53 protein-coding genes and 1 tRNA gene (1 of these 54 running past the window's edge) are annotated in these 56,861 nt (G+C 60.2%); 17 read left to right on the top strand and 37 right to left on the bottom strand.

Translation table 11 applies throughout. The features are described from left to right. Nucleotides 1-550, bottom strand: the beginning of a protein-coding gene (katG, locus tag ACR0KW_RS20905; protein ID WP_480806722.1) for a catalase/peroxidase HPI. It extends 1,652 nt beyond the left edge of the window; only the first 550 of its 2,202 coding nucleotides appear in the window; it begins with the start codon at nucleotides 548-550; the stop codon falls past the left edge of the window. Nucleotides 551-916: 366 nt separating this feature from the next. Between katG and ACR0KW_RS20900 the strand changes: the two genes are divergently transcribed. After that, nucleotides 917-2,533 (top strand): GMC family oxidoreductase, encoded by a 1,617-nt coding sequence (locus ACR0KW_RS20900; RefSeq protein WP_480806721.1) that lies wholly within the window; start codon nucleotides 917-919, stop codon nucleotides 2,531-2,533. A 3-nt stretch (nucleotides 2,534-2,536) separates the two neighbouring features. On the opposite strand, the gene ACR0KW_RS20895 is transcribed toward ACR0KW_RS20900, so the two are convergent. Further along, nucleotides 2,537-3,382: an SDR family oxidoreductase gene (locus ACR0KW_RS20895; protein WP_480806720.1), complete on the bottom strand. Its 846-nt coding sequence runs from the start codon at nucleotides 3,380-3,382 to the stop codon at nucleotides 2,537-2,539. 90 nt (nucleotides 3,383-3,472) lie between these two features. On the opposite strand from ACR0KW_RS20895, the gene ACR0KW_RS20890 reads away from it, so the two are divergent. Then, the gene (locus ACR0KW_RS20890; protein ID WP_480806719.1) at nucleotides 3,473-4,105 is read left to right on the top strand and encodes a class I SAM-dependent DNA methyltransferase; all 633 of its coding nucleotides are present in this window, start codon (nucleotides 3,473-3,475) and stop codon (nucleotides 4,103-4,105) included. 3 nt (nucleotides 4,106-4,108) lie between these two features. Here the strand turns inward: ACR0KW_RS20890 and ACR0KW_RS20885 are convergent, their stop codons facing one another. Then, the gene (locus ACR0KW_RS20885; protein ID WP_480806718.1) at nucleotides 4,109-5,098 is read right to left on the bottom strand and encodes a sterol desaturase family protein; all 990 of its coding nucleotides are present in this window, start codon (nucleotides 5,096-5,098) and stop codon (nucleotides 4,109-4,111) included. A 12-nt stretch (nucleotides 5,099-5,110) separates the two neighbouring features. Further along, entirely contained in the window at nucleotides 5,111-5,866 is a 756-nt protein-coding gene (locus ACR0KW_RS20880) for a class II aldolase and adducin N-terminal domain-containing protein (RefSeq protein ID WP_480806717.1), read from the bottom strand. Nucleotides 5,867-5,983: 117 nt separating this feature from the next. Between ACR0KW_RS20880 and ACR0KW_RS20875 the strand changes: the two genes are divergently transcribed. From ACR0KW_RS20875 to ACR0KW_RS20860, 4 genes are all read left to right on the top strand, one after another. Then, a complete protein-coding gene (locus ACR0KW_RS20875) occupies nucleotides 5,984-6,859 on the top strand; it encodes a LysR family transcriptional regulator (protein ID WP_480806716.1) in 876 nt (291 codons plus the stop codon). 143 nt (nucleotides 6,860-7,002) lie between these two features. Then, a complete protein-coding gene (ade, locus tag ACR0KW_RS20870) occupies nucleotides 7,003-8,805 on the top strand; it encodes an adenine deaminase (protein WP_480806715.1) in 1,803 nt (600 codons plus the stop codon). Beyond that, a complete protein-coding gene (locus ACR0KW_RS20865; protein WP_480806714.1) occupies nucleotides 8,802-10,265 on the top strand; it encodes an AMP nucleosidase in 1,464 nt (487 codons plus the stop codon). Before ade ends, ACR0KW_RS20865 begins: the two co-directional genes overlap by 4 nt. A 130-nt stretch (nucleotides 10,266-10,395) precedes the next feature. Continuing rightward, a complete protein-coding gene (locus ACR0KW_RS20860) occupies nucleotides 10,396-10,683 on the top strand; it encodes an HU family DNA-binding protein (protein ID WP_039533371.1) in 288 nt (95 codons plus the stop codon). A 120-nt stretch (nucleotides 10,684-10,803) separates the two neighbouring features. Here the strand turns inward: ACR0KW_RS20860 and ACR0KW_RS20855 are convergent, their stop codons facing one another. After that, nucleotides 10,804-11,418, bottom strand: coding sequence for an isochorismatase family protein (locus ACR0KW_RS20855; protein ID WP_480806713.1), 615 nt, complete (start codon nucleotides 11,416-11,418; stop codon nucleotides 10,804-10,806). 152 nt (nucleotides 11,419-11,570) lie between these two features. After that, complete coding sequence (locus ACR0KW_RS20850; protein ID WP_480806723.1) at nucleotides 11,571-12,767, bottom strand: BCCT family transporter; 1,197 nt, start codon at nucleotides 12,765-12,767, stop codon at nucleotides 11,571-11,573. 193 nt (nucleotides 12,768-12,960) lie between these two features. On the opposite strand from ACR0KW_RS20850, the gene ACR0KW_RS20845 reads away from it, so the two are divergent. Beyond that, nucleotides 12,961-13,848 (top strand): DMT family transporter, encoded by an 888-nt coding sequence (locus tag ACR0KW_RS20845; RefSeq protein ID WP_480806712.1) that lies wholly within the window; start codon nucleotides 12,961-12,963, stop codon nucleotides 13,846-13,848. Here the strand turns inward: ACR0KW_RS20845 and ACR0KW_RS20840 are convergent. After that, nucleotides 13,824-14,345 (bottom strand): glutathione peroxidase, encoded by a 522-nt coding sequence (locus tag ACR0KW_RS20840; protein ID WP_480806711.1) that lies wholly within the window; start codon nucleotides 14,343-14,345, stop codon nucleotides 13,824-13,826. The genes ACR0KW_RS20845 and ACR0KW_RS20840 overlap by 25 nt on opposite strands. A 142-nt stretch (nucleotides 14,346-14,487) precedes the next feature. On the opposite strand from ACR0KW_RS20840, the gene msrB reads away from it, so the two are divergent. Together msrB and msrA are read left to right on the top strand one after the other, a co-directional pair. Beyond that, complete coding sequence (gene msrB / locus ACR0KW_RS20835) at nucleotides 14,488-14,937, top strand: peptide-methionine (R)-S-oxide reductase MsrB (RefSeq protein ID WP_170326041.1); 450 nt, start codon at nucleotides 14,488-14,490, stop codon at nucleotides 14,935-14,937. After that, nucleotides 14,934-15,443, top strand: a complete 510-nt coding sequence (gene msrA / locus ACR0KW_RS20830; RefSeq protein ID WP_480806710.1) for a peptide-methionine (S)-S-oxide reductase MsrA — start codon at nucleotides 14,934-14,936, stop codon at nucleotides 15,441-15,443. The genes msrB and msrA overlap by 4 nt, the downstream gene beginning before the upstream one ends. A 20-nt stretch (nucleotides 15,444-15,463) precedes the next feature. On the opposite strand, the gene ACR0KW_RS20825 is transcribed toward msrA, so the two are convergent. The 8 genes from ACR0KW_RS20825 to ACR0KW_RS20790 form a co-directional block, all read right to left on the bottom strand. Next, nucleotides 15,464-17,467 (bottom strand): hydantoinase/oxoprolinase N-terminal domain-containing protein, encoded by a 2,004-nt coding sequence (locus ACR0KW_RS20825; RefSeq protein WP_480806709.1) that lies wholly within the window; start codon nucleotides 17,465-17,467, stop codon nucleotides 15,464-15,466. Nucleotides 17,468-17,539: 72 nt separating this feature from the next. Beyond that, nucleotides 17,540-18,577 (bottom strand): tRNA epoxyqueuosine(34) reductase QueG, encoded by a 1,038-nt coding sequence (queG, locus tag ACR0KW_RS20820; protein WP_480806708.1) that lies wholly within the window; start codon nucleotides 18,575-18,577, stop codon nucleotides 17,540-17,542. A gap of 68 nt (nucleotides 18,578-18,645) precedes the next feature. Next, on the bottom strand, nucleotides 18,646-19,311 hold the full coding sequence (gene fzlA / locus ACR0KW_RS20815; protein ID WP_170404562.1) for an FtsZ-binding protein FzlA: 666 nt from the start codon (nucleotides 19,309-19,311) through the stop codon (nucleotides 18,646-18,648). A 59-nt stretch (nucleotides 19,312-19,370) separates the two neighbouring features. Beyond that, on the bottom strand, nucleotides 19,371-20,105 hold the full coding sequence (gene mtgA / locus ACR0KW_RS20810) for a monofunctional biosynthetic peptidoglycan transglycosylase (protein ID WP_480806707.1): 735 nt from the start codon (nucleotides 20,103-20,105) through the stop codon (nucleotides 19,371-19,373). A 39-nt stretch (nucleotides 20,106-20,144) separates the two neighbouring features. Continuing rightward, nucleotides 20,145-21,059, bottom strand: coding sequence for a Hint domain-containing protein (locus ACR0KW_RS20805; RefSeq protein WP_480806706.1), 915 nt, complete (start codon nucleotides 21,057-21,059; stop codon nucleotides 20,145-20,147). Between the two features lie 186 nt (nucleotides 21,060-21,245). Then, entirely contained in the window at nucleotides 21,246-25,778 is a 4,533-nt protein-coding gene (gene gltB / locus ACR0KW_RS20800) for a glutamate synthase large subunit (RefSeq protein WP_480806705.1), read from the bottom strand. Continuing rightward, complete coding sequence (locus ACR0KW_RS20795; RefSeq protein ID WP_480806704.1) at nucleotides 25,775-26,209, bottom strand: GFA family protein; 435 nt, start codon at nucleotides 26,207-26,209, stop codon at nucleotides 25,775-25,777. The genes gltB and ACR0KW_RS20795 overlap by 4 nt, the downstream gene beginning before the upstream one ends. Before the next feature lie 28 nt (nucleotides 26,210-26,237). Then, the gene (locus ACR0KW_RS20790; protein ID WP_480806703.1) at nucleotides 26,238-27,671 is read right to left on the bottom strand and encodes an NAD(P)-dependent oxidoreductase; all 1,434 of its coding nucleotides are present in this window, start codon (nucleotides 27,669-27,671) and stop codon (nucleotides 26,238-26,240) included. Between the two features lie 230 nt (nucleotides 27,672-27,901). Here ACR0KW_RS20790 and ACR0KW_RS20785 point away from each other — a divergent pair, with 230 nt between their 5' ends. Beyond that, nucleotides 27,902-28,705, top strand: coding sequence for an undecaprenyl-diphosphate phosphatase (locus ACR0KW_RS20785; RefSeq protein WP_480806702.1), 804 nt, complete (start codon nucleotides 27,902-27,904; stop codon nucleotides 28,703-28,705). Here ACR0KW_RS20785 and ACR0KW_RS20780 read toward each other — a convergent pair whose 3' ends face one another. Further along, nucleotides 28,706-29,689, bottom strand: a complete 984-nt coding sequence (locus tag ACR0KW_RS20780; RefSeq protein ID WP_480806701.1) for a complex I NDUFA9 subunit family protein — start codon at nucleotides 29,687-29,689, stop codon at nucleotides 28,706-28,708. A gap of 199 nt (nucleotides 29,690-29,888) precedes the next feature. Between ACR0KW_RS20780 and ACR0KW_RS20775 the strand changes: the two genes are divergently transcribed. Together ACR0KW_RS20775 and ACR0KW_RS20770 are read left to right on the top strand one after the other, a co-directional pair. Further along, a tRNA-Leu gene (locus tag ACR0KW_RS20775) sits at nucleotides 29,889-29,975 on the top strand. A 449-nt stretch (nucleotides 29,976-30,424) separates the two neighbouring features. Next, entirely contained in the window at nucleotides 30,425-30,613 is a 189-nt protein-coding gene (locus tag ACR0KW_RS20770) for a hypothetical protein (RefSeq protein ID WP_480806700.1), read from the top strand. A gap of 52 nt (nucleotides 30,614-30,665) precedes the next feature. Here the strand turns inward: ACR0KW_RS20770 and ACR0KW_RS20765 are convergent, their stop codons facing one another. From ACR0KW_RS20765 to ACR0KW_RS20695, 15 genes are all read right to left on the bottom strand, one after another. After that, nucleotides 30,666-31,361, bottom strand: a complete 696-nt coding sequence (locus ACR0KW_RS20765; protein WP_480806699.1) for an RraA family protein — start codon at nucleotides 31,359-31,361, stop codon at nucleotides 30,666-30,668. Next, on the bottom strand, nucleotides 31,358-32,053 hold the full coding sequence (locus ACR0KW_RS20760) for an alpha/beta fold hydrolase (protein WP_480806698.1): 696 nt from the start codon (nucleotides 32,051-32,053) through the stop codon (nucleotides 31,358-31,360). Before ACR0KW_RS20760 ends, ACR0KW_RS20765 begins: the two co-directional genes overlap by 4 nt. Continuing rightward, nucleotides 32,050-33,174 (bottom strand): cobalamin-independent methionine synthase II family protein, encoded by a 1,125-nt coding sequence (locus ACR0KW_RS20755; protein ID WP_480806697.1) that lies wholly within the window; start codon nucleotides 33,172-33,174, stop codon nucleotides 32,050-32,052. The genes ACR0KW_RS20760 and ACR0KW_RS20755 overlap by 4 nt, the downstream gene beginning before the upstream one ends. A gap of 10 nt (nucleotides 33,175-33,184) precedes the next feature. After that, complete coding sequence (locus ACR0KW_RS20750; protein WP_480806696.1) at nucleotides 33,185-33,787, bottom strand: class I SAM-dependent DNA methyltransferase; 603 nt, start codon at nucleotides 33,785-33,787, stop codon at nucleotides 33,185-33,187. After that, a complete protein-coding gene (locus tag ACR0KW_RS20745) occupies nucleotides 33,784-34,743 on the bottom strand; it encodes a cupin domain-containing protein (RefSeq protein WP_170326058.1) in 960 nt (319 codons plus the stop codon). The genes ACR0KW_RS20750 and ACR0KW_RS20745 overlap by 4 nt, the downstream gene beginning before the upstream one ends. A gap of 154 nt (nucleotides 34,744-34,897) precedes the next feature. Next, the gene (locus ACR0KW_RS20740; protein ID WP_480806695.1) at nucleotides 34,898-35,887 is read right to left on the bottom strand and encodes a nuclear transport factor 2 family protein; all 990 of its coding nucleotides are present in this window, start codon (nucleotides 35,885-35,887) and stop codon (nucleotides 34,898-34,900) included. After that, entirely contained in the window at nucleotides 35,884-36,927 is a 1,044-nt protein-coding gene (locus ACR0KW_RS20735; protein ID WP_480806694.1) for a LacI family DNA-binding transcriptional regulator, read from the bottom strand. The genes ACR0KW_RS20740 and ACR0KW_RS20735 overlap by 4 nt, the downstream gene beginning before the upstream one ends. After that, a complete protein-coding gene (locus ACR0KW_RS20730) occupies nucleotides 36,927-37,691 on the bottom strand; it encodes an SDR family NAD(P)-dependent oxidoreductase (RefSeq protein WP_480806693.1) in 765 nt (254 codons plus the stop codon). Before ACR0KW_RS20730 ends, ACR0KW_RS20735 begins: the two co-directional genes overlap by 1 nt. After that, entirely contained in the window at nucleotides 37,691-38,743 is a 1,053-nt protein-coding gene (locus ACR0KW_RS20725; protein ID WP_480806692.1) for an ester cyclase, read from the bottom strand. The genes ACR0KW_RS20730 and ACR0KW_RS20725 overlap by 1 nt, the downstream gene beginning before the upstream one ends. Further along, a complete protein-coding gene (gene hisD / locus ACR0KW_RS20720; RefSeq protein WP_480806691.1) occupies nucleotides 38,740-40,071 on the bottom strand; it encodes a histidinol dehydrogenase in 1,332 nt (443 codons plus the stop codon). The genes ACR0KW_RS20725 and hisD overlap by 4 nt, the downstream gene beginning before the upstream one ends. Nucleotides 40,072-40,085: 14 nt before the next feature. Beyond that, nucleotides 40,086-40,613 carry an ester cyclase gene (locus tag ACR0KW_RS20715; RefSeq protein ID WP_170444909.1) on the bottom strand — a complete coding sequence of 176 codons (528 nt, stop codon included), beginning with the start codon at nucleotides 40,611-40,613 and terminating at the stop codon, nucleotides 40,086-40,088. 126 nt (nucleotides 40,614-40,739) lie between these two features. After that, nucleotides 40,740-41,894, bottom strand: a complete 1,155-nt coding sequence (locus ACR0KW_RS20710; protein ID WP_170326065.1) for a carbohydrate ABC transporter permease — start codon at nucleotides 41,892-41,894, stop codon at nucleotides 40,740-40,742. A 1-nt stretch (nucleotide 41,895) separates the two neighbouring features. Further along, a complete protein-coding gene (locus tag ACR0KW_RS20705) occupies nucleotides 41,896-42,918 on the bottom strand; it encodes a carbohydrate ABC transporter permease (RefSeq protein WP_480806690.1) in 1,023 nt (340 codons plus the stop codon). Nucleotides 42,919-42,990: 72 nt separating this feature from the next. Beyond that, a complete protein-coding gene (locus ACR0KW_RS20700) occupies nucleotides 42,991-44,202 on the bottom strand; it encodes an ABC transporter substrate-binding protein (RefSeq protein WP_480806689.1) in 1,212 nt (403 codons plus the stop codon). Nucleotides 44,203-44,250: 48 nt separating this feature from the next. Next, nucleotides 44,251-45,324 (bottom strand): ABC transporter ATP-binding protein, encoded by a 1,074-nt coding sequence (locus ACR0KW_RS20695; RefSeq protein WP_480806688.1) that lies wholly within the window; start codon nucleotides 45,322-45,324, stop codon nucleotides 44,251-44,253. 160 nt (nucleotides 45,325-45,484) lie between these two features. Here ACR0KW_RS20695 and ACR0KW_RS20690 point away from each other — a divergent pair, with 160 nt between their 5' ends. Continuing rightward, entirely contained in the window at nucleotides 45,485-46,486 is a 1,002-nt protein-coding gene (locus ACR0KW_RS20690; RefSeq protein WP_480806687.1) for an ester cyclase, read from the top strand. Beyond that, nucleotides 46,483-47,352 (top strand): amidohydrolase family protein, encoded by an 870-nt coding sequence (locus ACR0KW_RS20685; RefSeq protein ID WP_480806686.1) that lies wholly within the window; start codon nucleotides 46,483-46,485, stop codon nucleotides 47,350-47,352. The genes ACR0KW_RS20690 and ACR0KW_RS20685 overlap by 4 nt, the downstream gene beginning before the upstream one ends. A 20-nt stretch (nucleotides 47,353-47,372) precedes the next feature. Here ACR0KW_RS20685 and ACR0KW_RS20680 read toward each other — a convergent pair whose 3' ends face one another. The 4 genes from ACR0KW_RS20680 to ACR0KW_RS20665 form a co-directional block, all read right to left on the bottom strand. Beyond that, complete coding sequence (locus ACR0KW_RS20680) at nucleotides 47,373-47,825, bottom strand: SRPBCC family protein (protein WP_170404637.1); 453 nt, start codon at nucleotides 47,823-47,825, stop codon at nucleotides 47,373-47,375. 113 nt (nucleotides 47,826-47,938) lie between these two features. Beyond that, nucleotides 47,939-49,477, bottom strand: coding sequence for a tripartite tricarboxylate transporter permease (locus ACR0KW_RS20675; RefSeq protein WP_480806685.1), 1,539 nt, complete (start codon nucleotides 49,475-49,477; stop codon nucleotides 47,939-47,941). A gap of 10 nt (nucleotides 49,478-49,487) precedes the next feature. After that, nucleotides 49,488-49,919, bottom strand: a complete 432-nt coding sequence (locus ACR0KW_RS20670) for a tripartite tricarboxylate transporter TctB family protein (protein ID WP_480806684.1) — start codon at nucleotides 49,917-49,919, stop codon at nucleotides 49,488-49,490. A gap of 70 nt (nucleotides 49,920-49,989) precedes the next feature. Then, nucleotides 49,990-50,958 (bottom strand): Bug family tripartite tricarboxylate transporter substrate binding protein, encoded by a 969-nt coding sequence (locus ACR0KW_RS20665; protein WP_480806683.1) that lies wholly within the window; start codon nucleotides 50,956-50,958, stop codon nucleotides 49,990-49,992. Nucleotides 50,959-51,106: 148 nt separating this feature from the next. Between ACR0KW_RS20665 and ACR0KW_RS20660 the strand changes: the two genes are divergently transcribed. From ACR0KW_RS20660 to ACR0KW_RS20650, 3 genes are read left to right on the top strand one after another with little or no spacing between them, the layout of a single operon-like run. Beyond that, a complete protein-coding gene (locus ACR0KW_RS20660; protein WP_170404646.1) occupies nucleotides 51,107-51,778 on the top strand; it encodes a response regulator transcription factor in 672 nt (223 codons plus the stop codon). Further along, entirely contained in the window at nucleotides 51,771-53,162 is a 1,392-nt protein-coding gene (locus tag ACR0KW_RS20655) for a sensor histidine kinase N-terminal domain-containing protein (protein WP_480806682.1), read from the top strand. Before ACR0KW_RS20660 ends, ACR0KW_RS20655 begins: the two co-directional genes overlap by 8 nt. After that, the gene (locus tag ACR0KW_RS20650) at nucleotides 53,159-54,193 is read left to right on the top strand and encodes an ABC transporter substrate-binding protein (RefSeq protein ID WP_480806681.1); all 1,035 of its coding nucleotides are present in this window, start codon (nucleotides 53,159-53,161) and stop codon (nucleotides 54,191-54,193) included. The genes ACR0KW_RS20655 and ACR0KW_RS20650 overlap by 4 nt, the downstream gene beginning before the upstream one ends. Here the strand turns inward: ACR0KW_RS20650 and ACR0KW_RS20645 are convergent. Both ACR0KW_RS20645 and ACR0KW_RS20640 read right to left on the bottom strand, forming a co-directional pair. Beyond that, the gene (locus tag ACR0KW_RS20645) at nucleotides 54,190-55,734 is read right to left on the bottom strand and encodes a heme biosynthesis HemY N-terminal domain-containing protein (RefSeq protein ID WP_480806680.1); all 1,545 of its coding nucleotides are present in this window, start codon (nucleotides 55,732-55,734) and stop codon (nucleotides 54,190-54,192) included. The genes ACR0KW_RS20650 and ACR0KW_RS20645 overlap by 4 nt on opposite strands. Before the next feature lie 10 nt (nucleotides 55,735-55,744). Beyond that, nucleotides 55,745-56,861: COG4223 family protein (locus ACR0KW_RS20640; protein ID WP_480806679.1), on the bottom strand; the 1,117-nt coding region annotated here is incomplete at its 5' end.

The raw sequence follows: 56,861 nt of genomic DNA, 5'->3' as shown, positions 1-56,861 counted from the left end.
CTTCCTCGGGTGCCCAGATATCTTCACGGCCACCGGCGAAACCAAAGGTTTTGCCACCCATCGACTCGATGGCGCAGTTTCCGGCCAGGATCATCAGGTCGGCCCAGGAAATCTGGTTGCCGTATTTCTGCTTGATCGGCCACAGCAGACGGCGCGCTTTATCCAGGTTGCCATTGTCCGGCCAGCTGTTCAGCGGTGCAAAACGCTGGTTGCCTGTCGAGGCACCGCCACGGCCATCCGCCGTCCGGTAGGTACCGGCGCTGTGCCAGGCCATACGGATGAATAGACCACCGTAGTGACCATAATCGGCTGGCCACCAGTCCTGCGAATCCGTCATCAGCGCATAGAGGTCTTCCTTCAGCGCTTTCATGTCCAGCTTCTTGAATTCTTCGGAATAGTCAAAATCCGCTCCCAACGGGTTCGACGCTGGCGTGTTCTGGTGCAGGATCGACAGGTTCAGCTGGTTCGGCCACCAATCCCGGTTCGACCGGGTACCCGCGCCGTGCATTACCGGGCAACCGCCCGTTTTGGGGTTATCACTTCCGTCCATATCGATCTCCAATCCTGGCTAATTTCCGGCAGGTTCGCGCGGTCAAAACTCGGTCGATCAAGAACACATGTAGATGACACTTTTACCCCGCCAAGGATGCGTGGTGCTTCCTGTGCAAGGTATCGGCGACTCTGTTGTCTTGTCCCTTCAAGAAGTAGCAAACCAAAGCCATGCAAAAAAGTTTTGTTTAGTGATGAGTTTAATAGGAAATGGTTATGATATTTTTAGAATTGATCCTACCAGACAGTAATAACCTTGGGTCACACCCCGGATAGGGCAATTGTTTTTTACCGCCGCTCGGCCACAGTCTTGGACAAGGTTGAGCCGGGCATCCTTCTGCCCGGTCGGGCAGGAGGGGGAATCGGAATGGAATTCGACTATGTCATTATCGGTGGCGGGTCCGCAGGTTCGGTGCTTGCCAGCCGTCTCAGCGAAGACCCACGCATAAGTGTTTGCCTGCTCGAGGCCGGAGGTCGAGGCAATAGCATTCTGGTCCGGATGCCCTCGGCCGTTGTTGCCGCCCTGCCCGGACGTCCCAAGATCAACAACTGGGCCTTTGAAACGGTGCCTCAACCGGGGCTGAACGGGCGGCGTGGGTATCAACCGCGCGGCAAGGCACTGGGCGGGTCCAGTGCGATCAATGCGATGCTTTATGTAAGGGGTCACCGTCAGGACTATGACGGCTGGGCCGAACTGGGCTGCACTGGCTGGGGCTGGGACAGTGTCCTGCCCTATTTCAAACGGTCCGAGAACAATGAGGACGGCGGCGATGACCTGCATGGTGACAGCGGCCCGCTTCAGGTGTCACAACAGAAAGAGCCGCGCCCGATCACTCATGCATTCATCGAAGCCGCCGAGCAGATGCAGCACCGCCGCACCGATGACTTCAATCGCGGCGACAATGAAGGGGTCGGCCTGTATCAGGTCACACAATTCCACGACCTGGCCAAAAACGGCGAGCGGTGTTCGGCTGCAGCGGCCTATGTCTTTCCGGTCATGGACCGCCCCAACCTGACAGTCGTTACGCAGGCCCATGCCAAAAAACTGACCTTTGACGGCAAGCGCGCGACCGGGGTGATCTATAAGAAGAAAGCCAAAGGGCCAGACATCACGGTCAGGGCCAGGCGCGAGGTGCTGGTCTGCGCCGGCGCACTGAAAACCCCGCACCTGCTGCAACTGTCCGGGATCGGCGCCGCTGAGGAACTGTCCCAGCATGGCATTACCGTGCGACACAACCTGCCCGGTGTGGGCAAGAACCTGCAGGACCATCTGGATTTCATCCTGTCCTACAAGACCAAGGACACCGACAATTTCGGGATCAGCCCGACGGCATCGGTAAACCTGGCCCGACATCTTCTGCGCTGGCGCAAGACCGGCGTGTCGATGGCGGCGACGCCTTTTGCCGAAGGGGCGGGGTTTCTGAAAACCTCAGCCGATCTGGACCGGCCCGATATTCAGCTGCATTTCACCATCGCGCTGGTCGATGATCACGCCCGCAGGCTGCATTACGGCCATGGGTTCGCCTGCCATGTCTGCAAACTGCGCCCCGAAAGCCGTGGAACGGTTGGCCTGAACAGCCCTGATCCCTTTGCCGCACCCGCCATCGATCCGGCGTTCCTGTCCGACGACCGCGATCTGGACACGCTAATCAAAGGCGCGCGGATGATGCGGGATATTCTTGAGGCCCCTGCCCTTGCCAGATACCGCCACAAAGAGATGTTCGGAACCGATACCGCCCGCACCGATGCAGATTGGGAACAGCACATCCGCGACCGTGCCGACACGATCTATCACCCGGTCGGAACCTGCAAAATGGGCGTGGATGAGTTGGCCGTGGTCGACCCGGAATTGCGCGTGCGCGGGATCGAAGGGCTGCGGGTGGTTGATGCCTCGGTCATGCCGACATTGATCTCGGGCAACACCAACGCACCGACCATCATGATTGCCGAGAAAGCCGCCGACCTGATCAAGGCCGCCGGCTGAGCCTCAGACGTCTTTCATCAGGGCCTCAAGCCCAGTGCGATAATCCGGATATAGCAGGCGCACGCCCAACTCGTCCTTGATCCGGTCATTTCGGACGCGCTTGTTCTCGTTATAGAAGCTGCGCGCCATCGGGGTCATATCAGCCTCGTCAAAGGGAACTGCGGGCGGCAAAGGCAAGCCCTGCAATTCGGCCGCGTAAGAGATCACGTCCTGCGGCGGAACCGGCTCATCATCGCAAACATTATATATGGCGCCGGGATTGGGTGCGGCCATCGACGCGGCCAGAACCTGCGCAATATCCGCAACATGGATGCGCGAAAACACCTGCCCGGGCTTGATGATACGCCGCATCCCCGCCCGCTTGAGCTTTGAAAACGGTCCGCGACCCGGACCATAGATACCGGCCAGCCGGAAGATATGGACCGGCAGTCCCGGGATGTTTTGCCATTGCTCCTCGGCCTTCACCCGCCACCGGCCCCGTTCGGCCGTGGGGGTGGGCGGAGTGGTTTCATCCACCCATTCCCCCTGATGATCACCATAGACGGCGGTCGTCGACAGGTATCCGACCCATTTGAATTGCGCGGCTCGTGCGGCGATCTCGTCCTGCAACGCAGCCAGAACCGGATCACCGTCCTTGTTGGGGGACGTTGAAATCAGCAGATGCGTCACGCCGTCCAGATCCGGTGTCTGGCCCGGCCAAATCAATGGCTCGGCGCCCGATGCGCGAATGGTGTGGGATTGGGCGGGATCGCGAGTGGTGCCAACGATGCGCCACCCTTGGGGTTTCAGTAGCTGGGACAAGGCTTGCGCCGAATATCCGTGGCCGAACGAAAAAAGAGTTCCTGTCATGTCGCCTTTGATGATCCGCAATTCCGGCGGATGCAAGCACCTGCGTCTGAATACTTGATTCGAATCCCTCAATGGGCCTTTCTTTTAAGCATGGCTGAAAAAACACCGAACCTGCACACCGCTTATTCTTTGGAAACGCCAGAGGAGCATAAAGAACTCTATGCCGAATGGGCCGGGGATTATGACGAGACCTTCGCCGCGCGCGAGGATTACCAGCTTCATATTCACACGGCCCGTGCCTTTGTGGCTGCCGGTGGACAAGGCCCGGTTCTAGATGTGGGCGCGGGCACGGGGTTATGCGGCGCGGTGCTAGCCGGACTGGGTGTCGGACCGATCGACGCCACCGATATCAGCGCCGAAATGCTGGATCAGGCGATGCGCAAGGATATCTACCGCGACGCGATCGAAGCCGATCTGAACCAGGGCATCCCGGTTCCGCGCGACAGCTATTCCGGTATCGTGTCCTCGGGCACGTTCACCCATGGGCATCTGGGCCCCGAGGCCCTGCCCGCCCTGCTGCGCATCGCCCGCCCCGGCGCGCAATTCGCCCTGTCGATCAACGCGCAGCACTATGAAAAGCTGGGCTTTGCCGAGACCTTGCACAAATTGGCGCAGGGCCAGATACACAACCTGACCCTGCCCGAGGTGCGGATTTACGGCGATCTGGCGGTGGGTCCCAACAAGGACGACACCGCGCTGATTGCCCTGTTTGAGCGGACGTGACCCTTAGGTGTACATCTGCTTCTTGAACGCCCGGGTCCGCGTCGTCGCCTCGGCTGACCCGTCGTGATAGGTACCGAACCACTTGTCGAAGGGAATCTCAGAGGTGCCATAGTTGCACTCGAAATACCGGTGATGCAGCTGGTGAAAGAAATCCCCGGCACTGGCGGCATCCGTATCCCCAGCCTTCAGCTTTTCAAAGCCTGAATGCGACAGGACCGGACTGATCTGCTGGAAATAGGTGTGGAACAGCACATGCAGCGGGTGTGACGGCACGATCAGGTGGATGAAGTAGGTGGTGAAGTACAGAAGGTTCTCATACCAATGGTTCGAAATTCCTGACCACGGGCCGATATTGACGTTGCGGTGATGCACGGCATGGACATGCTTATAAAGCTTGGGGTGATGTTCCAGCCGGTGCGCCCAATAGAAATGCAGCCCCGACCACATCGGAATGAACAACATCCAGACCACACACCAGACCGGCGCGCTGGCCCATGTCACGGTGGGGACATAACCGTTGGCCATCGCCCAGTAGATGATCCACTGATAAACGGTCGCCACCGTCATGGCGCTGCCCAACGTCCACCAGATGTTGTCCCAGACCTGATTGCGGAAGGTGAAGTTGCCATTGTCGCGGGTCAGGTCGCGTCGGTCGAATTTCTTGTACATGCCCTGACCTTTGCGCATGTAAAGCCACCAGTGCAGGCTGCCAGCGACTAATATCTGCGGCACCATATTCAGCAGCCAGATGCGGAACATCCAACCGGGCGCAAAGCTTTGCATTGTCTCCAACGCCGGGAAGAAGAACACGTAGGCCGTGACGGCCAGCACCATGCACAACGTAAGCGCCGTGATCTGCAACCACGCGCCACTGTACCATTTCAACACGGCAGCGGGGCGCGGAGGCCAGTTGAACAGAGGGTTCAGGCCCACCGGTCCTTCGGGATGATAGTGCCAGCGGGCGGCTTCGGGGTCCTGAGACGCGTCAGTCATTGGCAATACCCTTTATGTGGCGTAATCGGAGCCTTCGGCATCCAACAGAGCTTTGATTTCACGCAGATGCGCCTCGGCCTGGCCGGGATAGTCGTCGAGTTCCTGCGCGGTCTTTTCGGCAATCTCGTCGGACAGCACACGCATTGGCTGGCCAGTTTGCAGCGCACGGATGTAGGTTTCGGCGGCGCGTTCGAAATAATAAAGGCGATTGAAGGCATCCGCCGGGTCGCTGCCGATCACCAGCACGCCGTGGTTGCCCATGATCATGACCTTCTTCTTCGGGTCCGACAGCATTCCGGCGCAACGCTCGCCTTCGCTTTCAAAGGCCAGACCACCGAATTCCTGATCGACCACATAGCGGTTGTAGAAAGTGGCGGTGTTCTGGTCGATCGGCGGCAGGGTGCTGTCCGCCAGCGAGGCCAGAACGGTGGCAAAGATCGAATGCACATGCATCACACAGCGCGCGTGCGGGCAGTGCCGGTGGATCGATCCGTGTAACCCCCAAGCGGTGGGATCAGGCGCGCCGGGCTGGGACATCACGTCGGGGTCGTTGGCATCCAGAAACAGCAGATTCGACGCCGTGATCCGCGCGAAATGCATCTGGTTGGGGTTCATCAGGAACTGGGTGCCGTCCTCATTCACTGCAAGACTGAAATGATTGGCCACGCCTTCATGCATGTTCAGCCGCTCGGTCCAGCGGAAGGCCGCGGCAAGGTCCACGCGTTCCGCCCAGTGGTCGATATTAGGGCGCAGGTTAGTGACTGTCATTTCGGGCTCCTGTTGGAATAGCTGGGGCTTTGGAAAAGCGTGCCTGCGGCGCGAATGTTTGACCAACGAAAAAAACAGACCTATTTCATTAGCTGAACTTATGGCAGGGTTATGCACATGCAGAATTCACTTCCTCCACTGGGCTGGCTGCGCACGTTCGAGGCCTCGGCGCGTCATCTGTCCTTCACCGGTGCGGCCCGGGATCTGAACATGACCCAAAGCGCTGTCAGCCAGCAGATCAAATCGCTGGAAGGTTATTTGGGGCAGCCCCTGTTTGTGCGCCGCCCGCGCGCGCTGGAACTAACCGAGGCCGGCATCACCTATCTGCCTGTGGTACGCGAAGCGTTCCGGACACTGGTGCGCGGTACGAAGGCCGTGACCGGAGCGCAACAGAACGCGGTGCAGGTGCAAAGCAACATCAGTTTTGCGGTCAATTGGCTGGCCCCGCGCCTGCCGCAGTTTAGATCCGAACACCCCGAGGTACAGCTGAACATCTTTACCGAGTTGTGGGAGCCGCGCGAAATGGCCGAGGGTGCTGCGGTGGAAATCCGCTATTCCCTGCGGCCATCGGACACTGTGCGAACAGAGTTGCTGCGGACCGATCATTATTACCCGGTCTGCGCCCCAGGGTACGAAGTGACTCTGGACACATTGCCGCAGCAGCCGCTGTTTGACTGTTCCAACCTGATGTCCAACTGGGCGAGTTGGGCAGAAGAACAGGCTCTAAATTGGGTTAATCCGCCGATTACCTATTCGACCACCTATCTGGTCAGCCTGTCCGTCGCGATGGCCGGAGGGGGCCTGTGCCTGACCCACGACACCATCGCCCGCGACCTGATCAGGCAGGGGCGATTGGTAGCCCCTTTCGCCCATCGCGCGGTGATGCCCGAGGCCTATTACCTGCTGTTGTCCCCACAGGCCGAGGAAACTCCGGGGGCACTGGCCTTTGCCGATTGGCTGCGGCGCGAGATGGAGGTGGACCGATTGGCGTGACCAGGGCACTCCCGCCCATCGTCAACGCCGCTGCGCGACATCTCTTCTGGTTGGGCCGGGCAGCGCTGACGCGCTGTGTGACGGTTTGATGATAGCTGTGCGCTGGGGGTTGCACCTTTTTGTGCATTCGGGAAAGTTGAACCATGGAATACACGCCCTTCCCTAGCTGGCCCGATGTCGCCCCCAAATTGATTGCAGTCGCCGCAGGACGCGAGGCCGCCGACACGGTCATTCGCGGCGGGATCTGGGTGAATGTCCACAGCCGCGAGACGCTGCCGGATCATGACATCGCCATTGCGGCGGGGCGCGTGGCCTTTGTCGGGCCGGACGCATCGCATTGCATTGGACCCGACACACAGATCATCGAAGCGAACGGCCGTTACATGCTGCCAGGCCTGTGCGATGCCCATATGCACATCGAATCGGGCATGTTGACCCCGGCCGAGTTTGCCCGCGCGGTGATTCCGCATGGCACCACCTCGATGTTCACTGACCCGCATGAAATTGCCAACGTGCTGGGTCTGGACGGTGTACGCATGATGCATGATGAGGCGCTGATGCAGCCGGTGAACATCTTCACCCAGATGCCGTCCTGCGCGCCCTCGGCACCCGGGCTTGAGACCACGGGTTATGAGATCACCCCCGAAGACGTGGCCGAGGCGATGAACTGGCCTGGCATTATCGGGCTGGGTGAGATGATGAATTTCCCCGGTGTGATCCATGGCGACCCGAAGATGCTGGCCGAAATTGCCGCTACCCAGCGGGCGGGCAAAACGGTGGGCGGGCATTATGCCTCGCCGGATCTGGGGCCTGTTTTCGCTGCCTACGTGGCTGGCGGTCCGGCAGATGACCATGAGGGTACCTGCGAGGCCGACGCGATTGCCCGCGTGCGTCAAGGAATGCGGTCGATGATGCGGCTGGGGTCGGCCTGGTATGACGTCGAAAGCCAGATCACGGCCGTAACCAAAAAGGGGCTGGACCCACGCAACTTTATCCTGTGCACGGACGACTGCCACTCGGGCACGCTGGTCAATGAAGGGCATATGAACCGAGTGGTGTGCCACGCGATTGCCTGCGGGTGTGATCCGCTGATTGCATTGCAGATGGCGACGATCAACACCGCGACCCATTTCAGTTTGGAACGCGAGATCGGGTCGATCACGCCGGGACGGCGCGCGGATGTCATTCTCAGCTCGGACCTGACCGAATTGCCCATCGAAATGGTGATCGCCCGCGGTCAGGTCATCGCCCGGGATGGCGCGATCACAGTGGACTGTCCGCACCTGAATTGGCCGGACACTGCTCGCAACACCGTGCATCTGGGCCACGCCCTGACTGCGGAGGACTTCGAGATCAAAGCGCCTGCCGGGGCCAACCGCGTACAGGCCAATGTGATCGGCGTGGTCGAAAACCAGGCCCCCACCAAGGCGCTGAAGGCCGAGTTGCCGATCATCGGCGGGCTGGTCGAAGGCGAAGGCGAAGTCTGCCAGATCGCGCTGGTCGAACGCCACCGCGCGACCGGAGGGGTGACGAACGCTTTTGTCTCGGGCTTCGGCTATCAGGGCAAAATGGCGATGGCCTCGACCGTAGCCCATGACAGCCACCATATGATTGTGGTCGGCACCGACCGGGCTCAGATGGCGCTAGCGGCGAACCGTTTGGCCGAGGTTGGCGGCGGTATCACCATTTTCTGGGATGGCGAAGAACTGGCGCTGGTGGAACTGCCGATTGCTGGCCTTATGTCCGACAGCCCCGCCACCGAAGTTGCCGCCAAGGCGGACAAGATGGTCGAGGCGATGCAGGCCTGCGGCTGTCAACTGAACAACGCGTATATGCAGCACTCGCTGCTGGCCTTGGTCGTGATCCCCGAGCTGCGGATCTCGGACCTGGGGCTGGTGGATGTACGCACTTTTGAAAAGATCGATCTTCTGGAACCTCTTGCATGACAATAATAAAAACACCCGACGTCCCGTCGCCTGAAAAGTTCACAGACCCCGCGGCCGCCGTAGCCCGTCTGGAAGAACTGTACGAGACGGCGACACAGTTCCTGTGCAACAGCTTTGCCTCGGCCATGGCAGAGGGTACTCCGGCCGAGCGATACCGCGCCTATTACCCGGAAATTCGCATCAAGACCTCGTCCTATGCGCAGGTCGACAGCCGGCTGAGCTTTGGCCACGTGTCCGAGCCCGGAACCCACGCAACTACGGTGACACGGCCCGATCTGTTCCGCTCCTATCTGACACAACAGATCGCCCTGCTGATCAGGAACCATGATCAGCCGGTGACGATTCAGGCATCCGGCACTCCCATCCCGGTTCATTTCGCAGTCGCCAACAACCCCGATCTGGTGGTGCCGCATCAGGGCGCCGCCGGGTTCACCCTGCGCGACGTGTTCGACGTGCCGGACCTGACCACCACCAATGACGACATCGTTAACGGAGTGCATGACGTCGAGAATGAGATCGGCCCGCTGTCGCTGTTCACCGCGCAACGGGTGGATTACTCGCTGGCGCGGCTGTCGCATTACACCGCGACCGACCCCAGCCACTTCCAGAACCACGTTTTGTTCACCAACTACCAGTTCTACGTGTCCGAATTCGAAAACTACGCGCGTGAGCAACTGGGCGACCCGGATAGCGGGTACACTAGTTTCGTCTCGACCGGGAATGTCGCAATCACGACCCCGGACGGCGTGCTGGAACAACCGCTGAAACTGCCCCAGATGCCGACCTATCACCTGAAGCGTGCGGATGGGGCGGGGATCACGCTGGTTAATATCGGTGTCGGACCTTCGAATGCGAAAACCGCCACCGACCATATTGCGGTGCTGCGCCCTCATGCCTGGTTGATGGTCGGCCATTGCGCCGGGTTGCGAAACACACAGGCGCTGGGGGATTTCGTGCTGGCCCATGCCTATCTGCGCGAGGACAAGGTGCTGGACGATGACCTGCCCGTCTGGGTGCCAATCCCGCCGCTGGCCGAGATTCAGGTGGCTTTGGAACAGGCCGTGGCCGAGGTCACCGAACTGGAAGGGTATGAGCTGAAGCGGATCATGCGCACCGGCACCGTCGCCTCGGTCGATAACCGCAACTGGGAACTGCGCGACCAGTCCGGTCCGGTTCAGCGCCTGAGCCAATCGCGCGCAATTGCGCTGGATATGGAAAGCGCCACCATCGCCGCAAACGGCTATCGGTTCCGTGTTCCTTACGGCACCTTGCTGTGCGTGTCCGACAAGCCTTTGCACGGGGAATTAAAGCTTCCCGGCATGGCCTCGGCGTTCTATACCACTCAGGTCAGCCGTCATCTGGCGATCGGAATACACGCGATGGAACACTTGCGCGGGATGCCGTTGGAGCGTTTGCACAGCCGGAAATTGCGTTCGTTTGACGAAACGGCCTTTCTCTGAAGCAAAAAAGCAACGTTTTCCCCATATTTTTAGGGTTTTCCGCGCTACTATTCGTTGTGTTCGTCCACAATATCCCGTTACAGTTACGCGGTGAGGCCCTATTTATCGGGCACGTTAAGGAGACCAAGAAATGGCAAAGCCTATGACAAAGACTCAGCTGGTTGCTGCTCTCGCTGAGGAAATGGGGACAGACAAGAAAGCCGCGAATGCTGCGCTGGAGGCCATGACCGGCCTGATCACCCGCGAAGTTTCGGCTGGCGGTGCGGTAACCCTGCCCGGTGTTGGCAAAATCTACTGCCGCGAGCGCCCCGAGCGCATGGTGCGCAACCCCGCCACCGGCGAGCAGTTCAAAAAAGAAGCCGACAAAGTGGTCAAGATGACCATTGCAAAGGCACTGAAAGACAGCGTGAACGGCTGATCCAAGCTTTCACTGCGATATGATCAAGGGCCGCCGATTGGGGGCCCTTTTTCTTTTGCGCATCGTGAACTCTGTCTTTGGTATCCGTCGGCTTTGAAGCCAGAGCGGACCTCATCCACATCATGCGAAGATGGTATCGAGCTCATTTGAATTGACTAGGTTTGCGTACTTTTGCTGCATGTCGAAGAGATTTGCTTCGTGTGGTCCTTGAGCGCGGTCTCCGACACAATCCGAGATTACCGTGGGTCGGAAATTTGCGCTTATGGCGTCCACCACCGTGGCGCGGACGCATCCGCTCGTCGTTGCGCCCACAACCGCAACTGCATCAACGTTTTGACCGCGCAGAAGAGAGCCAAGGTTTGTGTCGAAGAACGCCGAGGGCTGCGTTTTCCGCACGACGATTTCGCCTTCACGTGGCTTTAAAATGTCGATCACTTGGCTCGCGGGGTTGGTTTCGGTCAGCTCACGAAGCCTTGGTGCTTTCTCGCACCAGACGCCCGCGTCGGAACCGTCATCAGCGTAAACGATGCGCGTAAATACGATTGGGAGTTCGCGCTCCCTAAATGCGTCGAGCAACGGAGCACTCGCTTCAGCAGCTTGCAGTGTGTTCCCGCCGCCAAAAATTTCAGGATCGATAAAACCGTTCACAAAGTCGACAATCAATAGGGCTGTCCGCTGCCCTTTGCCGATCAATCCACCCATTTGCTGTTTGCGATAGATTTCTGTTTCGTTCATCGAAGCCTCCCTTAAGGGAAGTCTATTCGGAACGAGGCTGTATATCCAACTAACGTTGGCTTTGTCCGCTTGGCGGACGCAGACGTGATCGGAAGCCGTTCAAAAAAAGCGGGCGCCAGAAGCGCCCGTTTCTGTATCATTGCCAAGGTCGATCAGTGAACCGTCTCAACCTTGTGGAAGTCCAGATCGCGGTCTTCGGGCATCGAGTCGATGCTCAGCACCTCTTTGCGCTTGGCGACCAGGATATAGACCACGCAGGCCAAGTACAGGCCGACGACCACGGCGCCGATCCACTGGATCTGCAGCCACTGGCTCTGGAACAGCAGGGTCAGGACGAACAGCAGCGCAACGTTGCCGCCGACATAGACCAGTTTGCCCAGACGCTCGACCGTCATGTTCAGGTTGTCGGTGTACAGACGGATCAGCGAGTCCAGCGAGTTGATTACAAAGGTCACGCCCACGATCACCATTGCAATGTTGGTGATACCTGCGGTGTCGATGCCGTTCAGGTGGTAGTAGTAAAGAACGGTGAACCAGATACCCAGCGGGATCGACGGGAAGATTAGCAGCGCCGCCAGCAGCTGCCATGTGGTCAGACCACCGACAAAGCGCGAGGTGAACTGGCCAATCATGATCGACCATGCGAACCACCAGAACAGGTAGAAGGCGTGGTAGTCGGTCAGCGGCAGGACGAACTTGTGGATGTTCGTGAAATAGGCGCCGATGTTGCTGCCGGTTTCCAGGAACCCGGTAACTCCCATGCCGGCCGCTGCCCACATGCCTAGGATCAGGGCCAGGAACAGGAAGGTCGAACCCACCGACAGGATACGCACGTACTTCAGGTCGGTCGAGGAATAGGCAGCAGCCAGAATCACGACGAACACGATGATATAGAAAGTACCGACAACGGACTCACCGTCGCCAACTTCTGGCAGGTATCCCGGCAGGTAGATCAAGAACAGGCTGGCGGTAAAGGCGCAGGTGCCGATGATGACGACGTTGTTGACCAGCTTGACCAAGGGGATTTCAAAAAACTTCACCCGCGGCTCGATCACGCAGAAATAGAACGCTGTCAGGAAGTAGAACGCCCAGATCAGGAAACCCCAGAAGCCGAACTCGATGGCCAGAGGATTGGCGAAGGCATAAGCCGGGTCTTCGGCATAACCGCCGAACTCGGTCAACGGGAACATGATCAGGCCGACATCCAGACCGGATGTGAACAGGATCGCAATGAAAGTGAACAGATGGACGGGGGTTACGCCAACACAGCGCAGGTTCCACCACTTCACCACGAAGAAAGCGACCAGGCCCAAAGCCAGCAGGACGCCGAACGACAGGATGTACTCCAACAACACTTAACACACCTCCCATTATATTTCGGATGCGGCTGCTGTTATCTTTTATTGGCGAGTCAATCAACAAAAACGACCAATTCGTTAATGCTGTGGGTCGGATGTGCCTTTTTTGACGCAAAAAACGACCCACCTTGCGGTGAATGCGAAATTGATAAACAGTGCGCGAAAGTGCTGAGAGGGGAGCGGAATGGACCTTCGCGCCATTGCCATGGGGCTGACATTTGCGTTCATCTGGTCCTCGGCCTTTACCTCGGCCCGGATCATCGTCGCCGATGCGTCCCCGTTGTTTTCGCTGGCTGTTCGGTTTTTGATTTCTGGGCTGATTGGCGTGGCCATTGCACGCGCCATGGGTCAAAGCTGGAACCTGACACGGCCCCAGTGGCGGGCGACGATCCTGTTCGGAATTTGCCAGAATGCCCTTTATTTGGGTCTGAATTTCTATGCGATGCAAACGGTTGAGGCGTCGCTTGCCGCCATCATCGCCTCAACCATGCCGTTGCTGGTGGCTTTGGCGGGCTGGCTGTTTCTGGGCGAAAAGTTGCGTCCGCCAGCGGTGCTGGGCTTGTTTGCGGGTTTTGCCGGTGTAGCCCTGATCATGAGTACGCGGATCGGCGGCGGCGTTGACATGTTCGGCGTGGCCCTGTGCTGCATCGGGGCCCTGGCGCTGACCTTTGCCACGCTGTCCATTCGCGGAGCAACTTCGGGCGGCAATTTCATGATGGTGGTCGGGTTGCAGATGCTGGTGGGCTCGGCTGTTCTGTTTGTCGCGGCACCGCTGTTCGAAACAATCTACATCCATCCGACCGTGCCGCTGGTGCTGGCCTTCACCTACACGACCCTATTCCCTGGGCTTCTGGCGACGCTGATCTGGGTGCTACTTTTGGATCGAATCGGCGCCACCCGCGCGGCGACGTTCCATTTCCTCAACCCCGTCTTCGGCGTTACCATCGCTGCCATCCTGTTGGGCGAAAAACTGGGCCCGCTGGATGCGGTTGGGGTAGGGATCACGACACTCGGTATTCTGGCGGTTCAACTGGCGCGGCAGCCTGCTCAGGGCAGCAAGGCCTCGACCTGACGCAACAGCTTGGGCGCATCCGGCTTTGTATTCGCGCCATAGGTCGCAACCACCTCGCCATTGGGGTCCAGCAGGATCTTGTTGAAGTTCCACCGGGGCTCGAACCCGGTCTGCGCTGCCACCGCCTTGTAAAACGGATGCGCATTCGCACCTTTCACCGGGATGATATCGGTCATCGGCAGGGTCAGGCCATAGTTCATCTCGCAGAATTCCTTGACCTCATCGGCCGAGCCCAGTTCCTGATTGAACGAATCCGATGGCACGGCCAGAACCACAAGACCGCGATCCGAATACGCCTCATGTACCTTTTGCAGAGCCGCATATTGCCCGGTGAAGCCGCAGTGCGAGGCGGTGTTCACCACCAGAACCGGCTGCCCCCTCCAATCTTCGATCGTCAAGGTGCCGCCGTCGATCGACGCGAACTCCCCCGACAACGGAGCGGCTTGCACCGTGCGGCCGAACAGGATCAGGACCGTCAAAACAAACATTCTGAACATGATTTGGCCTCCTTTTGCTTACATTACGTATCAAACTCGGTTGCAGATCACCCGCACGAACGCGCGAGGCCGCTGAAATAGGGCTTTGATTTCCCCGCCCCTGCCCCCAGATTATGCCACAAGAAAAACGACCGGAGGAGCCATGACCCGTTATACCAAAGACCCCGAGGCCATCGCCGCCCTGTCCCCCGAAGAGTTCCACGTCACTCAGCGCAGCGGGACCGAGCGTCCGGGCACCGGCAAATATTTAGGCAACAAGGAACCGGGGATTTATGTGGACATCGTCTCGGGCGAGCCGCTGTTCGCCTCGACCCACAAATACGAATCCGGCTGCGGCTGGCCCAGTTTCACCAAACCGATCATCCATGAACATGTGGAAGAGTTTCACGACTCCACCCATGGTATGATCCGCACCGAGGTCCGCTCGAAACACGGCGACAGCCATCTGGGACATGTCTTCCCGGATGGTCCGCGCGAACATGGCGGGCTGCGCTATTGCATCAACTCTGCCGCGCTGCGGTTTATCCATCGCGACGAGATGGAGGCCGAAGGCTATGGCGAATACCTGATCCATGTGGAGGATATTCAATGACCGAAGAACGCGCCGTACTGGCCGGGGGCTGCTTCTGGGGGATGCAGGACCTGATCCGCAAACTGCCGGGCGTGTCGGGCACCCGCGTCGGCTATACCGGCGGTGACGTTCCCAACGCCACCTATCGCAACCACGGCACCCATGCCGAAGGGATCGAGATCTTTTTCGACCCCTCCAAAATCACCTATCGCGATCTGCTGGAGTTCTTCTTTCAGATTCACGATCCAACAACGCTGAACCGTCAGGGCAATGATCGCGGCATGAGCTACCGCTCGGCCATCTACTATGTGGATGACGCCCAGAAACAGGTAGCTGAGGATACGATTGCCGATGTGAACGCCAGCGGCATCTGGCCTGGCAAAGTGGTGACCGAACTGGAACCCGTCGGTGACTTCTGGGAGGCCGAGCCCGAGCATCAGGATTACCTCGAGCGCATTCCGAACGGCTACACGTGCCACTTCCCGCGCCCCGATTGGGTTCTGCCCAAACGCGACGCGGCTGAATAAGGGCGTGGCCCCTGCGGGGGCTACCCTGTCGCCACCCGCGGGCGGCCGCTGGCCTCGACGGTGACCGTGGCCTCGACAAACACGTCCTGCGCCTCAATCCTTGCGGTTCGGATATCCCGGTCAACCACGACCCGGATATCCTCGGCCCCGGCCTGACGCACGGCACCCTCGGCCTCGGCCCGTAGCACGGATTCCAGCAATTCCAGCGCCGCGCTGGATTCGTTGAAATCCTGCGGTCCGTCTTCAAGGTGCACCCTGAACCGGCCCTCGGACGGAGAAGTGACTGTGCCAGTTCTGCGCAGGGTCAGGCGGCCCACCACAGCACCGATGGCATTGGCCACGCCCGCATGTTCCGGCAGGATCATACGACAGCGCAGACGCTCACCCACCGCAGGGTAGTAACTGGGTGCCGATGCCCCGAGGCCAACCACATCGACGTTCAACATCGTATCCAGTGCCAACAGGCCGCGATGGCCGGACAGGCCCTTTTGCGTCAGAACATGCCGCGCCAATTCGGCGGAAGGCACACCAAACGCCTCGGCTTCTTCCGCAAAAGCAGTCTCTAACAAGGTCAATGTGGTTTGTTCGGTCAGTTGATCGACTATGATCTGTGCCAGCTCTTCCGGCGTCTTGGCCAATCTGTCACCGGTGCCAACCCGTTTGCGCGCGATCAGTTCCAGTGCCTTGTGGGCGGCATCCGCATCCCACGCGTCCAACCGACCCAGAACATGGCTGGCATCCGATGGCGTCACGCCCGAGACCTGAACGATTCCGCGATCAACCAAACGCGCCAGGGCCCCATTTTCCATTCGGGTTCGCAGGAGATCACTGAGCGGCAGGACCTTGTCACCCAGCCGCTCCAGCAGATCCTCTTCCCGCGCGCCCAACCCCTCGGCGTGAATGCCGGGAACACGGCGTGCAAAGCGGGTGTCATGCTCGCCTACCGTTGTCGCCCGCAGTTGCGTATCCAACACGGCATGAACAGCCTCGGGCGCCTCAGATGCGATCAGCGAAACGGGCAGCACCCGCCGCGGCCCCAGAAACACGCCGCCACCCAGCCCTTCGGTCATTACGTGCACCTGACTGTCGCCGCCCAGACCGTGGGTGCGCATCGCGACCGCCTCGACCATGGTGCGGAAGCCACCGACCTGCGCGCCAGCGGGATCAATCGCAGGCTTGCCGTCGCGGATCAGCGCCACATCGGTGGTCGTGCCTCCGATATCCGACACAAGGGCATTCTCGGTGCCCGTCAGCCAGCTTGCCCCGACAATCGAGGCCGCCGGGCCGCTGAGGATGGTTTCAATCGGCCGTTCACGCGCCTGCTCGGCGCTCATCAGGGCACCATCCCCACGCACGACCATCATCGGCGCAGTGATACCCAATTCCAGCAACCGGTCCTGCGCGCGCCCGATCAGCCGGTCGATCATCCCGATCAGACGGGCATTCAGCACCGCGGTCACTGCCCTCTTGGGTCCATTCAGCTTGGCTGACAAGTGATGCGAACATGTAACCGGAGCGCCCGTCTTTTCCGCAATGATCCGCGCCACCTCCAGCTCATGCGCCGGATTTCGTGTGGCGAACTGCGCCGCAATGGCAAAACCCGAAATGCCTTTGTGAGAGTCTAAAAACGCCTCAAGCGCCGCCACATCCAGCGGTGCAGCTTCGCCGCCGGCATGGGTGTGACCACCCCCGACAACCAGCGCCGGATCACCTTTCAACGCATCCCGCAGCCCGTGCTTGTCCAGATCGCCGTCCTTGAACCCGATATAGATCAGCGCGACGCGCCCGCCCTGCCCTTCGACCAGCGCATTTGTCGCCAAGGTGGTCGACAGCGACGCCATCGAAATCTGCTTCGGCGCCACCTGCGCCGCATCCAGAACCGCCTGAATCGCCTTGCCCACGCCAATCGCCAGATCTGCCCGCGTGGTCAGGGACTTTGCCGAGGCGATAACCTCACGCTCATCCCGGATCAGCACCGCATCCGTGTAGGTTCCGCCCGTATCCACCCCCAAAGCCAACGCCATCGGGTTCTCCTTCCTGTTCGCTGCGGATGGGTTTAGCGGTTTGGACCGACACGTCCAGCCTGTTTGCGGCACTTATGGCAATCGTTGCACCGCCCAGCGCGCGGCGTCAGCAACAGTGGGGTCCGGATCATCCGTCAAACCCTGCGCGACGGGCCGGAGCTCGGCCCTTCCCGAGTTTCCGATGGCATAGAGCACATTGCGCACAAACCGATCCCGCCCGATGCGTTTGACCGGCGATCCTGAAAACTTCGCGCGAAACGCCGCATCATCCAGCACGGCCAGTTCTACCAGAGCAGGTGCTTTCAGATCATCCCGGGCGGCATAGCGTAAATCACTGGCCGCAACCGCAAACTTGTTCCACGGGCAAGCCGCCAAACAATCGTCGCAGCCGTATATCCGGTTGCCGAGCTTACCACGCAACTCTTCGTCCACCGGGCCTTTGTGCTCGATGGTCAGATAGGAAATGCAGCGCGTTGCATCCAACTGGTAAGGGGCCGGAAAGGCATCGGTCGGACAGGCATCCAGACAGGCCCGGCACGAACCGCAATGGTCCACCTCGGCCATGTCTGATGGCAAATCCAAAGTGGTGAAAACAGACCCTATAAAGGCCCAATTCCCCCAATCCCGGCTGACCAGATTGGTGTGTTTTCCCTGCCAACCCAGCCCGGCAGCATAGCCCAACGCCTTTTCTGGCACAGGAGCCGTATCGACAAAGACCTTCACCTCGCCGCCCGCCTCGGCGATCAGCCAGCGTGCCAGCCGCTTCAGCCGTTTCTTGACCAGATCATGGTAATCCTTGTTCTGCGCATAAACCGAGATCGCCGCCTTGTCCGGGTGATCCAGCACCTCGGTCGGGTCATGGTCCGGAGTGTAGCTTTCGGCCAGCATGATCACCGACCGTGCTTCGGGCCAGAGGGCCGCCGGATCACCGCGCCAATGGGTCCGCTCGGCCATCCAGCCCATCTGACCGTGATATCCGGCCTGCAGAAACGCCTCTAACCGGGCCGGAACTTCTGGCACATCCCATGGCCGACACACACGACAGGACACAAACCCTTCGCTCAGCGCCTGCGCCACCAACTTGTCCTTCAAACCCGGTCCGCTCTTCATCTGGCTATAATATCCTCGGGGGAATCGCGCAGTTGCGCGATGGTGTCAGACAGCCCCCCTCTACCCTATCAAAAATCAAGATCCGCGTAATGCAGCGGCGGCCGGAACCCCGGCACCTGATCCGCCAGAATCGATCGAAACGCTGGCCGCGACTTGATCTTGGCGTACCAATCCTTGACCGCCTGAGACCGGTTCCAATCCACATCCGAGATATAGTCCAGCGCTGACAGGTGCGCCGCAGCGGCGAAATCCGCCAAGGTCATCTGATCGCCCGCCAGCCAGCGCCGATGATCCAGCAACCAGGCCATGTAATCCAGATGGTATTTGATCGCCCGCGCACCTTCCTTGACGTTCTTGCTGTCCGGATAGCCCTCGCCGGTGACCTTCTTGTTCACCCGCTCATACAACAGTTTCGAGGTCACCTCGTGATGAAACTTGTCATCGAACCACCCCACCAGACGCCGCACTTCGTAGCGGGCCTCGGGCGTTTTCGGCATTAGCGGGGGTTCAGGGCGCGTCTCTTCGATATATTCGCAAATGGCGGCGCTTTCCGACATCACACGCCCGTCCAGACGCAGAACCGGCACTTTACCGGCGGGGTTGCGGCGCAGGAAATCCGGGTCTTTCTCCCAGTATCGTTCCTCGACCAGCTCAACCTCGATCTTCTTTTCCGCCAGGGACAGGCGGACTTTGCGGCAATACGGGGACAGGGGAACGTGAAACAGACGCGCCATGGGCTTCCAATCGAACCAGTGAATACCCCATCAGCTTTAGCCTTGAGGGGTGATGAGTTTCAATCCTCGAAACAATCCGCGCGACCATCTGCGCGGATGGTGGCCGCCCCGTCCAGGATCGACGCAGCCCGCCGGCGTGTGCGCACCGAGGGGTCAGTGACCGACCGATTGCGGGGCGAGGGCAGGATCGCCGCGATCCGCGCGGCCTGCACCGGGCTCAACCGGGACGCCGGTACGCTGAAATTGCGCTGAGCAGCGGCCTCAACCCCGAACACGCCCTGCCCGGTTTCGGCGACGTTCAGATAGACCTCGAGAATGCGCTGCTTGCTCCAGAAAATCTCGACAACCGGTGTGATCGAGGTTTCCAGCGCCTTGCGTACCCAGCTTCGGCCCTGCCACAGGAACACGTTCTTCACCACCTGCTGTGTGATGGTCGACGCTCCGCGCGTTCCGCCGTTTTCCAGCGCATCACGGATCGCTTCGACGTCAAAACCCCAATGCAGGCAGAAATTGGCATCCTCGGCCGCCACGACCGAACGCGCCATAACGGGAGATATCTCTTCGATCGGAACCCAATCCCGCTCGACTTTGCCCAATCGGCGCCATTCGGACCAGATCGTATGGGTTACTGGCGGGTTCACCACAGAATAGAGCGCCACCAGCCCGACTACAAAGGCAACCGCTCCCAACACAACCCGAGTCACCCAACGGCGAATCCGCAATGTGGTTGGTTTCTTTGCTTTTGACGCCTTGCTTTTCTTACTGCTCGATTTGCGCGCTGCTTTTTGTGCCATGTGCTTGCTATACGACGCGGCGCTTGGGTTTGAAACGGTTTAAATCGCCAGCGCGCGCGCCTCACGCGGGCGGATGACCGGGCGCGCGGTTTCCGGCATCACCGAATTGCGGTCACGCAGTTCCGGGAACAGGCGCAGCACTTCGACCTGTGTGTCACGGTCTGACTGGGTCACCGCGTGTCCCGGATAATAGCTTTCGCTTTTCGCCCCATTTGCAATGACGATCTCATGCCGCGAGAACAGCAGGTGGATATATTCGATCTCATCGCTTTCGACACGAGTTACCGTGTCGTCATTGACCAGACAATGCGCGGCGATCAGCACTTCGGATTGGCCAAAGTGGTAGGGCGCGCGCCAATCCGCGACCAGCATCCGGTGCTGTGGTGAAACCGTAAGGGGGCGATCCAGACCCAAAACCCCGGCCTCGAACCGGATTGGCGCCAGTTTGCCGTGCGCCTCGACACGGGTTTTGCCAACCCACAGCAAAGGCTGCGCACCGTGATCAACAGTGGTGATCATGTCCCCTGGCTGCAGGTCTTCGACTCGGCGCTGCCCGTCAGGCGTTTCGATCATGGTGCCGGGTGTGAAACAAGGCGGGCCTAATGAGTCAACGTCCAGCGGCCCCTGCGTGTTTACGAAAGTGGTCGAAACCAAAGTACCTTCTTGCAACACCTTACCATCAGTCGGGGTGAAAACCCGCGTTCCATCCGCAAGGTAAAAAGTCGTACCGATATAGGTTATTTCTCCCTCGCCCGGCACATTGATCGTCACCGTGTCCCCAGGCCACGACCGGACCACATCCACACCATTGACAGTATCGTTGTTGAACCGATCGATATCACCATCGTCGTTCTGATCCACCAGATCATATTGCTGCACCGTCAGCGTTGTTCCCGCTGCAGGCGGGTTCGCAGGGTCCATGTCAAAGAATTGGTCTGTATAGGTCGTTGGCATGTGTCTGCTCCTGCCTACTCGTCACGTTGGACAGCAGTGTCCCTGCAAATCCCGAAGAAACTATGTCCATAGCTAGGCGCGAACGGCGCAAAAACGCAATAAACTTGGTTAAATTGTCCGAAATCGAAAAAACCCGCGTGTTTCAGGTGACACGCGGGTTTCTGTGTTCAGGGCTTTGTTGGCCGTTTATTCAGCCGGAACCGCTTCGGCCTCGTTGGCCAGAGGATGGCTGAGCTTGTTCAGCATCTCTTTCGGGCAGACCTGCAGGAAGTTGGCTTTTTCAACATCCCAATGCTGCAGGATGTCGGCGGCCTTACGGCTGAAGGTTTCGGCCTGATGGGTTTCGATTAGCGTTTTCAGCTGCTCTTCCCAATGGTCGACGGTCACCGGGCAGGTCACCAGCGTTTCCATGTTCATCAGCTTTTCGGCCTTGCCTTCGGGGTCGTACAGATAAGCCATACCGCCCGTCATGCCCGCACCAAAGTTGGCACCGATATCACCCAGGATCACCGCAACACCGCCGGTCATGTATTCACACCCATTCGAGCCACAGCCCTCGATCACCACCGTGGCGCCCGAGTTCCGCACCGCGAACCGCTCACCGGCGCGGCCGGCGGCGAACAGGTACCCATCGGTGGCACCGTACAGGACGGTATTGCCGATGATGGTGTTGTCATCCGCCTTCAACGGGCTGACCTGCGGCGGGCGCACGACGATCATGCCGCCCGACAGACCCTTGCCAACATAGTCGTTGGCATCACCCGAAACTTCCAGTTTCAGACCCGGCGCGGCAAAGGCCCCCAGCGACTGGCCGGCCGAGCCCTGCAGCTTCACATGCAGGTGGTCGGACTGGAACGTGTTCCGCATCCCGAAATTCTGCACGATATGGCTGGAAACGCGGGTGCCCACGGTCCGGTGCGTGTTCTGCACCGCGTAGGACAGCTGCATCTTTTCACCATCCTTCAGGAACCGCGCTGCATCGCGAACAATTTCGGCGTCCAGAGTATCCGGCACCACATTGCGATCCTTGTCACGGTTATAGACGATGTCCTGAGCGCCATCGACGGTGATCAGCAGCGGGTTCAGGTCCAGATCGTCCAGATGTGCCGAACCACGGCTGACCTGCGCCAGCAGATCGGCACGACCGATGATTTCGTCAATCGAGCGTGCACCCAGGCTGGCCAGCAGCTCGCGTACTTCCTGCGCATAAAAAGTGATCAGGTTGACGACCTTGTCCGCGCTGCCGCTGAACTTGGCGCGCAGGTCTTCGTCCTGCGTACACACGCCAACGGGGCAGGTGTTCGACTGGCACTGGCGCACCATGATACAGCCCATCGCGATCAGGGCGGCGGTGCCGATACCGTATTCCTCGGCCCCCATCATCGCGGCCATGACAATGTCACGACCGGTGCGCAGGCCACCATCGGTCCGCAGGGTCACACGATCCCGCAGGTTGTTCATCGCCAGAACCTGATGCGCCTCGGTCAAGCCCATCTCCCACGGAAGACCTGCATATTTGATCGAGGTCGCGGGCGACGCGCCCGTACCGCCATTGTGGCCCGAAATCAGGATGATATCCGCCTTGGCCTTGGCCACACCGGCAGCAATTGTGCCAACGCCCGAGGACGCCACAAGCTTGACCGTCACTTTGCAGCGCGGGTTGATCTGTTTCAGGTCATAGATCAGCTGAGCCAGATCCTCGATCGAATAGATATCGTGGTGCGGCGGTGGCGAAATCAGGGTCACGCCCTTGGTCGAGTGTCGCAGACGCGCGATCAGGTCGGTGACCTTCATGCCCGGCAACTGACCACCCTCACCGGGTTTCGCACCCTGGGCCACCTTGATCTCCAGCTCTTCGCACTGATTCAGGTATTCGGCGGTCACGCCGAACCGGCCTGAGGCCACCTGCTTGATCTTGGCCGACGGGTTGTCGCCATTGGGCTCCGGCACGAAATGCGCCGGATCTTCACCACCTTCACCCGAGTCGGATTTTGCACCGATCCGGTTCATCGCCACGTTCAGCGTCTTATGCGCCTCGGGTGACAGCGCGCCCAGCGACATGCCTGGCGTGACAAAGCGTTTGCGGATCGAGGTGATCGATTCGACCTCTTCAATCGGCACCGGCTTGCCCAGCGGTTTGAAGTCCATCAGGTCGCGCAGGTGGATCGGCGGGTTCGACTGCATCTTGGCCGAATACTGCTTCCACAGCTCATAGGAGGCGCGGTTACAGGCCATCTGCATCATGTGCATCGAGGTTGCTTCCCACGCGTGGGTCTCACCCGATTTCCGCGCTTTGTAGAAGCCACCGATGGGCAGCACATCCAGACCGCTGGTCCAGGCCTTGGCGTGGATTTCCTCGGCCTTGGTCTGAATACCGGTGACACCGATACCGGAAATCCGGCTGGTCATGCCCGGGAAGTATTCAGCCACCATTGCGCGGCTGAGGCCCACGGCCTCAAAGTTCAGACCGCCGCGATAGGACGAAATCACCGAGATGCCCATCTTGGCCATGATCTTCAAAAGACCCTGGTCAATGGCTTCACGGAAACGGGCCACGTTTTCGGTCAGGGTACCGTCCAGCAGGCCGCGATCAATGCGGTCGGCCAGCGAATCTTCGGCCAGATAGGCGTTCACAACGGTGGCACCACAGCCGATCAGCACAGCAAAGTAATGCGGGTCAACGCATTCCGCCGAGCGCACGTTCAAGGAGCAGAAGGTCCGCAGCCCCTGACGGGTCAGGTGTGAATGAACCGCACTGGTCGCCAGAATCATCGGCATCGCCACGCGGCCCTCGCCCGAGTTCATGTCGGACAGCACCAGATGCCCCGCGCCCGAGCGCACGGCCTCTTCTGCTTCGGCTCTAACGCGGGCCAAAGCGGCGCTCAGTGCACCCCGGCCGGGTTCAAAGCTACAGTCGATCTCGGCCAGCGGAGAGTTAAAGTTCTCGGCCAGCTTGTCCCACTGTGCGTTGCCGACAAAGGGACTTTCCAGCACGATGATCTCGGTCTGGCTGCTGTCTTCGTCCAGCACGTTCTTGAGGTTGCCGAACCGCGTTTTCAGCGACATCACGCGGTATTCGCGCAAGCTGTCGATCGGCGGGTTGGTCACCTGGCTGAAGTTCTGGCGGAAGAAATGGCTCAGCGGGCGGTATTGCTTGGACAAAACCGCCGACGGGGTATCATCGCCCATCGAAGCAATCGATTCCTTGCCGTCCTCGGCCATCGGCGCGAGGATCTGTTCCAGTTCCTCAATCGAATAGCCCGCCGCGATCTGACGCTTGCGCAGCTCTTCACCCGAGAAGATCGGCGCCTCGACCAATTCGCCCAGCGTGTCATCCAGATCGTTGATCTTGCCGACCCACTCGCCGAACGGCAGCGCGCGTGCCAGCTTGTCCTTGATCTGGGTGTCGCGGTAGAGCTTGCCACGCTTCATGTCCACGGCCAGCATCTGACCCGGACCCAGCGCGCCTTTTTCCGTCACCGATGCCTCATCAATAGGCACCATGCCAGCCTCGGACCCTGCGATGACCAGACCATCGCCAGTCACCACATAGCGCATCGGACGCAGACCGTTCCGGTCCAGACCGGCGCAAACCCAGCGGCCATCGGTCATGGCCAGCGCGGCGGGGCCGTCCCACGGCTCCATTACCGAGTTACAGTAGGAATACATGTCACGCCACGCCTGCGGCAGTTCAACCGCCTGCTTGGACCAGCTTTCCGGCACCAGCATGGTTTTCGCCATGGGGGCCGAGCGGCCCGCACGCACCAGAACCTCGAATACCGAGTCCAATGCGGCCGAGTCCGACGAACCACCGGCGATGATCGGCTTGATGTCATCGGCATAGTCGCCAAAGGTCGAGGACGCCATGCGGATCTCATGGCTCTTCATCCAGTTGATGTTGCCCTTCAGCGTGTTGATCTCACCATTGTGGGCCAACATGCGGAACGGCTGTGCCAGCCACCATTGCGGGAAGGTGTTGGTCGAATAGCGCTGGTGATAGATCGCAAACGCCGATTCAAAGCGTTCGTCCATCAGGTCCGGGTAGAAGACGGCGACCTGCTCGGCCAGCATCATACCCTTGTAGATGATCGAGCGGCAGGACAGCGACGCCAGATACAGGCCCGAAATACCCGCAGCATTGGCGGCCTTTTCGATGCGACGGCGGATGACATACAGCTCGCGCTCGAACGTTTCTTCATCCACGCCCTTGGAATTCGAGATCAGAATCTGCTCGATCTCGGGACGGGTCGCGTTTGCCTTTTCGCCCAGGCAGGTGACATCGACCGGCACATGGCGCCAGCCATAGATGTAATAGCCCATGCGCAGAACTTCGGTTTCCACGATGGTACGGCAGCTTTCCTGTGCACCAAAATCGGTGCGAGGCAGGAAGACCTGACCAACCGCGATCAGCTCATCCATATTGGGCTCGTGGCCGGTGCGGCGGATCTGATCATAGAAGAAGGGGACCGGGATCTGCACGTGGATACCCGCGCCGTCACCAGTTTTACCGTCAGCGTCCACAGCACCGCGGTGCCAGATCGCTTTGAGCGCATCGATCCCGGCATCCACAACCTTGCGCGACGGCTTGCCGTCAACGGATACAACAAGGCCCACACCGCAGGAAGAATGCTCTTCTTCCTCGGAATAGAGACCGTTTTCCGCCATCCATTTGCGCTTGGCTTCCTCGGCCCGCACCCAATCGGCATCATATTTGGTCATTGGCTGTCTCCTTCTTCCGGCTGGGCAAACATGGCTTCGACCTCGGATTTGGTCATCTGCTTGCGTTCGCCTGCGAACGCGTACCCGTCGGGCTTTTTGTCGATAAAAAGTTCCAGTTGCAGCGGGTTTCCTGTGTCTTCGAACAGGCCCGCTGCCATTTCAGTGTGTCCGTGCATCTCGCCCGGTGCGGTGACCCGGTACCAAAGGGCCGAGCCGCATTCGGCGCAGAAGGCACGCTCAGCCCATTCGGACGAGGTGAAGGTCTTAACCGGGCCCAAAGCGGCATAGCCGGGCTCGGCCTGAAACGTCACCAGCATCGAGCTGGTCCAGCGACGGCATTGGTCGCAATGGCATGCGCCCAGCGAGTCCTTCGCTGGGGTTGCGGTCACGGTGACCGCGCCACACATGCATTGGCCTTGCAATTCGGGCATTCGAACCCTCCTGTCGCTGGGCGTTGGGTTACTCGGCTGCGATGGCAGCCTTGGCATTGAACCGGTCGATGATCGCATCGGCGCAATCACGGCCGTCACGGATCGCCCAGACCACCAGCGAGGCACCGCGTACGATGTCGCCGATGGCATAGACGCCGTCCATCTCGGTCTCACCGGTCTGGAACGCCGCCTTGACGGTGCCCCAACGGGTCACGGGCAGGTCGGGCTGGCCGAACAGGGTGGGCAGGTCTTCGGGCTCGAAACCCAGCGCCTTGATCACCAGATCGGCCTCTTCAACGTAATCCGCACCTTCGATCACTTCGGGTGCCTGACGGCCAGACGCATCGGGCTGACCCAGACGCATCTTCTGCACCATCACGCCCGAGACTTTGTCGTCGCCGGTAAAGCCTTTGGGCGCGCTGAGCCATTCGAAAATCACGCCTTCTTCCTCGGCGTTCTGAGTCTCACGCTGCGAACCCGGCATGTTGGCGCGGTCGCGGCGATACAGGCATTTGACCGAGGTCGCACCCTGACGGATCGAGGTGCGCACGCAGTCCATCGCGGTGTCACCGCCGCCGATCACGACAACCTTCTTGCCGTCGGCATTCAGGCGGCCATTGTCGAAATCTTCAACGGCATCACCAAAGCTTTTGCGGTTCGAGGCAGTTAGGAAGTCGATCGCCTTTTCAATGCCATTCAGACCGCTGCCCGGCATCGACAGGTCACGCGACTTGTAGACACCGGTTGCGATGATCACGGCGTCATGCTTGGCGCGGATTTCTGCAAACTTTTCGGCGTCTACGTCGCAGTTCAGAACGAATTCAACCCCGCCATCGGCCAGCAGGTCATTGCGGCGCTGAACGATGTCCTTTTCCAGCTTGAAGCCCGGGATACCGTACATCAGCAGACCACCAGCACGGTCATAGCGGTCATAGACAGTAACCTGAATACCGGCGCGTCGCAGCATGTCCGCCGCGGACAGACCACCGGGGCCACCGCCGATGATACCGACGCTTTCGCTGCGCTCGGCACCCGGAGCGACCGGTTTCACCCAGCCTTTGTCCCAGGCGGTATCGGTGATGTACTTCTCGATGGTGCCAATGGTGACGGTGCCGTGGCCGGACTGTTCGATCACGCAATTGCCTTCGCACAGGCGGTCCTGCGGGCAGATGCGGCCGCAAATCTCGGGGAAGGTGTTGGTGGCCTGGCTGGTCGCATAGGCCTCTTCCAGACGTCCGGTTGCGGTCAGGCGCAGCCAGTCAGGGATGTTATTGTGAAGTGGGCAATGGGACTGACAATAAGGCACACCGCACTGGCTGCAGCGGCTGGCCTGTTCTTCTGCTTTGGCCGACGCGTACTCAGCGTAAATTTCGTCAAAGTCTTCTTTGCGCACATCGGCGGCACGCTTTTCCGGCATGACACGGTCGATCTGCACAAATTTCAGCATCGGTTGCTTGGCCACGGGTCAGACTCCATGAATTGGCTTGGTCGAGCCTCTTTAAGAGATAGAGTTCCGGATGAAAAGTCAACTGTGCTGACCTAAATTGGAAAAATTTTGACCGGGACGCAAAATCTGTGAAAAATAATCAGTTTTTTAGTTCCGAATCGGACCTATTTACGCGCTTTCCTTTTCGGCACCACACTTATACCCATTGCGCGCAAAGAACACGTGACGGCGGCACGGCAGGTTAAATGAGTTTTTTTCAACTGATTCTCGCGGCAATTATTCAGGGTATCACCGAATTTTTGCCGATCTCATCTTCGGGCCATCTGATCCTGTTGCCCAGCCTGACCGGCCTGAACGATCAAGGGCTGGCCATCGACGTTGCCGTGCATGTGGGTACATTGGGGGCCGTGATCCTGTACTTCTGGTCGGACGTGAAACAGGCTGTTGCCGGTCTGCCGCGCGCTTTGACCGGACGGGTCGACACCCCTCAGGCCCGGCTGGCGATGAGTCTGATCATCGCAACGATTCCCACCGTCATCGTCGGTGCCATCCTGTTCAAAACCGGGCTCAGTCAGTCCTTGCGGTCGATGGCAGTGATTGGCTGGACGATGCTGGGTTTCGGGCTGGTGCTGTACTGGATGGACCAGAAAGGCCCGCAGACCAAGCAAGCCAACGACTGGGGCTTGCGCGATGCCATGATCATGGGGTTGTGGCAGGTTCTGGCGCTGATCCCCGGCACCTCGCGGTCGGGCATCACCATCACCGGTGCGCGGCAGCTGGGGTACAGCCGCGAAGACGGCGCACGGATCGCAATGCTGATGTCGATCCCGACGATCCTGGCCTCGGGCGTGTTGTTGTCGGCAGAGGTGATCCGGGAGGCGGATGCACAGCTAGCCAAAGACGGCGCGATAGCCGCCTTTTTCGCCTTTATCTCAGCCCTGCTGGCGCTGACCCTGATGATGCGCCTTCTGCGCAGTGTCAGCTTCACGCCCTATGTCATCTATCGTGTCATTCTGGGCGCGATCCTGCTGGTGATTGCCTACAGCTGATCAGATCCGCAGGTTGCCGGCCGAGTTCTGGATGTCGTCATACTGACCGGCCGGGCGGAACTTCCACAGGTAATCCGGCAGAACCGATTCCAGAGTGGCCGGCTCAATTCCCAGATCGTCAAAGCCTTTGGCCCCCTCGGACACCACATTGTCGCGACGCAGATTCTTCAGCTGGTCGCGGGTCAGGATGTGGTTCGGGAACAGCTGAAAGCTGACGAATTTCGCGATATCCAGAACGCCCGCCATGATCCGGGCCGCAAAGAACGGCACGCCGATGATGACACGGCGACGGTGGATCACCCCCAGCATCTGCTGCATCAGCGCGCGGAAGGATTTCACCTCGGGCCCGCCCAGCTCATAGATACCGGCCTCAGCTTGGCCCAGAACGCCCTGTACGGCAGCTTTGGCCACGTCATCCACATAAACCGGCTGGAACTTGGTTTCCGCGCCGACCAGAGGCAGGAACGGCCCCATGCGGGTCATGCCGGCAAAACGGTTAAAGAACTGATCCTCGGTCCCGAAAATCACCGACGGGCGCAGGATCACCGAGTTCGGCATATGCGCCAGCACGCCAGCCTCACCCTGCGCTTTGGTGCGGGAATATTCGCTGTTGGAGTCGGCATCCGCGCCGATGGCCGAGATATGTACCATCCGCGCAACGCCCTGTTCAGCAGCGATCCGCGCGATCCGCTCAGCCCCTTCGGCCTGCACCGCGTCAAATGCGTTCTTGCCCAGCTCGTTAAGCACTCCGACGCAGTTCACTACCGCATCGGCACCGTGCATGACCGCAGCCACCGAGGCATCATCGCGGATGTTGCACAGGATGGGCTCGACCTGACCGACCACACCATAGGGTTTGACGAACATCGCCTCGTTCGGGCGGCGCACCGCGACCCGCACGCGCCATCCTTCGTTTGCCAGACGACGTGCGATGTAACGACCGACAAATCCCGATCCGCCATAAATCGTGACCAGTTTGGACATGCGAGGGCTCCTGCTGATAGGTCTTGATCCGATCTACCGCCCAAAGCCCCGGCAAACAAGGCGCAATAACGCCGCGCGTCCGGGAAAAAACCGACAGATTTCGGACTGTTTGAGGCGTGGGTCAAAAAACTTTCAAAAAACTTTCCGAATCTTGTTGACGCCCCCCGCCAGTAGGCTTAAACGCCGCTCCACGACACCTGCCCAGGTGGCGGAATTGGTAGACGCGCTAGCTTCAGGTGCTAGTGTCCGTATGGACGTGGAGGTTCGAGTCCTCTCCTGGGCACCATATCCCCGACATTGTAAAGAGACCAATCCGCATACGCGGAAGTCACCGCTGTCTGCGGGGTTTGTCCTTCGGTTTTGTAGATCATGTTGCCCCGAAGGCGGTCCATGGGTCCGGTTTTCGAATCCTGGCAAATTTTTCTGGCCGGAAAGACCCGCGCGGGCAGTGGCAGCGGTGGTTCCAAAAGTGACGTGACGTCGCAGAACGTAAACCGCTTCTTCAACATCTTTACCTAAAGGTAAGGTTTGAAATCATTTTTTGACTGATCGGTTAAAAAATGACGCAAAAGAGCGATTTCTTCCCCCTTGTTCGAAAAAACACGGTGCGTAAATGCCCCCTGTCGCTGCGGATCACCACTCACGGATCATCGATCCTCGAGCCCGGAACCAGTGGGTTCGGATCAGGTCCGCAGCGGCAAGTTTTTAAGACCGGGATTTTGGAGGAAAGTGACAGTGCAGATCAGAACATTTCTCAATCGCCTCAAAGCGGCCAGATCGGTGCGGGGCACCGCTTCAAAAGACAAAGAAACCGCTTCGGCAAAGGGCCACACGGTTACCCCGGTCAACAAATCCGAACTGACCGCATTGTTCCAAACCGTTCTGGAAGAAAAAAGCGGCGACCTTCCGACCGGGCGCAAGTAACCCACGACGGGTCTCCCAGCGCTCCGGCATCATTCCATGACCTGGGACTGTTTCAGACCCGCGATTTTTCGAACTTTTCCCAGGCCGATTGAAAAGCCTGAAAATCAAAGCCCGGCTGGGTGGCGGCATCAAGGACGATGCGCTCGGTCGTCAGTAGTTTCTGGATCGCGGCCTCAAGCTGATCGACAACATCCTCCGGCACCACGAGCGCGCCATGGCGGTCAGCGTGGATCAGATCACCGGGGTTGACCGTCAGACCAAAGACAGACACCGGGGTATCGATCTCGCGCACATGAACGAAGCCATGGCTGGGCCCGACAGACCCAGCAACCACAGGGAAGCCTTCAGGCAGATCGCCGAGGTCGCGCATGACGCCGTTGGTCAGGGCACCCGACATCCCGAAACCTTTGTGCACGGTGGTGTTGATCTCGCCCCAATAGGCGCCGATGCAGTTGGGGAAATCGACATCCTCGATCACCGCGATCGAGGGCGCAGGGCCTTCGGCCATGTATTTGTAATAGGCCATGCGGCGCTCCCGGATGACCTCTGGCGCCTCAGACGGCGGGTGTACCGCGGCAATCTTGGCGGTGCGGGCATAGCCCACGATCGCAGGCTCGGGCGGGGCCGAGCACAGCATCGTGCCGCGGGTGAACGCGTCAAACCCGCGCTTGCCCTGCGCCACCTCGATGGCGTTGCAGACGGTGGGGGTGTCGACCTTGCGCAATAGGGTCAGAAGGGACGGTGTCATTTGGCCTCCAGCCAGCGGATCAGGGCCGCTGTGGTGTCGTTGGGTTGTTCCAGAGTGGGCAGATGCCCGGCCTGTTCGATGACTTCAAACCTGCTGTTGGGCAGCAGATCGCGCATGAGCTGGTGTCGATCGACCGGGCATAGGCCATCTTCGCGGCCGCACAGAACCAGCGATGAACCGGCATAGGCTTTCAGGGTTTCAGACTGGTCCGGACGATCCATCAGGGCGCGAGACTGGCGTAGGAACACGTCAGGGCCCAGATCCTCGGCCATCGCCATACACAGGTCCAGAATGGCGCCCTGATTGGGTCCATCGGCCAGATAGTTGGGCTTCATCTCGTCCCGCATCACCTGCCGCAGTTTCCCTTCGCGGACGGCCTCCATTTGCGGGCCGCGCCGTTCCTTGACCTCGGGCTTTTCCGCCAGCGGGTTGGTGTCCAGCAGGGCCAGCCGCTCGACCCTGTCAGGGGCTTGCCGCACAACCTCCATCGCGACGATGCCGCCCATCGACAGGCCTGCCAGCGCAAAGACCGGCGGCGTGTTAGCCAGGATATCGGCGGCCATCGCCTGCACGCTGTCCTGCATCGCCAGCGGAAAAGTCAGTAAGGGCCTGGACCCGGACAGGGCGGCGATCTGCGGCTGATACAGCCGCGCGTCGCACATCATGCCGGGCAATAGAACCAGCGGCGTCATGCGTTGGCCAGTTTCGCGCCCTCGGACAGCGCGGACAGCTTGGCATAAGCAATGTCGGGGTCGACCGCACCAAAGCCCGCAAATGTGCCGAAACCGCAATCACTGCCCGCGATCACACGGCCCGCGCCGACGATATCGGTGAAACGCGTGATGCGTTGCGCGACCAACTCGGGGTGTTCGACAAAGTTCGTCGTGGTGTCGACAACGCCGGGCACCAGAACCTTGTCGTCTGGTATCTCACCCTTGCGGTCGTAGAACACGGTCCATTCATGCGCGTGCCGCGGGTTTGAGGTTTCAAACAGCACATAGCGGGATTTTGTGTTCATCAGGGTCGTGAACACCTTGTCCATGGCGATATCACAGCAATGCGGACCTTCGTAATTGCCCCAGCAGATATGCACGCGCACGCGGTCCTGCGGCACGTTCTGCAGCGCGTGGTTCAATGCCTCGACATGCATATCGGCGATCTTGACGAATTCCGTGTCGGACAGATCGGTGAACAGCATGTGGCGCGACAGGGCAAGGTCCGGACAATCCAATTGCAGGTCCAGCCCGGCGGCCACAATGGTTTCGTATTCGTCCTTCATCGCGTCGGCCAGCGCGGCCAGATACGCCTCACGCGTGGGATAGAAATCGTTCTGCAGGAACAGCGAAATCACACCCGGAGACGCGGCGTTCATGAACCCGCGCTCGGCCCCGTGCTGCGCCATCGCCGCCTTGAGGTTGGCGATGTCTTTCTCCAACTCGCCCTGCCCTTTCGAGCGCACCTCTCCGGTGCATTGCGGCCGGGCATATTGCGGCGTGCCGCCATCGTCAGCCAGCCGCTGCAGAAAGCCGGGGAACATCTTCAAATCGGCCGGGGCATTGCGCGGGCTGTCACCTGAAAACCCGGTATAGCGATCCTTGACGTAAGTCGCGTAGGAAATCTTTGAGGTCTCGCCATCGCTGACGATATCCACCCCGGCCTCAACCTGTTTGCGCACGGTCTCGGAGACGGCTGCGGCCATGCTCGCATCGAAAGCGGCGGGGTTGAAAGGTTCTTCGCGTTCGCGGGCAAAGATGAAATCCACCACCTCTTGCGAGCGCGGCAGCGACCCGACATGTGTTGTCTTTACGGTCATGGAACCTCCGTTATGTCTTGCGTGCCATCAGCACGGTGTGGCTTTGGGTTTCCGGGTCTTTGGCCAGAAATCCGGTCAGGATCATCCCGTTTTCCTCTAGGCAGGTGGCATAGGCTGCGGGCGAGAGAGAGGCGTGATAGACCAGCTCTCCGCCCACGGTTCCCTGCTCCTCTCCGGCGCTGGGGCCGACGGTCAGCATCAGCATCCCGCCTGGACGCAAATGACGCGCCATGCGGGCGATACAGGCCTTCTGCTCGTCAGCTGTCAGGTGGAAAAAGCTGTTCCAGGCGATGATGCCATCAAAACTCTGATCCAGTTCGAAATCCCGCATGTCTGCCTGCAACCAGTTGCCATCGGGCCAACGGCTGTGGGCGATCTCGAGCATGGCTTCTGAGAAATCGACGCCGGTAACGGTGAACCCTTCGGCCTTGAACCAGCGGGCGATGGGCTCCCCGGTGCCGCAGCCCAGATCCAGCACGTGATCGCCGGGTTTCAGGCTGGCGGTGAAGCGCGCCAGCCAGCGCGCTTCGAACAGGGCCTTCGAGCGTTGCTCGTCATAGGCCCTAGCCTGCCGTTCATAGACGGCATGGGTATCGTCGGGATCGACGGTCATCCGACCCAGGTCGCACCGGCGGGATCGTCGGTGGCCGTGATACGGTACAAACCCGCCTGACCGGTCATCGACGGTGCAACGGTATAGGTCTCACCCGGCATCACTACCGCAGTATCGCCGTTGGACAATGTAGTCGAATAGCCATCGACGGTGATCCGCCAGTGACCGCTGGCCGGCATCAGAACCACGGGCTTCTCGGCTTTGACCGCATCATTCTGGGCCGAACCACGCGTCAGGAAGTCAACCTCAAAGCCCGGTTTATCCTTGATGAGACCGGTCTCACCAATCACCAGCGCGGGTTTGTCCGCCGCCAGCGCCATCAGGTCCCAATAGCGCGCCACGTATTTGCCGATCACGGCATCTACCGGCACCTCGGGGTAGGCTTTCAGCTCTTCCTCGGTCAGCAGAGGCATCGGGCGCACGTTGTGCGGCAGTTCCTGACCCTTTTTGCTGTCATACAGCACACCATTGTCGCCCAACATCAGACCGTGCGCCTGTGCGTCTTCGATCACCTGCGGTGCCCATGTCACGCCGCCACCGGCATCGTCGCCGCCGAGGATCGACATGATCATGCCGTAGTCGTCGCCCACGTTCTCGAATCCGCGGAAGATACCTGTGGGGATGTTGAAGATATCACCTTCTTCGGCAATGAACTCACCCGCCGTACCATAACGGCCCCAGAAGAACCGCCAGCGGCCCTTGGCGACGAAGAACACTTCGGCCGTGGTGTGGCTGTGCAGCGAGTTGCGGCATTTCGGAGGTTGCCCTGCCGCGCCGATGTTGAAGCCGATCTTGTCGGTGATGTGGACGTGCTGATCGGGGGATTCCGATACGCCACCGCCGACGATGGTAAAGTTCTCTTTCTGATCGCTGCCCGGGGTGTGGGCGTCGATAAAGGCGGTTTTGCAGGGTTGCAGCTCGCCATAGCGGACGATGCGTTCTTGGATGGTGCTCATTTTGGTCTCCTAACGGGTTTGATGTTGCAACAGGCGGGTTAGCCCGCTGCCCCGGGAGGTCGGTTGTTCAACCGCTTGGCCCGTAAAGAGGCCCGGTGGCAATGATACCGCCGAGTCCCTTCACTGGTATCCAGAGGGGCAGGCACCAAGGGCATCACGCGTCCCCGGTCGCCAGGATAATCTGCTTCCAGACTGAAGTTTCGTCGAACAGGGTCCATTCACGGCGCAGCTTGATGTCACCGCCGATCAACTCACCCCATTCGGCGTGGCTGATGCCCAGAACATACAGCTCGGCCCCGGTCGGAATGCCAAACGCACCCCAGCCGTCATGCTTGCCGTGTAGACTCCAACGGATGGCGGACCGGGGCGGCATGTTCGGATCATCGCGCCCGATCTGGTGATGAATGGTGAAGGTCGCATTGGGCATTGCCGCACGCAGGGACATCCAGAACCGGTCAACCGGATCGCGCCCATGGCCGCTTGCGCCGCCGGGATATTCGGTCTGAACCGCGCGGTCATATTCACGCTCGACCGCGCCCATATCCGCGCCCATCATCCGGGTCAGCAGATCGGCATGGCGCTGTCCCCATTCATTGTCGTTTCCGCGGCCCTTGTAAGGGCCTGCGACATCAATTGCCGGGGTTAGCGGTTTGACGCAGCTTTCCGGCCCGCCTTCACGCGCGATCAGATCACGGGTGAAATCCTTCGGGTCCCAGCCCATCTGACGCACCACCGCGCCGTTATCGCGGATTAGCCATTCGTCATCGATGGCGTTATTGCGCGCATGACAGTCGGCCAGAATGCGATAGCGCAGCTTAGCGCCGGTCGCCTGACCGAACATGCCGTCACCCAGATGGGTGGCCGTGGACATGATGCGGTGGCTCGACAGCATCCCGTCTTCGGGCGTGCCGGACCAGATCACATCCTCGCCCAGAAGGGTGCGGTCGGGGAATTCGGCCAGCGTGGCCATTGTCGCGCCGATCACGCCCTGATTGCCGGTCGACACGCTGCCGGGCATCCGCACCACGATATCCGGTGCGTAATACTCGTGCAGGGTGGAAATCCCCCGGTCTTCCCAGATCTCTTTGGTGATGCCGATGATATAGTCGGGAAAGTCCCGAAACTTAGCGTCAAAGCCCTTCATGTCTCTGTCCTTTGCGGGGGCCACCCTTTGGGCAACCGGGCCGATGTTCGCACGACCAATGGCCCGTCTATGGCCACTTTGCGCGACTTCGCCGTTGCCGGGGTGTCGATATGTTCAAGCAATGCTGAAACGGTTTCCGATACCATGAGATTGGCGCGTTGCCGGATCGTTGTCAGGTTATAGGCAGGCCATGACGCGGGCGGCACATCATCATATCCCACGACCGACACGTCCTCGGGCACGCGCAGGCCCAGCTCAAAGCGGATCACATCCATCACCGCCAGCGCCATGTGGTCGTTGGCTACCAACACCGCATCCGGACGCATATTGGGCGCGACGTCAAACATACGCCGCGCCGCCGCACGGGCCGTTTCCGTGTGAAAGTCACCGACCTCATGCGCAAAGAGATTTTGGTCGGCTTCATTCAACCCGGCGCGAAATCCTGCCTCGCGGTCGCGCTGGGTCGAGGCGCCCTGCCAGCCGGCAATATAGCCGATGCGCTCGTGCCCACCGGCCAAAAGAAACTCGGCCACCTTGCGCCCGCCTACAAAGTTGTCAGACGTGACCGAGGTGATGCCTTCGATATCCTGACTGCGGTTGAACAGCACAACAGGTACACCGGCCTGCTGGCATCGTGTCGCAATTTCCGACGACATCGCGACCGAGGCCAGAATGACGCCATCCACCTGATAGTCGAGGATTTCCGCCATCACGTCTTCTATATTTCCGGCCGTCCGTGAGGCCATGAAGATCAGGACGTGATAGCCCTTTTCCTGCAAAGCGTTCGAGAGCTTTTCAAGTGCTTCAGGGTAGAAGTAATTGTCCAGATACCCGACCACCAAACCGATGATCCGGCTTTTCCCCGACACCATTGCGCGGGCCAGAACATTGGGGCGATAGCCAAGCTTGGCCGCGGCCTTGCGAACCTTTTCCTCGGTCTTCTTGCTGACCGACGCGCCCGGCGTAAACACCCGGCTGACCGCCGATTGGCTGACACCGGCCAGTTGAGCAACTTGAAGAGAGGTGACTTTTTCAGCCATCAGTCTGCCGTCCATCCTCCGTCAATCAGCATTGAAGTGCCCGTAACCAGCGCTGAGGCATCCGAAGCCAGGTAGGTCACCGCGCCCATGATATCCTCGACCTCGCCGATCCGGTCCAGCTTGATCTTTTCCATGATCCACGCGGCCCGTTCGGGATTGTCGAAGGTGGATTGGGTCAAAGGTGTGCGGATGAAAGTCGGGCACACGGTGTTGATGCGAATGCGCTGCTTGCCCCATTCGATCGCCATGGCTTTGACCATGCCTTCAAGCCCGTGCTTGGTCGCGCAATAAAGCGCCCGGTCGACACCGCCGACATGACCCATCTGGCTTGAGATATGGATGATCGACCCCGGCTTGCCCGCCGCCATCAGCGCCTTGGCCGCGTAGGAAGACAGGAAATAGGCCGAGCGAAGGTTGACGTTTGTCACCGCGTCGAAATCTTCGGGCGAGGTCTCAATTGCCGGACCATGACGCGCGGTTCCGGCCGAGTTCACCACCACATCAAAGACACGGCCGTCGAACAGACCGCGCAGCGCCTCAAGATCGCCCTGATCCACCACGGCGGCCTCGGCCGACCAGCCTTGCGCCTGAAATGCGGTAACCGTTTCATTCAGACGATCCGCCCCACGTGCGGCACAGACCACATGCGCTCCCGCTTCGGCCAGAGCTACGGCACAACCCTGCCCGATGCCCGAGGACGCGCCGGTGACAAGGGCGGTCTTGCCCGCCAAGGAAAACGAAGGGGTGCGGGGCAGATCACTCATCAGCTCATTCCATCCGGGATATTGATACGCCCCATGTTGCGGGCCTTATTGAATTCCCGCAGTCGGGCGAAAACGTCAACGCCAAGCTGACGATACGCGTCCAGAAGATCGACCAGTACCCAGTTTTCGCGGATCTTGCCGTTCTCCACCCGCCAGAAATCGAGGCTTCGCATGGTGATCCGCTTGCCCGAGGGCGCGATCCCCATCCAGCCATCATGGGTCACGGTCTGGATCATGTTGGGCCAGCCGGTCACGGCGGCATAATCACCATCCCCGAAGAAGTGATAGGAGATGTCGTCGATATATTGCCCACGATCCGGCATGCCGTTGAGGAACGGAATCTGGTGCCAGTTGCGGAACCCGGAAAACCCGCGCCCAGTACCGATGCCCGCCGGGCCGTACCAATTCATGCGCGGATGCCAGAACCGCTCGGACTCCATCACCTCCGGCCCACCCTGCGAGGGGTGCTTCTTGAGGTGTTCAAGCATGTCGATGATGTGCTGGCAGGCCGCCTGCCCCTTGGCCGCATCATAGGGGCCCGGCACGAAACCGTCCTGCGTCGCCGGTCCGGGCACATGCCATTCGCGACCCAGGCTGGGCGCCATCGGCCAGGCATTCGCCTGCATCATTACCTCGGGGATGTCCCACAGGGCCTGCATCTCGACCACTTTGCCGTCTTCAAAACGGTAGAATTCGTGGAACCGCATGGTCACCTGATGACCAGTGGGGGGGATATCCAACCACGGCCCGGTGAGGGTGCCGGTGTAGTAACCGCCACATCCGACCCAATCGGCGCCATGTTCATCCGGGCCAGCCATGACGATATAGTCGCGGCGTTCCAGATCAGGCCAGGCCGACAGCAGGTCTTTGTAGGCGGTGTCGTAATAGCCGTCGCTGCCGGTGCTGTCGCCAAAGGGATGGCACAGCCTGTAAACAGCGTCAGGGGCGCTGACATCTGCCAGCGCCCTGCGCACACCGTCCTCGCTGAAGTCGTACATCGCCGCCCGAAGCGGCGCGATCAGCGATTTGTGATGTGTGTGCGTGTCACTCATTCAGCGGCGTCCCTATAGGGCGCGGGCTCACCATAGGGCACGTTGATCCCGCCATAGCGACGCACACGAACGTTGCACTGCTCGGCGTGGCCAACAAAGCCTTCGAGCATACACAGGCGCGAGCCATATTCGCCAATCAGCGTCGCTGCCTCATCGGTCAAAACCTTCTGATAGCTGTGCGTCTTCAGGTATTTACCAACCCACAGACCACCGGTATACCGGCCCGCTTTCTTGGTGGGCAGCGTGTGGTTGGTGCCGATCACCTTGTCCCCGTTGGAAACATTGGTGCGCGGACCAAGGAACAGCGCGCCATAGCAAGTCATGTTCTCAAGGAACCAGTCGTCGCGGTCAGTCATGACCTGAACGTGCTCGGACGCGATGTCGTCGGCGACCTGCAACATCTCGTCATAGGTGTCGCAAACGATCACTTCGCCATACTCATCCCAAGACACTTTGGCGGTGCCGGCCGTCGGCAGAATGCCCAGAATACGGTCAACCTCGGCCAGAGTTTCCTCGGCCAGTTTGCGCGAGTTCGTCAGCAGAACGCAGGGGCTGTTATAGCCATGCTCGGCCTGACCCAGCAGGTCGGTGGCGCACAGCTCGGCATCGGCTGCGGTTTCATCGGCGATGACCATGGTTTCGGTCGGACCGGCGAACAGGTCGATACCCACGCGGCCGAACAGCTGGCGCTTGGCTTCAGCAACGAACGCATTACCGGGGCCAACCAGCATGTGAACCGGGTCGATGGTCTCGGTTCCGATCGCCATGGCGCCGATGGCCTGAATGCCGCCCATGACATAAATCTCATGCGCGCCGCCCAGATGCATCGCAGCAATCACAGCCGCATTGGGCTTGCCGTTGAACGGAGGGGTGCAGGCGATGATGCGCGGAACACCGGCGACCGAGGCCGTGGCCACGGACATATGCGCCGAGGCCACCATCGGAAATTTGCCGCCGGGGACATAGCAGCCAACCGACTGAACGGGGATGTTCTTGTGACCCAGGATAACACCCGGCAGGGTTTCGACCTCGATATCCAGCATCGAGTCGCGTTGCGCCTGCGCGAAGTTGCGCACTTGTTCCTGCGCGAACTTGATGTCTGCCAGCTCGCGCTCGGTCAGCTGACCGATCAGGTCGTCGATCTCTTGCTGCGACAGCCGGAACGAGGCGGGCGAGTAGTTGTCGAACTTCTCGCTCAGCGCGCGTACGGCGGCATCGCCACGGGTTTCGATGTCTTTCAGAGTGGCTTCCACCACGGCGCGGGTCTTGGCGTCATCCTCTGCCCGATCGGCGTCAGACTTACCGCGTTTGAGATACTCAATTGCCATTGTCTAAACCCTTTTTATTCAGGACGAGGAGCTGTTTTCTCACCACGGTCATAGGCTTCCCAGCCTTCACCGTTGAAGATATCGACACCCAGTTGTGCGGCGACATGGGCGAAGTCGACATTCACCCAGTTGTCGACAATCTTGCCATCGACCACTTTCCAGAAGTCCATGTAGCGGATCTCGACCCGCTTGCCGGTGGGCGCAATGCCCAGAAACTCGCCGGAGTGGGTGGCTTCCTGACGACCGAACGCCGCAGCCCATTCACCCATGTACAGGCGGGCCTCATCAATGCAGGTCTTGTCCGAGAACGCAGCCTGAAACGGGCGCTGCCAGTTGTCCTGAAACTCTTTCAGACCTGTCTTGGTGCCACAGCCCTGGTTGCCCAGCCAACGGAACCCTTCCGAGAAGAACTCGCCGATGTCGTCAATACGGTGGTCGTTCAGACCATCAACCATAGTTTCGATCACGCGGCGGGTGTCTTCGGTTTTGCTCATGTCCGTGTCGCGGGTCAGGACCGCTTGTTCGGGACGGGAACCTTTCATTTTTCTATCCTTTCAGATCGCAAGAGTGTGTGAGGGGGTCACTGACCCGCCATCACAAAAAGTCCCTCGGCATCCTGTTCAGCGCCGGATGGCGCGATACTGCGCTGTTGCGCGACCGACTGCTCATCAGCCTTTTACCGCCCCGGCTGTCAGACCGCTGACGATCTGGCGCTGGAAGATCAGAACAAGGAAGATCAGCGGCGCGGTGATCGAGACGGCGGCAGCCACGGCGACAACCTGATCGGTCGTGGTGGTTTCGCGGTTGAACATGCCGACAATGGCCGGAACCATGGTCTGGTTCTGCGCGTCCAGCAGCAGTGAGGTCACCAGAAAGTCGTTATAGGCCAGCAAGAAGCTGAACAGCCCCGTGGTAATCACACCCGGCCACATCACCGGCATGATGACACGGCGGAAGGCCTGGAAGTGGCTGCAGCCATCAACGCGGGCGGCCTCGTCCAGCTCAGACGGGATGTTCTGGAAGAACGAGCGCAGCATCCAGATGGTAAAGGGCTGGTTGATCGCAACCAGAACCGCGATCACCGCAAAAGGCTTGCCGTACAGCGTTGGGGCATTGTCGCCCAGGATCGGGCTCAACCATTCGGCCGAGTTGATGAAGACCGGCAGGTAGCCCGCCACCAGAACCGAGTGCGGCAGGGCGCGGAACACCAGCGCCACGATCAGAATCCAGAACGCGAAGGTCGACCCCGAGCGCGCCAGACCATAGCCCGCCAGCGTCCCAACCGTCAGCGACACGGTCACAACCCCGGTGGTCACGATCAGCGAGTTGCGGAAGTTGTCGGAAAAACCGCGATCGATCCAGACGGTTTTGTAATGCTCGGTCGTCAGGCCCAGAACGTCCCGACCCAAGGGACCAAAGAGCGGGTTCAGCACGCCAAGGATCGCAGGCAGGATCACGAAGAACACCACCAGAAAGCCCACGGCGACCGCCAGAATTCCGATGATCCAGCCGATCCATTCCTGACCGGGTTTGGAATAGGATTTGACCATCGAGGGCAAGGTCTTGGTCGCCACGATGATCGTGCCCCAGATCACCGCGATGCCCAGAATGATATCCAGCAGCGACAAACCGTTGCCCTTGGCCAGAGTCGCAGGCCCGAAGATCACATTCAGCGCGTTACTGTCAAAAGCATCCACGGGGGATTTGAAGCTCATCACCGCGATCCAGAAGATCGGGAAGGCGGCGACCAGGCACCAGAAGACCAGGAAGACATTGGATGTCAGTCGCAGGCTGAACGGTTGGCGAAGCGCGCGTGAGGACATATCAGTGACCCCCTTTGTGATCGCGCCATGTCCGGCGCAGCGGAAGGATAAGCAGGATGACGATGCCGATCATGGTCAGCATGGCGCTGGCCGAGGCCCGGCTGATCGACCGGTTGCCGGCCTGATCGGGTACCAGGAAGTCATAGGTCAGCCACTGCAGCGAGATGACATAGCCCTGGCTCGAGAAACCGACGATTTCTTCAAACACGCGATAGGCGTCCATCAGGTGGATCATCGACACAAAGATGATCAGCGGCATCAGGTGCGGGATGACGATGTATTTCATCCGCTGCCAGCGGGTGGCACCGTCAATCACCGCACTTTCCAGACTGTCCTGATTGACGGTCTGCAGACCGGCGTAGAACACGATGGCAGCAAAAGGCGCGACATGCCACACGCGGTAGAGCATCATCAGGATCTCGATCGTCCACGCCTGTGCAAACAGGGCGATATCGCGGTTCAGCCACCATTCCAGCAGCGCGGTCAGGATACCGTCACCGCGGAACAGCCAGTTGATCGACAGCACCCCGATCACCGGCGTGATGATGAAGGGCAGCAGCGAGATAAAGATCACCGGCCCGCGGATCGCCCGCGCCGCGTTGTTGATCAGAACCGCAATGCCCAACCCGCAGACGATCACCAAGGGTAGCGTGATCAGCGTGAATGTCAGGGTAAACCGCAGCGCCTTCCAGAAGTTGATGGTGGACAAAACGCTCAGGCTGCCTTCGCTGATCGCACGCCAGGCCCGTTCGGGTTCCAGAACGTTGCGATAGCTTTGCAGCCCCACATATTGCGTTTGGGTGATGACCGTGCCGTGTTCGTCCAGTTTCGGTTGGGATTTCAGCTCGGTCACGCAGGTCTGGGTCAGGAAACCGGGGGTGCAGGTTTCAACCTCGACCGTCTCATAGATCGGCTGGGTGATGTAAAAGCTCTGCTTGAACACGCTGACCAGCGGGAAAGCGATGAAGAGAAGCATCATAAAGACAGAGGGGCCAACAAAGGCGGCAAATGTCCGGAAATTCATGGCTCTGCCTTTCTCATGGTTCTCGAGGGATCAGGAGGGGATGGGAGGGCCGGAACCCTCCCCCCGGGAGGATCAGTTGTTGACCAGACCTGCTTCTTTCGCAGCAGTCAGATAAGCGGCTTCGATATCGGCCAGAGTGGTCGATGCGTCTTTTACACCGGTCAGATAGTCGGCCAGACCATTACCCAGCGCACTGTGCAGAACGCCCATCGGGGCCGACGCAGGATACGCCTTGGCACCGTTTTCTGCCGACGCTGCGGCACCGGCTGCCAGTTCACCCGGCGTGTAGGCGGGGCTCAGCCAGACAGCGACGTCGTTGTTGGCGCTGACCATGTCACCGTCGATGCCTTCCAAGATCAGACGGAACGCGGCATCCGCTTCTTCGTCGCTCATGTTTGCAGCCAGAACGACACCATCCCACCAGATGGTGGTCGAAGGCGCAGCCGCACCCATCGGCGCCGACGCCATGGTAACCTTGCCGACAACCTGGCTTTCGGCTTCGTCGTTCATCGCCGCGGCACGGCTGGCCCACAGGTTCGCCATCGCGATCTTGCCCTGCTGGAACTGCTGTTGAACGTAGGTCGAGTCGGATACCAGATATTCAGGGTCCATGAACTCGGTCATCGCTTTCATGGTCTCAAGCGCCTTGACGCCCTGTTCGTTGTTGATCGAGGGCATGTTGCCTTCGCCAAAGAACTGTCCGCCTTCGCCCATGTACATGTTGACGAATTCCTGAGCCAGGTTCCAACCAGTCTTGAAGGTCCCGCCGATCGGGTACTCCATGACGCCGGCTTCCTTGATCTTGGCAGCGGCGGCCAGAACGTCGTCATAGGTCTTGGGCTCTTCGATGCCCAGATCTGCCAGAACGTCGTTGCGATACATCAGGTGCTGCGCGTTCACCATCATGGCAATCGCCATAACCTTGCCGTCCACCTTGATCAGCTGGTTCGGCAGCAGGTCCTGACCGTATTTCTCGACCAGATCATCCAGCGGGCGCAGCGAGCCTGCGTTCAGCAGCGGGATCATGGTCTCGTTGGCAACGCCACCGATCTGATACAGCGACGGGTTCGCTGCAAAGGCCTCGGGCTGCTTTTCGCGGAATTCCTGATCCAGCGAAGCGCTGAAGTTGCCGCATTCGGCCATCGCGTCGGTGACGGCTTTCCACGCCTCGAAACCAGCCGAAAGCGATTTCAGTGGCACTTCGTTTTCATACGCACATTCGGCCCATACGCCGGTTGCTGCGAGGGACATGGCGCCTGCCATGAAGAGTGATTTGAGTTTCATGCGTTTCTCCCTGTCAGGATCGGTCCGTCGTCGACGTCCGGACCGCTGTTATGCCCGAATGGGCTGTTTGTGGGATTGCTCCCCGATCCGCGCACCGCTTTCAGCTTCAAAGAGGTGACAGATTTCCGTCGGCACCGAGAACGAGACCATCTCGCCAATTTCGGCGCGGAAGGCTTTGTCGGCCTTGACTGACACCAGTGCACCACCGACCCGGACCGAGATCATGGTCGCGTCGCCCAGCAGCTCCAGCGAATAGATCGGAGCCGTGATCTGACCCTGCCCTTCGGCAAGGCTGGCATCCTCGGCGCGAAAGCCCAGCGTCATCGGGCCATCCGGCGCATCGACCGGAATCTCAACATGTTCGGCACGGAACACGCCGGCTGAGACCTGACCATCCATCAGGTTCATCGCCGGTGAACCGATGAAGCTGGCCACGAAGGTATTCGCGGGGCGGTCATAAATCTCGGTCGGGCTGCCGACCTGCTGAACCACACCTTTTTTCATGACCACAACGCGATCGGCCAGGGTCATGGCTTCGATCTGGTCGTGGGTCACATAGATGGTGGTCACCGCCAGCTCGTGGCTGAGGTTCTTGATCTGCGCTCGGGTCGAAACCCGCAGCTTGGCGTCGAGGTTGGACAGCGGTTCATCCATCAGGAACACGTTGGGTTCGCGGACAATGGCCCGGGCCAAAGCTACACGCTGCCGCTGACCGCCCGAAAGTTCCGCGGGCTTGCGGTGCAGGAACTCGTCCAACTCAACCATCGCGCTGGCACGGCGGACCTTTTCATCATGGGTCGCCGGATCGATGCCGCGCACTTTCAGCGGAAAGCGGATGTTCTCATAGACGTTCATGTTGGGATAGAGCGCGTAGCTCTGGAACACCATCGCCACGTCGCGGTCCTTGGGCTCAAGGTCATTGACCACCTTGCCATCGACCAGAATTTCACCCTCGGTGACGTCTTCCAGACCCGCGATCATCCGCATTGTGGTGGTCTTGCCGCAGCCTGACGGGCCCAGAAGCACCAGAAACTCGCGATCCGCGATGGTCAGGTCGAAATTGTGAACCCCGACAAAGTTGCCCCAGCGTTTGCCGACGTTGCGCAGTTGAATTTCCGCCATGGTGCCCCCTGCAAGGATTCGCTTTGCATACGTTTGCAAAACTGTATTCTTCAGTAATCATTTCTGGCAAGACTTTTTTGCATACGTATGCAAAAAATCCTTAACCCGCGATTCTCAATCGCTTAAATCCAAAGCAAGCCATCAACGAAACGGTGCAAACGTGAGCTTTCAGGAAGAAAAAACACTCGTCTCCTCGTTCTACGAGGCCCTCAATTCATCCAGCGAAACGAATCTGCCTGACGTCTTTGGGCAGTTCTGTGCCGACGATTTGCTGTGGCGCGGCTTTCATCCGTTCGATGAAATCACCGGTGCGGATTCGGTGGCGAGGATATTCTGGCAGCCGCTGAAATCCAGCCTGAAACGGATGCAACGCCGTCAGGATGTGTTTTTCGCGGGCACCAACTCTCTGGAACAGGGCGCGGATGTCTGGGTGGTTTCGATGGGCCATCTGATGGGCCTGTTCGACGCCCCATGGCTGGGGATTCGCCCCACCGGCAAGATGGCCTTTCTGCGTTATTGCGAATTTCACCGGATCGCGGACGGCAAGATTGCCGAAACAGCGATGTATTTCGACATCCCGCATCTGATGGTGCAGGCGGGGCAAAACCCGTTCCCGCCGCAAACCGCAGCACATCTGATCCAACCCGGGCCGCTGACCCATGACGGTCTGCTGTATGAAGACCGGCCCGAGGAAGAAGGCCGCAAGACGCTGGCAGCGATCAACGCCATGATCTCGGACCTTGGACAGTGGAACAGCGGCCTGTCGCTTGAGGACGAATTGGCCCGCACATGGCATGACGACATGATCTGGTGGGGCCCCGAAGGGATCGGCGCCACCTACACGATCGAACGCTATGCCAAGCAGCATTCCGGCCCGTTCCGCGCCGGGTTCACCGACCGCTCCAAGACCAAACATATCTGCCGTCTGGCCGAGGGGCATTACGGCGGTTTCTTCGGCTGGCCCAATTTCACCGCCGTGCCGACAGGTGGGTTCATGGGTATGCCCGCCACCGGCAAACCCGGTGAATTCCGGGTGATCGACATCTACCGCCGCGCGGGCGACAAGCTGGCCGAGAACTGGATTTTCATCGACCTTCTGCATTTCTGGAAACAGCAGGGCGTCGATATTCTGGCCCGCACAACAGGGATTGAAACACCATGAGGATCGATGCGCATCACCACCTATGGGACCTGAACGCGGTGAACTATCCGTGGCTGATGGAAAAGGGCGCGGTGCGGTTCTTTGGCGACCCCTCTCCGATTCAGCGCGACTATCTGCTGCCTGAATTCCGCAAAGATGCCGAGGCCGCCGCGTTTACTGCCTCAGTCCACATTCAGGTCGGCGCCGCCGATCCATGGGCCGAGGCGCAATGGGTGCAGTCCGTCGCCGACCAATACCCCGACTGGCCACTGGCGCAGGTCGCCTTTTGTGACCTGACCGCGGATGACCTGACCGAACAGCTGGAGCGGTTGCAAACCCTGCCCTCGCTGCGTGGCGTGCGCCAGATCATCGGCCGCGCCCCGGGTGAGGATCAGCTATCGGGCACCAATGACCTGCTGGACAACCCCAAGTTTCTGGCCGGGCTGAAACAACTGGGCGATCGTGGCCTGTCCTTTGACCTGCAATTGTTGCCCGAACTGATGGAACGAACTACCGCCGTTCTGGATCAGGCACCAGCAACCCAAGTGGCGCTGTGTCATGCCGGGTCGCCGCATGACCGATCCGCACAGGGACTGGAAGGCTGGGCCAAGGCGCTGCAATCGCTTGCGACACTGCCGCAGGTCACCTGCAAACTCTCGGGCCTCGGCATGTTCGATCACAATTGGAGCACCGACAGCGTCAGACCCATCGTCGAGACCTGCCTGACCCAATTTGTGCCTGAACGCTGCATGTTCGGGTCTAATTTTCCGGTCGACAGCCTGTCATCCAGTTACGCGGATCTGATCGCCAGACACAAAGCATTGGTGCCCGATGCCCATCACGATCAGGTTTTCGGGCGCACCGCGCAGAAGTTCTATCACATGTAAAGGGCTGGGTGTCCTGAGGGTCAGGACACCGATTGCTCGGACACGATCTCGCCAAACCGGGTGAAGAACTTGCCCGACAGCTTTTTGGCGGTGCCCGAGATCAGACGGCTGCCCAACTGGGCGATCTTGCCGCCGACATCGACTTTGGCCGTGTAAGACAGCACCGTCTCATCCCCGTCTTCGGTCAGCGTCACGTCGGCCCCGCCTTTGGCAAAGCCCGCCGCCCCACCCTTGCCTTCGCCGGACAGAGAAAACCCATCAGGGGCGTTGGAGGTGTCCAGCGTGACTTCACCGGCGAACTTGGCTTTGACCGGGCCGATCTTCAGCACAACCTTGGCCGCAAGCTCATCGGGCGCGTTCTGAGTCAGTTCCTCGCAGCCCGGAATGCACTCCTGCAGGATCTCAGGGTTGTTTAGGGCTTGATACACGACATCCCGCGGTGCCGAGATGCGGATTTCATCACTCAGGTCCATGCGCGCTTCCTTTGATCAGTGACTTGCCTTGTTCAGCAAAGTTACAGGTTCCGGCGCATCTTTCCAGAGTCTGTTTCGGCGCCGCCAATCCCCGACCGGCGGCGCCCGGTTTATCAGTCGCTGATCGCGCCTTCCTCATCCCGGCGCTGGTGCATCTTGGCTTTGACCCGTGCGCCCACGATCAGGGGCAAGACAAAACCGATGATGGCGATGGCCCACAGCGCGATGGACAGTGGGCTGTCGATCAGGGTCCACCAGTTGCCGTTGTCGATGGTCACCGCACGGCGCAGGTTGTTCTCCATCGAGTTGCCCAGCAGCGTGCCAAGGATGATCGGCACCAGCGGCACGTCCAGCTTGCGCAGGACCCAGCCCATCACGCCAAACCCGATCATCACCAGCAGGTCAAAGCTCGACCCCGAAATGCCGTAGATGCCGACAAAGCTGACCATCGCCACAATCGGCATCAGGATGCGCGAGGGGATCATCAGCACGCGGGTGAACAGCCCCACCATCGGGATGTTCATCGCCAGCAGCATGAAGTTCGCGATGAACAGCGCGGCGATCAGGCCCCAGACCACATCCGGGTTCTGCGTGAACAGCAGCGGACCGGGTGTGATGTTCAGCGCCAGCAAAACCGCAAGCAGCACGGCCGTTGTCCCCGACCCCGGCACGCCCAGCGCCAGCATCGGCACCAAAGCACCACCAGCGGCGGCGTTGTTACCAGCCTCAGGCGCGGCCACGCCCCGTGGGTCACCGGTGCCGAAGGTGTTTTCCTTGTCGACCAGCCGTTTCTCCATCGAATAAGAGATGAACGAGCCCAAAGAAGCCCCGGCCCCCGGCAGAACCCCGGCGATAAAGCCAAGGAACGAGGTCCGCAGCATGGTCGGCGTGCATTTCTTGACCATCGTCATCGGCGGATAGAGGCGACCGATATTCAGCTTGCGGCCTTCGGCATCCGATCCACCATGGCGGTGTTCAAGGAAAATGAACACTTCGGACAGGGCAAACAGACCGACGATCGCGACAAGGAAGTCCAGCCCGTCATACAGATGCACCTCGCCAAAGGTGAACCGCGGCACACCGGTCTGGGTATCCACACCGATGGTGGCCAACCCGAGGCCCAGCGCGGCAGCGAAGGCGGATTTGGCTTGGTTGGTCGAGGACACACCGCCCAGCGTCATGAAGGCCAGCGCGAACAGGGCGAAGTATTCAGCCGGTCCGAACAGCAGTGCGATTTTCACCAGCTGCGGAGCCAGAAAGATCAGGCCCCATGTGGCCAGAAACGCACCGACAAAGGATGCGATGCCGGACAGCGACAGCGCCTCACCGGCAAAGCCCTTTTTCGCCATGGGATGCCCGTCCAGACAGGTCATCATGGCCGGTTCGTCTCCGGGAATGTTCAGCAGGATTGATGAGATCCGCCCCCCATACATTGCCCCGTAATACACACTGGTCAGCAGGATCAGCGACGGCGTCGCCCCCAGCCCCAGCGTGAAAGCCAGTGGGATCAGGATGGCCACGCCGTTTGACGGGCCAAGACCGGGCAGCGCGCCCATAATCGTGCCCAGAAAACAGCCCAGCAGGGCCAGCATCAGGTTCTGCCATGTCAGCGCGATGGCAAAACCGTCTCCTAAAGATGCAAGAGTTTCCATGTCTTATTCCTCAGAACCCCAGCGGGCCACGGGCCAGCGACAGGCCCAGAACCAGATGGAAGATGACGTAGATGCCGACGGACGTACCGATGCCCACCAGCACGCTTTCGATCGGGCCAGAGCCCAGGCGCCAGGCCAGGTAAGTGGCGGCAAAGGCGGTGGCGATGACAAAGCCAATCTCGGGCAGCAGCTCGGCGTAAAGGATCATCATCACCACGGCGGCGCCAACCTCGACCAAACGGCTCAGCGTGGGCCATTCGGGTTCAGTGTCGGGGCGTAGGGCAATGACGATGCTCGAAAGGCCCAGAATAGCGGCGATGATCAGGGGGAAGGCTTTGGGTCCGACGGCATCGGACAGAAAGCTCTCTTCGATCGCCAAAGCGGAAAAGGCAAATCCGATGGCGAGTAGCAGTCCGACGACCCCGAAGATGCGGTCACTCATCGGTGTCTCCTATTGTTCGGGTAAATCTAATGATCCGGGCACGGCTAGGTGCCCGGATCGCTGTGAGTGGTTATTTGATGATCCCGATCTCTTTCGAGATCGTCTGGATCTGACCCACGGATTCAGCAACGAAGTCCTGGAAGGCAGCCCCCTGCAAGTCCAGCGGGGCCAGACCGTTGGCGGCCATCACCTCTTTCCATTCGTCCGAGGCGTAAAGATCACCGATCTTGCCAACCCAATCGCCATAAGCCTCATCGGTCATGCCGCCCGGAGCGTAGAAGCCGCGCCAGTTTGCGCCGATGGCGTCAACGCCCTGCTCCTTGGCGGTCGGGAAATCGGCAAACTCACCGGGCAGCCGTTCGGGTGCCAGCACTGCGATCACCTTGATGTCGCCGGAATCCACGAAACCCTTGGCCTCGGAAATGTCACCGGTGAAGGCTTGAACCGACCCGGCCAGTAGTTGGGTCACGGCCTCGCCACCGCCGTCAAAGGCGATGTACTTGACCGAGCGCACGTCGTCGATGCCATAGGCATTGGCTGCGATCAGAACCTTCAGGTGGTCCCAACCACCCACGGCAGACCCGCCGGCAACCGACACCGAGGCCGGGTCTGCTTTGATCTGATCCAGCAGTTCCGGCAGCGTGTTGACCGCGCTGTCCGCCGCCACGGCGATCACGCCATAGTCGGCGCCGATGGCAGCAAGCCACCGCACTTGATCCATGGTGTTACCCGGATAAGCGCCTTGCGCCAGACGGGTCGCGGTGGCTGCACTGGCCGCAACGATCAGCTCGCTGTCCTCACCACGTTTGTTCACCACTTCGGCAAAGGCCACACCACCGCCGCCACCGGCAAGGTTCACCACCTGCATGGTCTGGTCGATCAGGCCCAGATCCTGCAACGATTTACCCACCTGACGGCAGGTGAAGTCCCAGCCGCCACCGGGGTTGGCCGGGGCGATACATTCCTGTGCGCTGGCCGCAACGCCGGACAGGGCAAAGACAGCAGCCGCAATTGCGCCACTGGTTCCAAACAGTTTCATTCGTGTCTCCTCCTTGGGTCTTTTTGGGCCGCATTTCAGCAACCGAAACCGATCCCCGCAGGCGCATGTCCTTGCAGGTCGTACCTGTTTACCGAATAATGCTGTCACGAACCTGTCACAGTTCCGGCGTTCGACTTTGGGAGGGGTCATGCGCGTTTTGATGATCGAAGATGCCGAGGATCTGGCCGAGGGCGTCGTGGCCCATCTGGCCCGCTCAGGTGTGGTGTGTGATCTGGCGACCACCGTGGAATCCGCCCGCGATTTCCGCGCGGTACAAAGCTATGACGCCATGCTGCTGGACATCAATCTGCCCGACGGGTCCGGCTTGAATTTCCTTGGCAAAATCCGCGCGTCAGGCGACCGCACGCCGGTGCTGATGCTGACCGCGCTGACCTCGGTCGAGGATCGTGTGGCCGCCCTGGACAAGGGCGCTGACGATTATCTGGGCAAGCCCTTTGATCAGCGCGAGCTTGAGGCCCGCCTGCGCGCCCTCGTCCGCCGCGACGCTGACCGCAAAAGCGAGCAGATCACGCTGGGACCGCTGATCTATGCCCCCAAGGACCGCAGCGCCACATTGGAGGGTAAGCGCCTGAACCTGACCGCCCGCGAGGCCGCCGTGCTGGACGCGCTGATCCGGCACGAGGGTCAATACCTGTCGAAAACGCGCCTCTATGACTCGCTTTACGGGTTCGAGGATGCCGATGTGGGCGAGAACGCGATTGAGCTGTACATCGCCCGCCTGCGCAAAAAGTTCACCGGCAGTACCGTCAGTATCACCACCCAGCGCGGGGTGGGATATCGGATTGGTCTGGATGGCTAGGCTGCACCTGCCCCACAGCCTGACGGCGCGAGTTCTCAGCGCGGTGATGCTGATCCTGATATTGGGAGGCTGTCTGGTGGCGCTGTCGATCTGGGCCAATGGGCGGCTGGCGGCGCGGCAGGCCTATGATCGACTACTGCTGGGCGCGGCCAACGATATCGCCGAATCCGTGCGCATTCAGGATAGCGAGCCGTTTGTGGACCTGCCGGTCTCGGCCTTTCAACTGCTGGCGCAGGCGCCGGATGACCGGATTTTCTATGCGGTACAGGTGCCCGGTGGCCCGTTCATCACCGGGCTGGACCGTGACACAGCGATTGAGGTGCCACAACAACCCGGCACCGCGCCCTTCTACTTCACCGCCGACCTGAACGGGGAACCCGCCCGCTTTGTCCGCGTGGCCCGACTGTTTGCCGAACGGGAGTTTTCAGGCGAGGTTGAAGTGCTGGTCGGCCAGACCCTGCGCGCACGCAAGATGATGACCGCCGGGCTGATGCGTGATGCGTTGCTGCCGATGGCCGGTGCAGGGATTTTGCTGCTGATCATGTCGTGGTTTGTCACACGCTCGGCTCTGCGCCCGCTTGAGGCCCTGTCCGACGACCTCACCCGCCGCGATCCGTATGACCTGACACCGATGACCAGCGATGGCTTGCCGCGTGAGCTGCAGGTGATGCTGAACGCGATGAACCGCTTCATGGGGCGGCTCGACCGGCAGGTGGACACGATGCGTAACCTGATCGCCGACACCGCCCATCAGCTGCGCACCCCGGTCGCCGCCATCCGGGTACAGGCCGAAATCGCGCAGGACGACCCCGATCCCCCTGCCCGCGCACGCGCCTTGGATCGGTTGCTAAGGCGCACGCGGTCACTGGGCACCCTGCTGGATCAGCTGCTGTCCCGCGCCATGGTAATCCACCGCATCGACAGCGCCCCCCGGCGTCCTGTTGATCTGCGTGAGGTGGCGCTGGACGTGCTGGAACAAAGCGATCACGAACTGGTCGCGCCCGGTGTCGAGGTGCGGCTGGAGATCGGCGAAACCCCGGTGCTGGTGAATGCCGATGCCTTTTCCCTTGGTGAGGCCGCAAAGAACCTGCTGGGCAATGCGCTGCGGCACGGCGACCCTCCGGTCAGCATTGGCGCAGCTCAAGAGGGCAACCGCGCCATTCTGTGGGTGCGCGATCACGGTCTCGGCCCCGCCACGCCCGTCGCCGATAACATCGGGGACCGGTTCAATCGCACCACCGGCTCGGGCGAGGACAGCAGCGGGCTGGGCCTGTCGATCGTGAAATCCACTGCCGAGGCTTTTGACGGCAAGGTTGAAATGAACCGCGACGATACCGGGTTTCGCGCGGCACTCAGCTTTCCGGTCACAAGGGGGATGGAATGATCCGCACCTTTTTGATCTGTGTTCTGTTTGCCCTGCCCAGCGCTCTGCGCGCACAAGAAGCCACGGCCAGCTTCGGAGGCGGCAATGACCCGATGCTGATCCGCTCGACCACCGATATCGCCATCATTGCCCCGGTCCTGGAACGCTTTGCCGAGCTGAACCCCAATCTGGTGATCACCTACGAACAATGGAGCTCGAACGCGCTGTTTCAGCACAGCCGCACGGTCTGCAAAGGCGGTCAGAACCCCGCCGATGTAGTGTTTTCCTCGGCCATTCAGCAGATGGTGTGGCTGGTCAATTCCGCCTGTGCCCACCGCTATCGTTCATCCCGAACCGAGGCCCTGCCGGACGCACGGCGCTGGCGGGATGAGCTGTGGGGCATCACCACCGAACCTGCGGTCATCGCCTATAACAAGGAGTTGCTGGACGATCAGCACGTGCCTCGCAACCGCTTTGCCCTGCTGGACGCGATGCGCACGCAGCCCGATCTGCTGCGGGGCCGGGTGGCCACTTACGATATCGCCGCCTCGGGTCTGGGGTATCTTTTCGCCTATGGTGACAGTCTTGAGGCCACGACCTTTGGTTCCCTGATCGAAGGCTTCGCCCGCATCGACGCCGTGGCGACCTGCTGTTCCTCCGAGATCATCCGCGACGTGGCCGAGGGGCGGTTCCTGATCGCCTATAACGTTCTAGGATCTTACGTCGCCAACGCTGACGCGCCGGGCGTGGGTGTGATCCTGCCCGAGGATTACACGCTGGTCCTGTCCCGCGCCCTTATGATTCCGGCTCAGGCAGCCAACAAGGATGCCGCGACCGGGTTTCTGGATTTCCTGCTGTCACCTGAAGCGCAAAACCTGCTGGCGGCTTCGGGGCTTGTGGCCCAGATGGACGCGGCCGAGACCGGCCTGCCCCCCAGCGCCCGCCGCTTTATCGCGCTGTCCCCGGCGCTGCTGGTCGCACGAGACCAGAACCGCCGGGCAGAGCTGTTCAAACTGTGGAACGACGCCTTTGACGTGGAAACCGCGCGCTAGGCCTGTTTCTCGACCACCGGCTCTCCCTCGGCATTGACCGCCGGTTCGACATCGGGCCGGACTGGTTCCGCCTCCATCTCGATGACCTCGGGTTCGGCCGTTTCCTCGACCTCTTCGATTTCGAGTTCCGGCTCGGGTTCGGGTTCTGGCTCGGGTTTGTCCTCAAGCGCGCCGACGATCAGCGGCAGCATGTGAACGCCGGTGGCCGTTGCGATCTCCGGCGTTTGCGGGGTTTGCCAGCTGAGGGTGTCAAAGCTGCCGCAGTTCTGACAGACCGGCGCCCATTCGGGCTGAATGTCGTGGCAGTTGTCACAGACCCATTGCGGCCCGCGCGGCGCGTTCAGTGCCTTGGCCAGCCAACCCTGCACCACGGCGTCCGAGGCGCCCTCGCCCCGTTCAATTGCCGCCATCAGCGTATAGGCGCGCGCATCAGCCTGTTTTTCCACGACATCGCCCAGCGCCCGGCGAGCTTCTGGGAAATCCTCGGCCACGATGTTCAGCTCGGCCAGAATCAGGCGAGTTTCCGGGTTCTCGGGATGAATGCGTGTCAGCGCCGTAAACCGCTTGATCCGCGCCTCGGGGGTTTCATCCGGAGCAATCTCGGCAAAGGCATGGGCCAGATCGGGGTGCGGCTGCACCTCCCAGGCTTTTTTCAGAATTTTGGTCGCGGCGCGCGGCTTGCCCTTTTCGATATAGGCTCGCGCGGCCATCGCGGCGGCGGGCACCAGATCAGGCGACAGGCGGTTTGCCTCGATCGCGTGTTCCTGCTGTTCGACCGTTGCGCCTTCGGCCAGAATATCCTTGGCCTCGGACAGGGCCAGAACCGCATCGCGGCGCTTGAACACGTCACGCGGCAGGTGACCGGCCTTCAGCTTGGCAGTCAGGGTCGAGCGCGCGCCGGCCCAGTCCTGCGACTTGGTCTGCAGACCCAGCAGAATGTCCTGCGTCTCGGCATGGCGCGGTTTGATCGCCAGCGCCTTTTCGGCCAGCTTGCGGGCTGTGTCGTCGTCGCCCTCGGCCAGTTTCTGTTTCATGATGCCGCGCACACCGACAAAGCGCGTGGCGTTGTTCGTGACCAGCTTCTTGTAGGTTTCGGACGCCTTTTTGGTGTCACCATTCATCTCGGCCGCCTGCGCGACTAGCAGGTTGGTCAGCTCGGGCTTGTTCAGCAGCTTTTCGGCCTTGTAGGCCTTGTTCATGGCCACGCGCCCCTCGCCCGAGGCCAGTGCCATCAGGCCATCGGACAGCGCCTGATAGCCCCGCTTTTCGCGGCTGCGGTCGAAATAGCGCGACAGCGCGGTTTCATCCCCGTTGAGGAATTTCAGTGTTGCGATCAATAGGGTCAGCAGCTTGAAGAAAACCCAGATCAGAACAACCAGCACGCCCAACGCGATCACCGATTGCAGGGGTCCAAGCGTGAATTCCTGACCCCAAGCCGTGATCTGCACGCCGCCACTGGTTTCCATCAGGAACATGGCGCCCATGGCCAGCAGGCCGATAATCGCTACAAAAACAAGGATCTTTAACAATGACCACAGCATGGCAGGTCCTTCAGTTCGAGTTTACGCTGGATTGCAGCGCATTTGCGGCGTCCACGGCAGCCAACCGCGTCTGGGCCGTCTGTTCCCAATCCGCCAGTGCCGCCTTGGCCGCATCGGGCAGGGATTTGAGTTCGCTCAGCGCGGCAGCAATATCACCACCCGCCAGCGCAGCCTCGGCCCGCGACAGGACCGCGTCGGGGCTGTCGCCCTCTTGCGGGGTGACCGAGCGCGCGCCGGTCTGGCGTTGCAGGAATGCGACCAGACCCGTGGCATTGTCTGCATCTCGCGCATCGGCCAGTGCGGTTCGGGCCGCAGGCGCGAAGGAGTTCCGCAGAGTGTCCAGGGTGGCAACGCCTTCTTTTGCCGGGGCTGACAGAGCATCGGGTACGGTCACACCGCCAGCCGTCAGTTCGGCCACCAGATCACTATAGGGCTGTCCCGCGTCCAGTTGGCTGTGCACCTGAGACAGGATTGATGCATTTGTGGCCGCCTGCGCTTTGGCGGCGGCCTGCGCCTCAAGCGCCTGTGCATCCGAGACCATTTTCTCGACCTCGGCCCGCTGCGCGGCAAGCGAGTCCTGCAGTTTCTTTAGTTCGGCCTCAAACGCTGCCGAGGTCTCGGGAGAGGCGCCTTGCGTCAGCGCACCGCTTTCCAGATCGCTCAGGCGGCTGGCCAGAGGGTCGATCTTGCCCGCCAGCCCATCGAGGCCGGATTTCACCGCATCCAATTCCGCGCCCATTGGCGTGATCTGATCTGTCAGGGCAGCGATTTTGCTGTCCACATCGGAACTGTCTGAACTGTCGGCCAAGGATTTCGTCAGTGCCTCGATCTGGCTGGACTGTTCATTGAGCTTCGCCTCAAGCGCTGCAAGTCCGTCGGACTCGCCCGACCCGAAAAAACCCGCACTGCCCGCAGCAAACCCGATCCCGGCCGCAAGTACTCCGCCCAGCAGGGCCGGCACAAAGCCGCCGCGTTTTTCCTGTTCAGGTTCGGCGGATTTGTCTGCGACCGCCGCGACGGGCTCTTCCACTACTTGTTCGGCTTCGGCTTCGGCTTCGGCTTCGGCTTCGGCTTCGGCTTCGGCTTCGGCTTCGGCTTCGGCTTCGGCTTCGGCTTCGGCTTCGGCT

It is taken from the genome of Ruegeria sp. CG11 (genome assembly GCF_056537245.1).
The sequence above is the reverse complement of the archived record's forward strand: the minus strand, read 5'-3'. Positions and strand labels throughout refer to the sequence as shown.

Excerpts from the sequence above, each read along its gene's own strand:
- ACR0KW_RS20900 (WP_480806721.1), top strand. The coding sequence starts at position 917 with ATGGAATTCGACTATGTCATTATCGGTGGCGGGTCCGCAGGTTCGGTG.
- ACR0KW_RS20895 (WP_480806720.1), bottom strand. The coding sequence starts at position 3,382 with ATGACAGGAACTCTTTTTTCGTTCGGCCACGGATATTCGGCGCAAGCC.
- ACR0KW_RS20890 (WP_480806719.1), top strand. The coding sequence starts at position 3,473 with ATGGCTGAAAAAACACCGAACCTGCACACCGCTTATTCTTTGGAAACG.
- ACR0KW_RS20885 (WP_480806718.1), bottom strand. The coding sequence starts at position 5,098 with ATGACTGACGCGTCTCAGGACCCCGAAGCCGCCCGCTGGCACTATCAT.
- ACR0KW_RS20880 (WP_480806717.1), bottom strand. The coding sequence starts at position 5,866 with ATGACAGTCACTAACCTGCGCCCTAATATCGACCACTGGGCGGAACGC.
- ACR0KW_RS20875 (WP_480806716.1), top strand. The coding sequence starts at position 5,984 with ATGCAGAATTCACTTCCTCCACTGGGCTGGCTGCGCACGTTCGAGGCC.
- ade (WP_480806715.1), top strand. The coding sequence starts at position 7,003 with ATGGAATACACGCCCTTCCCTAGCTGGCCCGATGTCGCCCCCAAATTG.
- ACR0KW_RS20865 (WP_480806714.1), top strand. The coding sequence starts at position 8,802 with ATGACAATAATAAAAACACCCGACGTCCCGTCGCCTGAAAAGTTCACA.
- ACR0KW_RS20860 (WP_039533371.1), top strand. The coding sequence starts at position 10,396 with ATGGCAAAGCCTATGACAAAGACTCAGCTGGTTGCTGCTCTCGCTGAG.
- ACR0KW_RS20855 (WP_480806713.1), bottom strand. The coding sequence starts at position 11,418 with ATGAACGAAACAGAAATCTATCGCAAACAGCAAATGGGTGGATTGATC.
- ACR0KW_RS20845 (WP_480806712.1), top strand. The coding sequence starts at position 12,961 with ATGGACCTTCGCGCCATTGCCATGGGGCTGACATTTGCGTTCATCTGG.
- ACR0KW_RS20840 (WP_480806711.1), bottom strand. The coding sequence starts at position 14,345 with ATGTTCAGAATGTTTGTTTTGACGGTCCTGATCCTGTTCGGCCGCACG.
- msrB (WP_170326041.1), top strand. The coding sequence starts at position 14,488 with ATGACCCGTTATACCAAAGACCCCGAGGCCATCGCCGCCCTGTCCCCC.
- msrA (WP_480806710.1), top strand. The coding sequence starts at position 14,934 with ATGACCGAAGAACGCGCCGTACTGGCCGGGGGCTGCTTCTGGGGGATG.
- ACR0KW_RS20825 (WP_480806709.1), bottom strand. The coding sequence starts at position 17,467 with ATGGCGTTGGCTTTGGGGGTGGATACGGGCGGAACCTACACGGATGCG.
- queG (WP_480806708.1), bottom strand. The coding sequence starts at position 18,577 with ATGAAGAGCGGACCGGGTTTGAAGGACAAGTTGGTGGCGCAGGCGCTG.
- fzlA (WP_170404562.1), bottom strand. The coding sequence starts at position 19,311 with ATGGCGCGTCTGTTTCACGTTCCCCTGTCCCCGTATTGCCGCAAAGTC.
- mtgA (WP_480806707.1), bottom strand. The coding sequence starts at position 20,105 with ATGGCACAAAAAGCAGCGCGCAAATCGAGCAGTAAGAAAAGCAAGGCG.
- ACR0KW_RS20805 (WP_480806706.1), bottom strand. The coding sequence starts at position 21,059 with ATGCCAACGACCTATACAGACCAATTCTTTGACATGGACCCTGCGAAC.
- gltB (WP_480806705.1), bottom strand. The coding sequence starts at position 25,778 with ATGACCAAATATGATGCCGATTGGGTGCGGGCCGAGGAAGCCAAGCGC.
- ACR0KW_RS20795 (WP_480806704.1), bottom strand. The coding sequence starts at position 26,209 with ATGCCCGAATTGCAAGGCCAATGCATGTGTGGCGCGGTCACCGTGACC.
- ACR0KW_RS20785 (WP_480806702.1), top strand. The coding sequence starts at position 27,902 with ATGAGTTTTTTTCAACTGATTCTCGCGGCAATTATTCAGGGTATCACC.
- ACR0KW_RS20780 (WP_480806701.1), bottom strand. The coding sequence starts at position 29,689 with ATGTCCAAACTGGTCACGATTTATGGCGGATCGGGATTTGTCGGTCGT.
- ACR0KW_RS20765 (WP_480806699.1), bottom strand. The coding sequence starts at position 31,361 with ATGACACCGTCCCTTCTGACCCTATTGCGCAAGGTCGACACCCCCACC.
- ACR0KW_RS20760 (WP_480806698.1), bottom strand. The coding sequence starts at position 32,053 with ATGACGCCGCTGGTTCTATTGCCCGGCATGATGTGCGACGCGCGGCTG.
- ACR0KW_RS20755 (WP_480806697.1), bottom strand. The coding sequence starts at position 33,174 with ATGACCGTAAAGACAACACATGTCGGGTCGCTGCCGCGCTCGCAAGAG.
- ACR0KW_RS20750 (WP_480806696.1), bottom strand. The coding sequence starts at position 33,787 with ATGACCGTCGATCCCGACGATACCCATGCCGTCTATGAACGGCAGGCT.
- ACR0KW_RS20745 (WP_170326058.1), bottom strand. The coding sequence starts at position 34,743 with ATGAGCACCATCCAAGAACGCATCGTCCGCTATGGCGAGCTGCAACCC.
- ACR0KW_RS20740 (WP_480806695.1), bottom strand. The coding sequence starts at position 35,887 with ATGAAGGGCTTTGACGCTAAGTTTCGGGACTTTCCCGACTATATCATC.
- ACR0KW_RS20735 (WP_480806694.1), bottom strand. The coding sequence starts at position 36,927 with ATGGCTGAAAAAGTCACCTCTCTTCAAGTTGCTCAACTGGCCGGTGTC.
- ACR0KW_RS20730 (WP_480806693.1), bottom strand. The coding sequence starts at position 37,691 with ATGAGTGATCTGCCCCGCACCCCTTCGTTTTCCTTGGCGGGCAAGACC.
- ACR0KW_RS20725 (WP_480806692.1), bottom strand. The coding sequence starts at position 38,743 with ATGAGTGACACGCACACACATCACAAATCGCTGATCGCGCCGCTTCGG.
- hisD (WP_480806691.1), bottom strand. The coding sequence starts at position 40,071 with ATGGCAATTGAGTATCTCAAACGCGGTAAGTCTGACGCCGATCGGGCA.
- ACR0KW_RS20715 (WP_170444909.1), bottom strand. The coding sequence starts at position 40,613 with ATGAAAGGTTCCCGTCCCGAACAAGCGGTCCTGACCCGCGACACGGAC.
- ACR0KW_RS20710 (WP_170326065.1), bottom strand. The coding sequence starts at position 41,894 with ATGTCCTCACGCGCGCTTCGCCAACCGTTCAGCCTGCGACTGACATCC.
- ACR0KW_RS20705 (WP_480806690.1), bottom strand. The coding sequence starts at position 42,918 with ATGAATTTCCGGACATTTGCCGCCTTTGTTGGCCCCTCTGTCTTTATG.
- ACR0KW_RS20700 (WP_480806689.1), bottom strand. The coding sequence starts at position 44,202 with ATGAAACTCAAATCACTCTTCATGGCAGGCGCCATGTCCCTCGCAGCA.
- ACR0KW_RS20695 (WP_480806688.1), bottom strand. The coding sequence starts at position 45,324 with ATGGCGGAAATTCAACTGCGCAACGTCGGCAAACGCTGGGGCAACTTT.
- ACR0KW_RS20685 (WP_480806686.1), top strand. The coding sequence starts at position 46,483 with ATGAGGATCGATGCGCATCACCACCTATGGGACCTGAACGCGGTGAAC.
- ACR0KW_RS20680 (WP_170404637.1), bottom strand. The coding sequence starts at position 47,825 with ATGGACCTGAGTGATGAAATCCGCATCTCGGCACCGCGGGATGTCGTG.
- ACR0KW_RS20675 (WP_480806685.1), bottom strand. The coding sequence starts at position 49,477 with ATGGAAACTCTTGCATCTTTAGGAGACGGTTTTGCCATCGCGCTGACA.
- ACR0KW_RS20670 (WP_480806684.1), bottom strand. The coding sequence starts at position 49,919 with ATGAGTGACCGCATCTTCGGGGTCGTCGGACTGCTACTCGCCATCGGA.
- ACR0KW_RS20665 (WP_480806683.1), bottom strand. The coding sequence starts at position 50,958 with ATGAAACTGTTTGGAACCAGTGGCGCAATTGCGGCTGCTGTCTTTGCC.
- ACR0KW_RS20660 (WP_170404646.1), top strand. The coding sequence starts at position 51,107 with ATGCGCGTTTTGATGATCGAAGATGCCGAGGATCTGGCCGAGGGCGTC.
- ACR0KW_RS20655 (WP_480806682.1), top strand. The coding sequence starts at position 51,771 with ATGGCTAGGCTGCACCTGCCCCACAGCCTGACGGCGCGAGTTCTCAGC.
- ACR0KW_RS20650 (WP_480806681.1), top strand. The coding sequence starts at position 53,159 with ATGATCCGCACCTTTTTGATCTGTGTTCTGTTTGCCCTGCCCAGCGCT.
- ACR0KW_RS20645 (WP_480806680.1), bottom strand. The coding sequence starts at position 55,734 with ATGCTGTGGTCATTGTTAAAGATCCTTGTTTTTGTAGCGATTATCGGC.